Raw genomic sequence first — 55,640 nt, forward strand, 5'->3', positions numbered from 1 at the left:
GTATGTGGGGCGTGCGGGGTTGACGGGGGAGCGGTTTGTGGCCTGCCCCTTCGGTGCCGGTGAGCGGATGTATCGGACGGGTGACCTGGTGAAGCGGGTTCGGGATGGGCAGTTGGTGTTTGTTGGGCGTGTTGATGAGCAGGTGAAGGTGCGCGGGTTCCGGATCGAGCCGGGTGAGATCGAGGCGGCGTTGCGGGCGCATCCTCAGGTGGCGCGGGCGGCGGTGGTCGCGCGCGAGGACGTCCCGGGCGACAAGCGCCTGGTGGCTTACGTGGTGCCGGTCGATGATGAGGCAGTGGGGGAGGGGTTGCGGGAGTTCGTGGCCCGCACGCTGCCCGACCATATGGTTCCCGCGGCCGTGGTGGCGTTGCCTGATCTGCCGTTGACCGGTAACGGCAAACTCGACCGCAAGGCACTCCCCAGCCCCGACTACGCCAATGCGGGAGGCACACGGGAGGACGCCGGACGCAACCCCGCCACGGCGCTGGAGAGCCTCGTCTGCGAGGCGTTCGCCGAGATCCTCGGCGTGCCGGACGTCCGCGTCGACGACGACTTCTTCCAGCTCGGCGGGCACTCCCTGCTGGCCGTCAGGCTCGTCACGCGGCTGGCGGAGAAGGGGGTGTCCATCTCCGTGCGGGACGTGTTCGGCGCGCCGACCGCCGCCGGGATCATCGGCCGGCTGGGTCTGTCGTCGCTGGCGGACTCCCTGGGCCGGGTGCTGCCGATCCGTGCCGAGGGGGACCGGCCGCCGTTCTTCTTCGTCCATCCGGCCTCCGGTCTGAGCTGGTGCTACCGGCCGCTGGCCCGGTTCGTGCCCGGCGACGTCCCGCTCTACGGGCTGCAGGCCGCCGGGCTCGACGGTGGCGCCGGGATGCCCGGCACGCTCCGCGAGATGGCGGCGGAGTACGTCGCGCAGATCCGCGCGGTGCAGCCCACGGGCCCGTACCACCTGTGCGGCTTCTCGTTCGGCGGCATCCCCGTCCACGAGATCGCCGTCCAGTTGCGGGCCGCCGGGGAGACCGTCGCCGCACTGGTGATCATGGACGCGTATCCGGACGTCACCGCGGACGTCACCGCGGACGGCGACGGCGACGGCGACAAGGCCGCGGCAGAATCCGCCCCCGCTCCGGAGCCCGGCGAGGGCGACCTGGAGGCCGCCCTGCGGCGCACGGCGGCGCGGTTCCGCGAGGAGGTGGGGGAGGTGCTCGGGGGCGTCTCCGACGACGAACTTCTCCTCGTCGCGAAGGTCTTCCGCAACAACGTGCTGCTCAGGCGGAGCCACGAGTTCGGCGTCTTCGACGGGGACGTCCTGCTCCTGGTCGCCGGGGAGCGCGAGGGCGACGACCTGCCGGACGGCGAGCTTTGGGAGCCCTACGTGAGCGGAGAGATCTCGGCGGTCGAGATGCCCTGCGGCCACTCCGACCTGATGCGGCCCGAGATGCTGGGCCGGGCATGGCCGGTGATCGCCGAATGGCTGGAGAGCCGGAGCCGACCGGAGAGCCGGAGCTGAGGGACGGCGCGCCAGGGGGACGGCGTGTCAGTGGACGGCGTGTTCCTCGGCGGGGGCGACGACGGGCAGGGCCAGGACGATGGAGAGGCCCCCGTCCGGGTTGGCCTCGGCACGGACGGTGCCGCCGTGGGCGCGGGCGATGGCCGCGACGATGGACAGGCCGAGCCCGGCGCCGTCGGCCGAGCCCGTCCGGTCCCGGTGCAGCCTCCGGAACGGCTCGAACAGCCCGTCCACCTGGTCGGGCGGCACCTGCGGGCCGGTGTTGGAGACGAGCAGCCCGGTGCCGGGGTCCAGTTCGACGAGGACCCGCCCGCCGGGGTGGTTGTGGCGGATCGCGTTCTGCACCAGGTTGGCGACCAGCCGGGTGATCAGCACCTCGTCGCCCGCGACGGTGACCGGGCGGGTGGTGGTGGTGGTGACGGTCACGCCGTGGGTCTCGGCGAGCCGCAGATGCTCACCCGCGACCTGCTCGGTGACGGCGGCGAGGTCCACCGGGGCCTTGGTGTCGATCTCCTGCTCGCCCTTCGCGAGGGTGAGCAGGCCCTCGATGAGCCGCTCCGACCGGTCCGTGGTGCGCAGCAGCTCGGTCCGGATCCTCGCCACCTTCGCCGGCGTCGGGTCGGCCAGACCGATCTCGACGGCGGTCCGCTGCACGGCCAGCGGGGTGCGCAGCTCGTGGGAGGCGTTGGCGACGAAACGGCGCTGGCTGGACATCGCGTTCTCCAGCCGGTCGAGCATGGCGTCGAAGGTGTCGGCGAGGTCGCGGAGCTCGTCCCGCGGACCGGTCAGCCCGATCCGCTCGTGCAGGGTGGACAGCGACAGCCGGCGGGCGGTGGCGGTGACGTGGTGCAGCGGCCGCAGCAGCCGCCCGGTCAGCCACCAGCACACCACGAACGAGAGGACCACGATCAAGGCCATCGCGGCCAGGATGATGATCCGCTGCGTGTTCGCCAGGTCCTGCTGGAGCTCCATCCGCTCGCCGGCCGACACCGGCCAGTCCGACGTGGACCCCCCGAGGGGGCTCGGCACCTTCGGGTCGTACGGGACGGCGGAGCAGGGGGCCTCGGGCGGCCGGACGTCGCAGGGCAGGCCCGCGACCGAGCCGAGGCGGGTGAGTCCGCGCATCTTCTCGTCGAAGACGGCCTCCTGGAGCCGCTGCGCGACGACCAGCACCGCCAGCGAGATCGCGGTGAACACCCCGCCGTACAGCAGCGTCATCCTGGCCCGCACCGAGCCGCCGAACACCGACGTGACACGCCGCGCGGCGCCGCCGCGGGTCACAGCCGGTACCCGCTTCCCGGGACGGTGACGATGACGGGCGGGTCGCCGAGCTTGGACCGCAGCTTGCTCATCGTCACCTTGACGACGGTGGTGAACGGGTCGGTGTGCTCGTCCCACGCGCGTTCCAGGAGCTCCTCGGTGCTGACGACCGCGCCCCGGGCCCGCATCAGTACCTCCAGCACCGCGTACTCCTTCCGTGACAGCGGCAGGTACCGGCCGTCGCGGAAGGCCTGCCGGCGGCCGGTGTCCAGGGTGATGCCATCGTGCTCCAGCACCGGCGGCAGCGGCGGCCCGGCGCGCCGGGCGAGCGTGCGGACCCGCGCGACCAGCTCGTCGAACGCGAACGGTTTCGCCAAGTAGTCGTCGGCGCCCAGGTTCAGGCCCGTGACGCGTTCGTGCACCGCGCCGGACGCGGTCAGCATCAGGATCCGCACCGGGGCGCCGCGCTGGGCCAGCTCGCGGCAGATCTCGTCGCCGTGCACGCGCGGCATGTCCCGATCCAGCACGAGGACGTCGTAGTCGTTGACGGCGAGGTGCTCCAGCGCGTCCGCGCCGTCGTAGGCCACGTCGACCGCCATCGCCTGCTCCCGGAGCCCCTCGGCCACCAGGTCGGCGAGGACGCGCTCATCTTCGGCCACCAGTATCCGCATGGTCCTATTGCCGCAGATCCACGATAAGGCCGAGGTTAACGAGCGCGGTCACCTCAGGGAAACCCGCTCTTCGGCAGGGTGGTGGCCATGAAGTCGTTCGGACGAACGACCGGAGGCCAGACGATGCTGAAATCAGAACCTGACAACCCCGTCCGGGAAGACGACCCGTCACCGCGGCGGGGCCTGCCCGGACGTCATTCCCGGCGCCTACCGCGGCGCCGGGTACTGCTGGGCGGGACCGCCGTCCTCGCGATCGGCGCGGCCGGCGCGGTGTACGCGCTGCAGGGCGACGGCGGCGCACCGGCGCAGAGCGACTCGGCGCTGCCGACCGCGAAGGTGGTCCGCACCGACATGGCCCAGACCGCCAAGGTGGACGGCACCCTCGGCTTCGCCAATGCCTACACCGTCCTCGCGGGCGCGGGCGGGCGGATCACGTGGCTGCCCGCCGTCGGCGCGGTGGTCGAGCGCGGCGAGGCGGTGTACGGGGCGGACGGCGAGAAGGTCCCCCTGCTCTACGGGACGACGCCGTTCTGGCGGGAGCTGCAACAGGGCATGTCCAAGGGACGCGACGTCAAGGTGCTGGAGGCGAACCTGCACGCGCTCGGCTACGGCGACGGCGCCATGACCGTCGACACCGAGTTCACCTGGGCGACCTCGCAGGCCGTCCGGAAGTGGCAGCACGACCTGCGCCTCACCCAGACCGGCACGGTCAAACCCGGGGACGTCGTCGTCCAGCCGGGCGCGCTCCGGGTGGCGAAGGTGCAGGCGATCCTCGGCGGCCCCGCCGCGGGCACCGTGCTGACCGCCAGCGGCAACGACCGTGTCGTCACGGTGAAACTGCCGGTCAGCCAGCAGACCCTCGCCAAGAAGGGCGGGGCGGTCCGGGTCACGCTGCCCGGCGACAAGACCGTCACGGCGCGCGTCTCCTCGGTCGGCACCGTCGCCACGGCCGGGACGAACAGTTCCGGTTCGCAGACGGGCACGGGCACCGAGAACGCCACCGTCCCGGTCACCATCACGCTCGACGAGCCGGGCAGCGCGGGCCGCCTGGACGGCGCGCCCGTCACCGTCGGGTTCACCAGCGCCGCGCACGAGAACGTCCTCGCCGTGCCGGTCAACGCGCTGCTGGCCTCGGCCGGCGGGGCGTACTCGGTGAACGTGGTCGAGTCCGGCGGGACCGTCCGCTCCGTGCCGGTCAAGCTCGGCATCTTCGACGGTGACAGGGTCGAGGTGTCGGGGAACCTGACCCCGGGCATGTCGGTGCAGGTGCCGCGCTCATGACCGCGCCGCTCAGCACGGTCGTGGACCCGCCCGCCGGCCCGCCCGCGCTCATCGCCGTCGAGGACGCGACGAAGGACTATCCCGGCGGGGTGCGGGCGCTGCGCCGGACGTCGCTGTCGGTCCACGCGGGCGACATGGTGGCGATCGTCGGGCCGTCGGGGTCGGGCAAGTCGACCCTGCTGCAGCTCATGGGGACGCTGGACTCGCCGACGACCGGACGGGTCCTCATCCAGGGGCACGACGTCGCCGAACTGCCCGACCGGCGGCTCGCCGCCGTCCGCGCCCACTGGATCGGGTTCGTCTTCCAGCGCTTCTTCCTCACCACGCACCTGACCGCGCTCGACAACGTCGCCACCGGGCTGCTCTACCACGGCGTGTCGCCGCGGGAGCGCCGCCGCAGGGCCACCGCCGCGCTGGAGCGCGTCGGCCTGGGCCACCGCACGCGCCACCTGCCGCACCAGCTCTCCGGAGGGGAGCGGCAGCGGGTCGCGATCGCCCGCGCGGTCGTCGGCGACCCGCCGCTGCTGCTCGCCGACGAGCCCACCGGCAACCTCGACTCGGTCTCCGGGGCAGGGGTGCTCGACCTGCTCGGGGAACTGCACCGCGACGGCACCGCCGTCGTGATCATCACCCATGACCTGGAGGTCGCGGCGGCGACCCCGCGGCGCCTGGAGATCCGGGACGGGGAGATCCACGTCGATTCGGGGGTACCGGCATGACCGAACTACCGGAACCGGCACGGCTGCGCGGGGGCGACCTCGCCGCCGTCGGCCTGGAAGGGCTGCGCGGCCGGCCGCTGCGGGCCGTGCTGTCCGCGCTCGGCATCGCCATCGGCGTCGCCGCCATGGTGGGGCTCGTGGGCATCGGCACCGTCAGCAGGGCCGGGCTGATGTCCGAGATCGAGCAGCTCGGCACCAACCTGCTCACCGTCTCGCCGGGCTCGGCGCTGACGGGCGAGGCGTCGAAGCTGCCGGCCACCGCGGAGGGCATGGTCACCCGGATCCCGGGCGTGACCGGGGTGTCGGCGATCGGCCTGGTGCCGGACGCCACCGCCCGCCGCACCGACAAGATCCCCACCACGACGACCAGCGGCGTCGCCGTGCAGGCCGCCCGCACCAACCTGGTCGACGCGCTCGGCGGGTCGGTCCGCGACGGCCGGTTCCTCACCTCCGCCACCAGCCGCTACCCGGTGGTCGTGCTCGGCTCGATCTCCGCCGAACGGCTCGGCATCGCCGGCCCCGGCGCGCACGTCTACATCGCGGGCCGGTGGTTCCTGGTGACGGGGATCCTCGACCCGGTGAAGCTCGCCCCGGAGATCGACCGCTCGGCCCTGGTCGGCTGGTCGTACGCCGCCGCGAGCCTCGGGTTCGACGGGCACGCCACCACCCTGTACGAGCGGTCCACCGACGAGACCGTGCAGTCGGTGCGCTCGGTGCTGGCCGCCACCGTCAACCCGGAGCATCCCGAGGAGGTGCAGATCAGCCGCCCGTCGGACGCGCTCACCGCGCAGGCCGCGGCGCAGCGCGCGTTCAACGCGCTGTTCTTCGGGCTCGGCGCGGTGGCGCTGATCGCCGGGGGAGTCGGCATCGCCAACATCATGGTGATCTCGGTGCTGGAACGGCGGCAGGAGATCGGGCTGCGCCGGTCGCTCGGCGCGACCCGGGGGCAGATCCGGCTGCAGTTCCTGACCGAGTCGGTGACGCTGTCGGCGCTCGGCGGCGCCGCCGGAGTGCTCCTCGGGCTGATCATCTGCCTGGGGTACGCCGCCGTCCGGGGCCTGCCGCTGGTGCTGCCCGCCCAGGCGATCGCCGGCGGCGCCCTCGCGGCCGTCGCCATCGGCGCCCTGGCGGGCCTGTACCCGGCCCGGCGCGCCGCCCGCCTCACCCCCAGCGAGGCGCTCGCCACCACGTGACCGGAACGCGCGCGGCCACCGGGCGGTCGCGCTCCGGTAATGGGCGCGCGCGTTCAACCGGCCGCCCGCCGCAGTTGAACGTGAACGCCGCCGAAAAATAATACGGAGCCGTTCGGCCGCTATGGGCCGGACGGCTCCGCTGTCGTAGTCTGAATTGCCGGACGATGACTTGTTTTACGGTGCTGCGAATACGCGGCCCTCGTCCGCCCGGTGGAAGGGCCCGGCGCCTTTCGTCCTGGAAAGCGCGACCTCAGCGGCCCCCCAGGCTGAGGTCGGGCGAAGGAGGAAAGGCGCCGCCCTTCCGCCGGGGCGACGTGTGTCCACGCCTTTGTGAAATGGATACCAGGCTCGTAAGAAGGGCGAGAGAAATGACCGAGAGTCAGATCAGGCCGCTGTTCAGGAGCAAACTCAGAACGTGGGGGTGGATGTACCGATGACCATCGCCGTCGATCTCCCCGAAGCACCCTCCGCCGCTGCCGTGGGCCCGGACCCGCTGCCCGTGATCTCGCGGATCGTGGGCGTCGGCACCGCGGTGGCCGGCACCCCGATCTCGCAGCGCGAACTGCTCGACGCCATGGACGTCGCCGACCCCAGGGTCCGCTCCGTCTTCCTCAACAGCGCGATCGAACGGCGCCACCTCACCCTGCCCCCGGCCGACGAGCACGGGAGACGGGCCCCCGAGCCGCAGGGCGACCTGCTGCGCAAGCACGCGTCGCTCGCCGTGCGGATGGGCGCGGAGGCGCTCGAAGCGTGCCTGAAGGACTGCGGGGCCTCGCTCGCCGACGTCCGGTACCTGTGCTGCGTGACCTCGACCGGGTTCCTCACCCCCGGCATCAGCGCGCTGCTGATCCGCGAGCTGGGCCTCGACCGGCACTGCGGCCGCGCCGACATCGTCGGCATGGGCTGCAATGCGGGACTGAACGCGCTCAACGCCGTCGCCGGCTGGTCCGCCGCGCACCCCGGGGAACTCGCCGTCGTGCTGTGCACCGAGGCGTGCTCCGCCGCGTACGCGCTCGACGGGACGATGCGCACGGCCGTCGTCAACAGCCTCTTCGGCGACGGCGCCGCCGCGCTCGCCCTCCGCTCCGGCGACGACGAGGCCGGCGGCCCCGGCACGCCCGGGGGCCCGCGCGTCCTCAAGTTCGCCAGCCTCATCGTCACCGACGCGTTCGACGCCATGCGCTACGACTGGGACGGTGACCTCGGCCGGTTCAGCTTCTTCCTCGACCCCGAGATCCCCTACGTGGTCGGCGCGCACGCCGAGACCGTCGTGGACCGGCTCCTCGCGGGCACAGGCCTGCGCCGCGCCGACATCGCCCACTGGCTGGTGCACTCCGGCGGCAAGAAGGTCATCGACGCCGTGGTGATCAACCTCGGGCTGACCCGGTACGACGTCCGGCACACGACCGGGGTCCTGCGCGACCACGGCAACGTGTCCAGCGGCTCGTTCCTGTTCTCCTACGAACGCCTCGCCGCCGAGGGCGTGGTCCGCCCCGGCGAGTACGGAGTCCTGATGACCATGGGCCCCGGGTCCACGTTAGAGACGGCGCTGGTCCGGTGGTGAGCGCGGGCGTGAACGGCGAGAGCGGCCTCGTCCTGCGGATCGACGGCGCCGGACCCATCACGGCGGAGGCGACCGCCGCCGTCACGGACCTCTGCGACCGGGCCGACGACCACGAGGGCCCCGGCCTCGTCGAAGTCCACGTCTCCGGTGCCCCCGGCGCGGCCTGGCCGGACGGCCTCGCCGTCGGGCTCGTCGGCAAGTGGGAACGCGCGCTGCGCCGGCTGGAGCGGCTCGACCGCGTCACGGTCGCGGTGGCGTCCGGAGACTGCGGCGGCACCGCCCTGGACGCGCTGCTCGCCACCGACTTCCGCGTCGCCGCGCCGGGCACGCGGTTGCTGGTCCCGCCGGTCGGCGGCGCCGCCTGGCCGGGCATGGCGCTGTACCGGCTGGCGCACCAGGCGGGCCCGGCCCGGATCCGCCGCGCGGTGCTGCTCGGCGCCCCGATCGAGGCGGCCGAGGCACACGCGATGTCCCTGCTGGACGAGCTGGCCGCCGACCCGGCGGCCGCGCTGGCCGAACTGGCGGCGGCGGCGCGCGGCATCCCCGGCGGCGAGCCGGCGGTCCGGCGGCGGCTGGTGTCCGACGCGCTCACCACCCCGTTCGAGGAGGCTCTCGGGGCGCACCTGGCGGCCTGCGATCGCGCCCTGCGCAGGAGGACGGAAGGCACGCCATGACGCTGACGGACCTTCCCGGCCGGCCGGCCGGGCCGCCGGGGGAACTGGAGCGCGCCGGCATCGAGCTCGCGGCGGCGGCGGACCGCGCCGACGCGCGGCTCGCGGCGCTGCCCGACCCGCCCGCGCGCTCGGCGGAGCAGCGGGCCGAGGCCGAGGCCGCGCACGACGAGGCGCGGTCGCTGCGCGCCGCGTTCATGGACGAGCACGCCGACGAGGTGTACGACGTGCTCACCGCCCGCCGCACCCGGCACCTGCGCCTCGACGAACTCGTCGAGGCCGCCGCGGACGCCTTCCCCGGGCTGTGCCCCACCGCGGCGCAGATGGCCGCCGAACGGGCCCGTCCCCAGGACGCGAAGGAGGGCCGGGAGATCGACCAGGGCATCTTCCTGCGGGGCGTCCTGCGTTCCCCCGCCGCCGGCTCGCACCTGCTCGACGCCATGCTCCGGCCGACGCCCCGCGCCCTGCGCCTGCTCCCGGAGTTCACCGCGACGGGCGCCGTGGAGATGGAGGCGGTGCGGCTCGAACGGCGCGGCGCCGTGGCGCACCTCACCCTGTGCCGGGACGACTGCCTGAACGCCGAGGACGAGCGGCAGGTCGACGACATGGAGACCGCCGTCGACCTCGCCCTGCTCGACCCGTCGGTCCGGACGGGCCTGCTGCGCGGCGGCGAGATGAGCCATCCCCGGTACCGGGGGCGGCGCGTGTTCAGCGCAGGGATCAACCTCAAGAAGATCGGCTCGGGCGACATCTCCCTCGTCGGGTTCCTGCTCCGCCGCGAGCTCGGCTACATCCACAAGATCATCCGGGGGGTGCTGGACGACCGGCCGGGCGTGCGGCCCGGCGGCCGGTGGCGGTCCCGGCTCACCGACAAGCCTTGGGCCGCCGCCGTGGACACGTTCGCGATCGGCGGCGGGATGCAGCTGCTGTCCGCGTTCGACCTCGTCATCGCCTCCGCCGACGCCTACCTCAGCCTCCCGGCCGCCGCCGAGGGGATCGTCCCGGGCATGGCGAACCTGCGGCTGGTCCGCTCCGCCGGGCCGCGCCTGTCCCGGCAGATCATCCTGTCCGGCCGCCGGGTCCGGGCGACGGAACCGGCGGCGCGGCTGCTGGTCGACGAGGTCGTGGAGCCGGAGGAGATGGACGCCGCCGTCGAACGCGGCCTGGCCCGGCTCGACGGCGAGGCGGTGCTCGCCAACCGGCGGATGCTGAACCTCGCCGAGGACCCGCCCGACGCGCTGCGCGCCTACGCCGCCGAGTTCGCCCTCCAGCAGGCGCTGCGCATCCACGGCGCCGACGTGATCGGCAAGGTCGGCCGGTTCGGGGCGCGGCCGCGATGACCGAACCGCGGGTGCGCTACGAGAAGGAGGGCCACGTCGCCCGCGTGACGCTCGACCGTCCCGAGGTCCTGAACGCGCTGGACCGGCGCACGCACGAGGAGCTCGCGGAGATCTGGGACGACGTGGAGGCCGACGACGCGGTGCGGGCCGCCGTGCTGACCGGCGCCGGGGACCGCGCGTTCTCCGTCGGGCAGGACCTGCGGGAACGGGCGGAGCTGAACCGGGCGGGCGCGCCCCCGACGACCTTCGGCAGCCGCGGCCAGCCCGGTCATCCCCGGCTCACCGACAGGTTCACGCTGAGCAAGCCGGTCGTCGCGCGCGTCCAGGGGTACGCCCTCGGCGGCGGCTTCGAGCTGGCCCTCGCCTGCGACCTGATCGTCGCCGCCGACACGGCGGTGTTCGGGCTGCCCGAGGTGCGGCTCGGCCTCGTGCCCGGCGCGGGCGGGGTGTTCCGGCTCATGCGGCAGCTCCCGCAGAAGGCCGCCATGGGGTACCTGCTCACCGGCCGCCGGATGGACGCCGCCGAGGCCCTGCGGTTCGGGCTGGTCAACGACGTCGTCCCGGCCGACCGGCTGGACGACCGGGTCCACGAATGGACGGCGGACCTCGCGGGCGGCGCCCCGCTCGCGGTCCGCGCCATCAAGGAGGCCGCGCTGAGGTCGGTGGACCTGCCCCTGGAGGAGGCGTTCACCGCCGAGTACGCGTGGGAGCGGCGCCGCCGGGACAGCCGCGACGCCGTCGAGGGCGTCCGGGCGTTCACCGAGAAGCGCCCCCCGGTCTGGACGGGCAGCTGATCGATGACAGGGCCCCGGCCGGGCGACGACCCGCCCGCCGGGGTCCGACGTCTCTCCGGACACGAAGCCCCCGCGGCCTCAGCGAGTCGGCGACACCGTTTCGATCTTCACCGTCCGGGCCTTCACCGTCCGGGCTTCACCGCATCAGCGGGGCCTGGTGCCGGTCGTGCGCGGCCGCGTGCCACGCGCCGAACCGGGACGCGATGATCTCTTCCGGGGCCTGCTGCTCCAAAACGGACCGGTGCAATTCCTGTAACTCCTGGCCCGGTTCTATGCCCAGATCGTCGCGCAGGCGCTGCCGTGCCTGGGCGAACTGCTGCAGCGCCTCCGCCTGCCGGCCCGACGAATAGAGGGAGAGCATCAGCAGGGCCCTGAGCGACTCGTGGAAGGGGTCGGCGGAGACGACCTTCTGCAATTCGGGAATGATCTGCCGGTGGTTGCCCAGCCTGATCTCCGCGTAGAACAGCTCCTCGTAGGCGGCGATCCGCTCCGCCTCAAGGAGGCGGGCCTCCTGCCGGACGAGCTCACCCGGGACCGAGGAGAGGGCCCTTCCCCGCCAGAGCGCCAGCGCCTTCCGGAACCGCGGGACCGACTCGTCCAGCCGCCCGCGGGCCGCGTTCGCGTGGGCCTCGGCGGCCCGCTGCCGGAAATGCCACAGGTCGATCTCCTCCGGGCGGACCTCCAGCGCGTAGCAGTCATTCGAGGTCCTGATCTCGACCGCCAGCGGCCGGAGCACCTGCCGCAACCGATAGATGTAGGACTGGATCGTGGTCTGCGCGGTCGCCGGCGGACGGTCGTCCCAGACGAACCGGACAAGACGGCTGATCGAAACGCCATGGTTGGCATCGAGGAGAAGCGCAGCGAGGATCGCGCGCTGCTTGGGAGCGGTCAGGGCGACCCGCTTTTCGGCCCCCCTGATCTCCAGACCGCCTAACATGAGGAAGAGCATGCGTATTCTCACGCCTCCGAACCGCCGGCCTGACCGGCACTGAATCAAGATCAAAGGTGCGGGGCCTTCAATACGGACGCCAGAAACTCCCGGGTTCCCCGGATGCTTCTCATTCTCGAATGTGATTCGACAGGGCCCTTTTGGCAGAAGCTGCCAAGAAGAACCGGTCTGTCCTGTGCGTCCCCAGGTTAGCGAGCGTTGTACCAGGTTAGGACGGGCGCGGCCACAACCGGACAGCGCCCCCGGGAACGCGGTGATTTCCAATCGCCGCCTCGGACATGACCACTTCCATCCGGCGGCCCTGCGCGGACGGCCTGGCCACGGCTACGTTGCGTGATCCAGAAATCACCTATCACACGCAGATCAAGAAAAGTGATCAGGGTGTGGCTTTCAGTGATCACCGCTCGTCATGGTGGCGGGCTAATGGCGCGCCAATGGAGCCGAACTGGCGGTGTGACCCCCGTCGCTTGTCGTCGCCGCTGCACCGTGTGATTCTTGCGCCGGAGAGACCCGGAGAAGGGGGCCGCCGGCAAGGCCGGCTGAACGGGGGACGCGCCCGGCGGGGCGCGCTTAGGGGGCAGAACGATGGACGACGTACCGCTGTCTCGACGTCCGGCAGGCGGCCCGCGGACCGCGGTCGAGGCGGCACGGACCGTGATCGAGGGAGCCAGGAGCACGGGGGACGGCGACCTGGAGCTACCGGTCGAGTTACTGGCGGCGGGCGACTCGCCGCGGTCCGCCGGCGTCGACCCGCACCATGCCGCCGCGCTCGCCGCGGCGCCGGGACCGCTGCCGCCGATCATCGTGCACTGGCCGACGCTGCGGGTGATCGACGGCATGCACCGGCTGGCGGCCGCGCGGGCGCGCGGCGACGACCTGATACCCGTGCGGCTGTTCGAGGGCGGCGAGAGCGACGCCTTCGTGCTCGCGGTCGGCGAGAACGCCGCCCGCGGCCTGCCGCTGACCCTGGCGGACCGCAAGCGCGCCGCGGCCCGGATCATCCGCTCCTTCCCGCGCTGGTCGGCCCGGAGGGTGGCCGCCGTGACCGGCCTCTCCGCGGGCACGGTCACCGAGATCCGCAAGGACGAACTCGGGGACGGGCCGGACGGCGACGCCCGCATCGGCCGGGACGGCAGGGTCCGGCCCGTCGACAAGGCCGAGGGCCGCGACATCGCGCGCCGGCTCATCGTCGAGGACCCCACGCTCTCGCTGCGGCAGATCGCCCGTGTCGCCGGCATCTCCCCGGAGACGGTCCGGACGCTGAAGCACAGCCTCCTGAACGGCCCGTCCGCACCGGCCGACCAGGCCCCGGAACCTGCCGCGGAACCGGCCGCGGGAGAGACCCGGACGACGGCGGCGACGGCGGTGCCGGGCCGGGATGCCCTCATGGAACGCCTGAAGGCCGACCCTGCGCTCCGGTTCAGGGAGTCCGGGCGCGACCTGCTCCGGCTGCTGAGCCTCACCTCGCTCAGCCCGGCGGACTGGGAGCGGCTCGTGGCGGCCGTGCCGTCCGGCCATCGCGCCGCGATCGTCCAGCTCGCCCGGGACTGCGCGGCCGGCTGGACGGAGTTCGCCGCCCTGGCCACCGGCATCGCCCTTCCCCGTGACACCGGCCTGCCCGGCGGCGGCACCGTGGGCGCACCGGCTCCCGAAGCGGTGGGCGACGCGGGCCCGGCGGGCGGCGTCCAAGTGCGGGGATTGGACAGTTGGACACGCGAGCGGCGTCAACCGGCGGGATCGACGAGAGGTGAGCGGGGCCATGGCTCACGACCGGCTGCCGTTGTCCGTCGACGAGCGGCCGGTGCTGGTCCCGATCGCGTCGCTGTCCCTGGCGGGATCACCTAGAAGCCGCGCCGAGGACGCCGAGCACCTGCGCGCCCTGACCGCGACGACGGCGAAACTGCCGCCGATCATCGTCCACCGGCCCACGATGCGGGTGATCGACGGGCGGCACCGGGTGCTGGCGGCCCGGCGGCGCGGCGAGGAGCACATCGAGGCCCGCTTCTTCCACGGTGACGACGATCACGCGTTCGTGCTCGCGGTGAGCGCCAACCTGGTGCACGGCCTTCCGCTGTCGTTCGCCGAGCGCAGAGCCGCGGCCGCCCGCATCCTGGGCACGCATCCGCGGTGGTCGGATCGGGTCATCGCCTCGCTGACCGGCATCTCCGCGCGGACGGTGGCGGACGTGCGCGGCGGCCTCGGGGCCTCGGGCGCGGGCCGGGCCCGGGTCGGCAGCGACGGGCGGAGCCGCCCGGTGGACGGCGCCGAGGGCCGCCGAGCCGCCGCCGAGATCATGGAACGGGAGCCTGGCCTGTCACTGCGGCAGGTGGCGCGGCGCGCGGGCATCTCGCACGAGACGGCACGCGACGTCCGCAAGCGGATGCTGCGCAGGGAGAGCCCCGTGCCGGAGCGGCTTCCGGGCGACCCGGTGGCGGCCGTCACGCGCCCCGCCCTGCGGCGGCTCAGGTCGGCGCCCGCGCTGCAGGAGTCGGAGGACGGCCGGGCGCTGCTCAGGCTGCTCCTCGCCCACACCGGCGACGCCGGGCAATGGCACCGGCTGACCGGCGGGGTGCCGCCGCACAGGGGCGGCACCGTGGCCGAGCTAGCGCTGGAATGCGCGCGGCTCTGGGCGGAGTTCGCCGATCGCGTCGAACGCGCGGACGAGGACTGAGGCGCGCAAACGCGAAAGGCGCTCGAATTCCGCGCTATCCGACTCGTACCCTCGATCGGATTCGAACCGATACCCTGACCATTTTAAGTGGTCCGCCTCTTCCTTTGGGCCACGAGGGCGATGCGATCGTAAGCGGCCGCTCACGGAAAAGACGACCCTGGACGCCGTCACAATGTGGCCCGCCGGACGCCCTTGCTGGACAACGTTCCGCCGTGGAAATTGGAGGGGTTCGTGCCGATAAGCGGGGAGTGAGTGAGCCATGCCCTGGACAGATCACGCCGGAACCGCCCCCGGAACCGTCCCCGGAATCGCTTCCGGGCCTGGTGCGCTCGAGCTGTTCCCGGCCATCGCCGATCCGGTCATGGACACGATGAACTTCCTGAACGAGGTCACCGCGCGGTATCCCGACGCGATCTCGTTCGCCCCCGGCCGTCCCTACGACGGGTTCTTCGACGTCGAGGACATCTTCGGCCACCTCAGGCGGTATATCGACCACCTCGCGGGGGAGGGGGCCACACCGGCCCGGATCCGCGACGCGCTGTTCCAGTACGGCCCGTCCGCCGGCATGATCCGCGGGCTCGTCGCCGACGCGCTCCGCCGGGACGAGGGCATCGAGGCGGCGCCGGAGTCGATCGTGGTGACGCTCGGCTGCCAGGAGGCCATGTTCCTGGTGCTGCGCGCCCTGTTCGCCGGCCCGGACGACGTCCTGCTCGTCTCCACCCCCTGCTACGTGGGGATCACCGGCGCCGCGCGGCTGCTCGGCATCGAGGTGGTGCCCGTCGAGGAGGGGCCGGAGGGCCTGCCGCCCCACGCCCTCGAAGTGGCGATCAAGGCCCAGACGGCGTCCGGCCGCAGGGTCCGCGCGGTCTACGTGATCCCCGACCACTCCAACCCGTCCGGCGTCACGATGCCGCTCGCGGCCCGGCGCGAGCTGCTCGACCTGGCCGCGCGGGAGGGCGTCCTGATCCTGGAGGACAGCCCGTACCGGCTGGTCAGCCCGGGTCCCCAGGAGCCCACGCTGAAGAGCCTCGACCGCCGCCGGACGGTGATCCACCTCGGCTCGTTCTCCAAGACCGTGCTGCCCGGCGCGCGGGTCGGCTTCGTCGTCGCCGACCAGGAGGTCGTCGACGCGGGCGGGCGGACGGGCCCGCTGGCCGCCCAGCTCGCCAAGATCAAGAGCATGGTGACGGTGAACACCCCGGCGCTCAGCCAGGCGGTCGTCGCGGGCGCGCTGCTGGCCGGGGGCGGCGGCGTCACCGAGCTGAACCGCGACACGTCCGCCTACTACGGCAACGCGATGCGGACGACGCTGCGCGAGCTCGGACGGCGGTTCCCGGCGGCGGCCCGCGACCGGCTCGGCGTCGCGTGGAACGAACCGGACGGCGGCTTCTTCCTCGCCCTCCAGGTGCCGTTCCGCGCGGACAACGCCTGCCTGGCCCGGTCGGCCGAAAGGTTCGGCGTGATCTGGACGCCGATGTCGTACTTCTATCCGGACGGCGGCGGCGAGCACACGATCAGGCTGTCGACCAGCTACCTCAGCGATGCGGAGATCGCCGAGGGCGTGGCCCGCCTGTCCCGTTTCGTGGAATCCGAACGTTCGGGAGAGGAGGGGACGCCGACCAGTTAACGGTCACCCGGAACCAGTGAGAAGTTTCCAGATTGTGCCTGAAAACTATGGGGGATGGAATTGGGGCAATCAGCTGAAAGTCGATTAAGCGTCCTGCACACGGACGCTGTTGCGATGGTTCCGATAGCCGCGCTCACCTACGCCGACAGCCCGCGCCTGGACGGCGAGCAGCCCGAGCACGTCCAGGTCCTCGCGGGCATGGACAACGAACTCCCGCCGATCCTCGTGCACCGCCAGACGATGACGGTGCTCGACGGGATGCACCGGCTGCGCGCCGCCGTCCAGAACGGGCGGCGCGAGATCAGCGTGCGGTTCTTCGACGGCAGCCACCAGGACGCCTTCGTCGCCGCGGTGAAGGCGAACATCGGGCACGGGCTGCCGCTGTCGACGGCCGACCGCGAGGCCGCGACGGTGCGCATCCTGGCCTCGCACCCGCGCTGGTCGGACCGTTCGATCGCCGAGGTGACGGGCCTGGCGGCCACGACGGTCGCGAGGATCCGGGCCCGGACCAACACCGGCGCCGAGCAGCCGGAGGCGCGGATCGGCAGGGACGGACGGGTCCGGCCGATCAACGGCGCCGCCGGCCGCAGGCTCGCCGCGCGGCTGTTCGACGAGCGTCCCGGGGCCTCGCTCCGGGAGATCGCCGAGCAGGCCGGGATCTCCCCGGCCACGGCACTGGACGTGCGGGAACGGCTGGGTCGTGGCGACGACCCCGTCCCGGACAAGCAGTTGCGCGCCGAGCAGCGCGACCGCGCCGCGGCGGGCGGCACGGTCATGCCCGGCGGCACAGCCATGGCGGGCAGCACGGTCATGGCGAACGGCACGGTCATGGCAGACGCTCCGGTCAGGGCGGGCGGTCCGGTGATGACCGGCGGTCCGGTGATGACCGGTGGTCCCGTCATGACCGGCGGCAAGGGCGCGTTCCGGCGGCACCGCCGGGCACCCGACGCCGAGCTGGCGCTCCGCAAGCTGCAACGCGACCCGTCCCTGCGTCTCACCGACGCGGGCCGCGGGCTGCTGCGCATGCTGAGCACGCGGTCGCTGCGCGCCAAGGAGTGGTCCGAGATCCAAGGCGAGATCCCGGCCCACTGCGTCCCGCTGGTCGCCGACCTGGCGCTCAGCTGCGCCGACGAGTGGGCGCGGTTCGCCGAGGCGCTCAAGACCCGGGCGCGCACCGAACTCGCCTGACGCCCGTCCCCGCTTTCCCGCTATCCCCGCTTTCCCCGCTCGACCGGGCGGCGGCCGGACCGACCGGCCGCCGCCCACCGCATTCCTAGCCGGACGATCCGTCCGTCAGGGACACCAGCAGGTCGTTGAGCCGCGACACGAACGCGCCCGGCTCGTCGATGCGGGCGCCGCTTGTCAGCACGGCCTGGTCGTAAAGGACGTGCGCCCAGTCGGCCAGGCGCGGGTCGTCCTGGCCGCGGTTCAGCCGCTCCACCAGCGGATGCCCCGGATTGATCTCCAGGATCGGCTGCGCCGGCAGCCCCGAGCCCCGCAGCCGCCGCGCGACGGTGAAGTCGGTCTCGGCCTCATTGGCGACGATGCAGGCCGGGGAGGTCGTCAGGCGGCTGGTCACGCGGACGTCCCACGCCTTGCCCTCCAGGTGCGCCTTGAGCTTGCCGAGGAGCGCGGCGTACGCGGAGTCGGCCTGCTCGGCGGCCTCCTTCTCCGCCTCGTCCGCCATGGCGCCGAAGTCGGGCGGCCCCTGCGCGACGGACTGCAGCTGTTTCCCCTCGTACTGCGCCAGGCCGGTGACGACGAAGTTGTCGACGGCGTCGTCCAGCAGGAGCACCTCGATGTCCTTCGCGCGGAACGCCTCCAGATGCGGGCTGGCGGCGGCGTCGGACAGCCCCGGCGCGAGCAGGTAGTAGATCTTGTCCTGCCCGTCCCTCATCCCGGACACGTAGTCGGCGAGCGACACGCGCGCCTCCCCGCCGGACCGGGTCGAGGTGAAGCGCAGCAGCCCGGCGATGTCCTCCCGGTGGGCGGGGTCGTCGAACACGCCCTCCTTGAGGACGGCGCCGAACTGCGTCCAGAACTCGGCGTACTTCTCCGGCTCGCCGTCCGCCATGTCCTTGAGCAGCCTGAGCAGCTTCTTGACCGCGCTGGCGCGGATGTGGTCGATGGCCTGGCTGCCCTGGAGGATCTCCCGGGACACGTTCAGCGGAAGGTCGGCCGAGTCGATGATCCCGCGCACGAACCGCAAGTAGCGCGGCAGCAGCCGTCCGCTGTCCTCCAGAATGAACACCCGCTGGACGTGCAGCCGAACGCCCTGCCCCGGCTCCGGCGTCCACAGGTCATAGGGCGCCCGGGACGGGACGAACAGCAGCAGCGTGTAGTCGTACCGCCCCTCGACCTTCGCGTGCAGATGCCCCAGCGGATCGGTGAAGTCGCCGGTGAGCTGCCGGTAGTACTCGTGGTAGTCGCCGTCCTTCAGCTCGCTCTTCGGACGCGTCCACAGCGCCGACGCCTGGTTGACCGCGCTGTCGTCGTCGCCCACCGTGATGGGCCGGGCGATGTGGTCGGAGTACCGTTTGATGATCGAGCGGAGCCGGTGCTCGTTCAGCAGCTCGTCCTCGCCGTCCCGCAGATGCAGCACGATCGTCGTGCCCCGCTCCGCGCGCTCGACGTTCTCCAACGAGTACTCGCCCTTGCCGTCGGACGACCAGCGCACCGCCTCGTCCGCGGGCAGCCCGGCCCTCCGCGTGGTCAGCACCACCCGCTCGGCGACGATGAACGCCGCATAGAAGCCGACGCCGAACTGCCCGATCAGCGCGGTGTCCCTGCGCTGGTCGCCGGTCAGCGACCGGAGGAACTCGGACGTGCCCGACTTGGCGATCGTCCCGATGTTCTCGATCACCTCCGCGCGGCTCATGCCGATCCCGTCGTCGGCCACGGTGATCGTCCCCGCGTCCTTGTCGAAGGAGACCCGGATCCGCGGCTCGCCCTCGTCCTCGTCCCCGGCCAGTTCCGGACGCGAGAACCGCTCGATCCGCAGCCGGTCGATCGCGTCCGAGGAATTGGAGACGAGCTCGCGCAGGAATATCTCCTTGTTGCTGTACAGCGAATTGGCCATCAGATCCAGGATCTGCGCCGCCTCCGCCTGAAAGCGAAACGTCTCCTCTTCCGCCTGTAATGACACCTTTTCCCCTCCCCGTGCACGGCCACCGGACAACCATTCAGGATAGAAATCCCCCACCCAGCGGTCAACCGCAAGCCGCACGGTGACCCGGACCGGCCGCCGTGCCCGGGGGAGGGGCCAAGCACCGAGCACGACGACCGCTCCAGAAGATCACCGGCGCCCGCCCACGTAACCGCTGCCAGAACGAGCTGCGCGCGAGGCGTCCAGCCTCTCCCGGAACAAGCTCGCGGCGGCCAGAGCCGCCCCCACAATGGATCGCCAAGGTCAGACCTTCGAGAGGCCGTCCGAGGGCCTCGCCGACGACCTCGACACCTACGTCCAAGCAGGCGGGATGCTCCACCGCTTGTGGGAGAAGCATGTGGTGGCCCGTAAAGAGGGCCTGGCGCCGAGCGGTTTCCGGCCGCTGATCGAGGCCGAAAAGGCCACAAGAGAACTTGCCGGATGTCGCCTACGTGGACAGGGGCGGGCGGTTACGGCCAGATGCTCACAGACGTATACGACGTCCGCCGACTGGCGCGTGACAGCCGGGCTGGACGATACGACCGGGTAACGCGCGTTTCGGAGACGGTGAGGGCCTCGCACCACGGTCAGGTGTGGGGCCCTTGGTCTGGGGTGACGAAGACCTCGATGTCGTCGATCGCCTGTTCCGCGTATCCCGCTGTGCGAGGGTCGTTCAGGGCCGAACGAAGTACCGGGAGCACTCGGTCGAGGTCAATCGTCCCGTGTATTCTCGCGACATGTCCCAGGCAGAGCAAAGCGATGGCGCGGACGTCCCAGGATGGGTGGTCTTTTAGGGCCAGGCACTGATCCTGCACCCAGGCCCCGTCCGCGTCATGAAGTGCCAGACCCACGAGTGCTCTGTGGATTGCTTCGTTGTCTTTCTCGGCGAGCGCAAGTCGCAGATCGTCCCGGCTGACGGGCGGCACGCTCTCGTATCTCATCAGAGGATCTTGCCCTTCTTGCTTACGAGTCCCGCGCGCCGCAAGGCATTCTTCATTTCATCTCTCAGGTCGTCCCAGTTGCGGACGTGACCATGATATTCTTTCCCATAGGGATGGGTCTTGTCCAGGACGACGATCTCGCCGTTCTCCTTGTCCACGCCCACCCGCCGGTCAGACCTCGGGACATATCCCCGACTGACCTGTGCAGGGCGGAAAAGCCTCTCCACACTGCCTGTGCGGCGGGCGTGTAGGCGGCCACGAACTTTGCGGCGGCATCGTCCTTTCCAGGGTTGCCGGCCATACCCTCGGCGGCGTCCAATTCTCCGGACAGGGTTGTCCAGGTGTTTCCGACGCGGTTCTGCCCTGCGGCGACGTGTTTGGCGGATCGGTGCACCAGTTCTGTGTCGATCGTGACCCAGGTCACGACGACCACATCCGCGCGTTTGCTTCGCTGGAACTGCGGAAGTTTTTGTGTGCCCGGCTTATCGCCTTGTGCATCCGTGCCAGCTCGGCGTGAAGTTCTCGGGCGGAGTCATTCCATTCCGCGCTGGCCTCGCCGTAGGCGCGCCGGGCGTCATCGTCCCATCGCGCCAACGTCGATTCGAGGTCGACTTCAAGGGAGTCCAGTTCCGCTTCGAACTTCCATAACATCCGCTGGAACAAATCTTCGGCTGCCTGAAAGGCGGCGAACTCCGCCCTGATTTCGACCATGAAACGCCTCTCGTGCGCGGAAACGAGATGCAAGGTGGTGATCAATCTAACTATATATAGAAGGAAGAGTCAAGGGGATCGTGCTGGAGGCGAGCGGTGATGTGATGACGTGCCCAGGGGGCGCTTCAGACGCCTGTGCTGAAGTCGCTGGGGTTGCATGAACGTGGCCGTAAGGGACTCAAGGATCCGGGGCTGGACGGTATGGCCGGTAACCCGCGTTCGGGAGATGGTGAGGGCCTCGCACCGTGGTCAGGTGTGAGGCCCTTGGTATGGCTGCGTGGCGGGTGGTCTTATGGGAGCCCGCGAGGAGAAGTGGGAGGTCAGGGGAGGGGTGGGATTACCAGGCCGACTCGGCGCTTAGGCCCTCGGCTGGGAGGGAGTCCTTGTATGCGCCGCGTGAGAGGTTGACGAGAAGTTCGCCGGTGCAGCCCTTGCCCGTGTAGATGACCAGGATGACGTCAATGCCGCCGCCGTACGGGAACGTGTTGGCGCCGGAGCGGATCGGGAACGGTGTGTCGAAGCATCCGCCGCCCGGCCGGAACGTCGTTACCTTGCCCTTGAAGTCGCTTTCCGACCAGGCGCACAGCGAGTGCTTCGGGCAGTCGGGGAAATCGTTTGGGGTCGTCGCCGATGCGGGTGACGCGGAGAGCGCTGTCGCGGACGCCGCCAATGCCAGTGCTAACGCGGCTCGCCCTAATGATCGCTTCATGGGGGTGCACTCCTTTGGTGAGTGTGGCGTGCCCCACATGATCACCGCGGGCGGCGAAACAGTCCAGGGGGAGATCGACCTTTCCGGAAGCGGACGAGGTCTTCTCGACGCCCGGCCGGCCCGGCTGCCGGCGTCGCGGCCGGTCGGCCGGGTTTCCCAAGTCGGCGGGGAGTGAGCGGCCTACTCCGGGGCCTGGATTTCTTGGACGTTCCAGCCATTGCCGTCCGGGTCCTTGAAATAGACGAAGCGGCCCCAGGGGAAGTCGTGGACGTCGCTGACCTGGACGCCGCGGGACGCGAGTTCGGCGCGGGCGGCGTCGGCGTCGGCGACGACCAGTTGCAGGCCGTGGAGGGTGCCCGGGGCCATCTCGGCGCCGAGGCCGGTGCCGATGGCGATCGAGCACGCCGAGCCGGGCGGGGTCAGCTGGACGAAGCGGATCTCGTCGCTCACCCGGTGGTCGTGGTCGGCGTTGAAGCCGACCTGTTCGGTGTAGAAGGCTTTCGCGCGGTCGATGTCCGAGACCGGTACCGCGACCAGTTCGAGTTTGAAGTCCATGAGTCCCTTCTATCCCAGAGGTGACATCCGCATACCGGATGAGTCAGATGGGTTTGGGTCTTCGGTCCTGAGGTCCATCGGGGGCGCGGATGAGGAACGTTCCAGCGATGACCACCAGTCCGGACACGGCGAGGACGAGGCGGGGCGGGACCATGCCGAGCGGGCTCACGTCCCACCGTTCGAGCAGGTCGGAGGCCGCGCCCGCGAGGAGCGCGGCCAATGCCAGGCCGAAGCGCAGGACGGCGTGGAACGCGGTGAGGGCGAGGTTGCGCCGGTAGCCCTCCAGGCTCTCCTGCATGTAGGTGATGCCGCCGACGAGCGCGGCGGTGGCGGCGCCGCCGAAGATGACGGCGCCGGCGAACGACCAGGCGATCGACGCGACCGCGCCCATCGTGGCGATCGTCAGGCCCTGGAGGGCGGTGGCCGTGCGGATCTGGGTCATCAGGGGCCACCGGCCGTTGCGGACGATGATCAGCCCCGTCATTGCGCCGACCCCGAACAGCGCCACCAGGACGCCGAACCCGACGGGGCTCGCGTCCAGGACGTCCTTGACGAACACGACGCCGAGCGAGAACAGCGCGCCGAGGCCGAGCGCGACGACCGCGACGCCGGGCAGGACGCCCCGCACCACGCGGAGCCGCAGCGCGTCGAGGAAGCTCCCTTGCTGCTTCCTCTCCTGTTCGGCGGCCCATCGTTCCCCGGGCGCAGGGCCGAGGTCGGGAATGGAGCGGATCGCGAAGTAGGACACGAGGTAGGTGAGCGCGTTCAGCCAGAACACCACGACGTAGCGCCAGTGGCCTTCCCAGCCCGCGTTGTTCGACGCCCAGAGCATCAGCCCGAACAGGCCCGCGCCGACGGGGATCATGCCGTAGGACGTCGCCATCGTGATGCCGTTGGCCACTTCGAGGGTGCCGGTGTCGTGCTCGCGTCCGTGCTTCTTCTCGTCGCGGTCCTCGATGAGGTACGGGATGGAGGCGTCCCGGGCGGGGAGGAAGCACAGGCCGACGACCTCGATGGCGAAGGCCCAGAAGTACACCCACCACAGCCATGGGAGGACGGGCAGCGCCACCGCCATCCCCAAACGGATCAGGTCGGACGTCAGCATGACGGAGCGGCGCCGCCACCGGGTGACGACCCGGGCCGCGACCGGCGCGCCGAGGGCCGAGGGGAGCAGGCGCAGGACGAGGACGCCGCCCACCGCCGTCGTGGATCCGCTCAGCTCCAGCACGAAGTACATGAGGGCGAGCGTCCCCATCCAGTCCCCTAAGGAGGAGACCGTCTGGCCCACCATGAGCCGCCGGAAGTCGCGGCGGTTCAGCTGCTCCTTGAGTCCCATGCGGGCTCGACCCCCCGTACCGCGTCCCGAAGCCGCACGTCCCGCCGGTCCGGTCCGGCTTCGGGGGAGGCTTCTGCGACGGGGGCGCCGCGGAGGAGGGCGGCGAGGCGGGCGGCCGCCCGGTCCCAGGTCCACTTCTCGCACACCCAGCGGCGGCCGTTCTCGCCCATGAAGCGGGCCCGGCCCGGGTCCGCGAGCAGCTCGTGCAGGACGCCCGCGAGACCGTCGGTGCGGGACGCGTCGACCAGGACGCCGGTGCGCCCGTCGATGAGGGACTCGGGGCTGCCTCCGGACCGTCCGACCACGACCGGCAGGCCCGCCGCCGACGCCTCCAGGACCGACAGGCCGAGCCCCTCGACCTGGAGCCCGCCGCGAGTGTCCCGGCACGGCAGGACGAACACGTCCGCGGCGGCGTAGTAGCGGGGGAGGTCCGCGGCGGAGACCGTGCCGGGGAGGGTGACGGTGCCGGGGGCCGTCCGCGCCGCCCGGTCGGTCAGGTGGCTGCGCGTGGGGCCGTCCCCGACGATGACCAGCCGCGCGTCCGGATGCCGCCGGACGACGTCGGGCCACGCGTCCAGCAGCAGGTCATGGCCCTTGCGGCGGACCAGCCGGGACACGCTGAGGACGACCGGCCCCTGCCCGAGGCCGTGCCGCCGCCGCACCGCCCGGCCGTCCAGCCCGGGACGGAACCGGACGGCGTCGACGGCCCCGGCGAGCTGGACCAGCCGCGTCCGGTCGCCGAGGGCCGCCGCGATCTCGCCGCGCGTCCCCATGCTGAGGAAGGTGAGCGCGTCGAAGGCCGGGGCCACGGCGCGCAGCGCGGCGCGGGTGGGCGCGCAGCGGAACCAGCCGAGCTCCTGGCCGTGCGTGGAGCCGATCAGCCGGTGCACGCCCGCCGCCCTGACCAGCGGCGCGTACATGGCGAAGGGCGCGGCGGCGGTGATCCAGCCGACGTCGGCGCCGTGCCGCGCCGCGAGCCGCCGCAGCCCGCGGAACAGCAGGTAGGCGTGCCGGCGGACGACCGGGAAGTCGAGCCGGGCGTCGAAGCGGGCGGCCCCGGGCCATGCGGGCGCGACCACGAGCAGCCGGTCGGCGGGGAGGCGGCGCACCAGTTCCCAGGTGAACGTCTGCACCCCGCCGGGCTCGGGTGGGAAGTGCCCGGTGATCACGAGAGTCCGGGGTATGTCCATGGGGATCCGCTTCCCCGGGAGCGCGACACCATTCACCGGCATCGTCCACCCGGCGTGTCCCAAGGGTGCGGCGTCACCTGCGCCTCCACGCCGCGCGGCGCCGTGCCAGGTCCCGCGCGACGCCGCACCGGGTCCGGTGCCACCCACACCGGACCCGGTCGCTCCCTTGACCTGCCCTCATCCCGGATGAGCGGACGGGAAAGGATCACTCCCACGGGGAAGGGATCACCCCACGCGCACTAGCGAATCACGCTCGACCGGCATAGTCAACTATTTCTACTTCTATGGTAGGAAATCACTCTCCGACGTGGGTGAGCTTGTCCGGGTTGGCGACGGCGTAGATGCCGCGGACGCGGTCGCCGTCCCCGTCCAGGTCCAGGACCATGACCGCGAACGGGGCGTCCGCGTCGAACAGCACCGCGGACGGGTCGCCGTTGACCGTCCGGTACCGGATCTCGAACCGGTCGGCCTCCTCCCGGCGCGCGGTGCCGCTGATCACGCGCGCCACCCGGTCGCGGCCGTGGATCGGGCGCAGCGGACCGCGCCTGCCGCCCGCGTCCCGCCACAGCGTCACGTCCGGGGCCATGAGCTCCAGCAGCGCCGCGAGGTCGCCGCCGAGGGCCGCCTTCAGGAAGCGCTCGGTCACCTGCCGCTGCACCAGCGGATCGGCCTGGTAGCGGGGCCGCCGGGCCTGGACGTGCTCGCGCGCCCGGTGGGCGAGCTGCCGCACGGCGGACGGGCTCCGGTCCAGGATCGGGGCGATCTCCGTGTGCGCGTACCCGAACACCTCGTGCAGGACGAACACGGCCCGCTCCAGCGGCGTCAGCGTCTCCAGGACGACGAGCAGCGCCATCGACACCGCCTCCGTCCGCTCGGCGGACTCGCCCGCGTCCGCGCGGCTCACCAGCGGCTCGGGCAGCCACGGCCCCACGTACGTCTCGCGGCGGCGGCTGATGTCGGCCTGCCGGGCGAGGGCGGTGTTCACCGCGATCCGCACCAGGTAGGCGCGGGGGTTCTCGATGTCGTCCCCGCCGCCGCCGTGCCGCGCCGCCCACCGCAGCCACGTGTCCTGCAGGACGTCCTCGGTGTCGGCGACGCCGCCGAGCAGGTTGTAGACGACCGAGAACAGCAGCTCCCGATGGTCGGCGAACACCCGCGTCGCGGCGTCCTCGGTGGTGCCCTCCGGCATGGTCGGACCTCCCGTCCTCTCCACCTGAGAGGGACGCGGCCACCCGGAATGTGACATGGCGCGCCGGAATGTGATGTGGGCCTCATCCGCGGGCGGTCGTGTCACATTACGGCGCGCCGATCCGCTCATGGGACGCGACAAATCCGACTCGGAGGTCTTCATGACGGACACCACGTCCTTCCTCGCCACGAGGCGCGGCAAGCTGACACTGACGCTGCTGTGCTCCATCGCGTTCCTGGACTTCATCGACGCCTCGATCGTCAACGTGGCGCTGCCCGCGGTCAGGCAGGACCTGGACTTCTCCGTCCAGGACCTGCAGTGGGTGCCGAGCGGCTACCTGCTCACCTACGGCGGGTTCATGCTGCTCGGCGGGCGCCTCGCCGACCTGCTCGGCCGCCGCCGCGTCGTCCTCGTCGGGACGGTGCTCTTCTCGCTGTCGTCCCTGGTCGGCGGCCTGGCGGTCAACTCCGGAATGCTGGTCGGGGCGCGGCTCGCGCAGGGCGCCGGGGCCGCGCTGATGCTGCCCGGGACGCTCTCGATCCTCACGACGATGTTCAAGGAGGGCGGCGACCGCGCCAAGGCACTCGGCGTCTGGGGCGGGGTCGCGGGCGGCGCGAACGCGGCCGGCGTCCTGCTCGGCGGGCTGCTCACCGACGGGCCGGGATGGCGCTGGGTGATGCTGGTGAACGTCCCGGTAAGCGTGCTGGTGATCATCGGGCTGTTCCTGCTGGTGGAGGGCGACCGCCGGTCCGCCCGCCTGAAGAGCTTCGACCTCGGCGGAACGGCCCTGGTCACCGGCGGCATGCTGCTGCTCGTCTTCACCCTCGTGAAGGCCCCCGAGGCCGGCTGGGACTCGGCCCGCACCCTCGGCGGCCTCGCCGGGACCGCCGCGCTGCTCGCCGCGTTCGCCGTCAACGAGCAACGCCACCGCAGCCCGCTGCTGCCCCTGTCGATCTTCCGCGTCCGGGGCCTCGCCGTCACCGACGCCGCCTACCTCGTCGCCGTCGCCGGGCTCGCGTCCATGTTCTTCTTCCTCAGCCTCTACATGGTCAACATCCTCGGCTACTCCCCGCTGAAGACCGGCTCCGCGTACCTGCCGCTGTGCGTCGGCGTCGGGATCGCCGCGGGCATCACCCCGCAGCTGCTCGCCCGCACCGGCACCCGCCCGCTGATCGTCGGGAGCCTGCTCGTGACGGGCGCGGGCATCTTCTGGCTGTCCAGCATCCCGGTGGACGGCGCGTACCTCACCGACCTGCTGCCGGGCCTGCTGGTCACCTCGCTGGGCCTCGGCGTGGTGTTCGTCGCGATCACCACGGCGGCGAACGCGAACGTCCCCGCGGACAAGGCGGGCCTCGCCGCCGCGCTCCTCAACTCCTCGCAGCAGATCGGCGGCGCGCTCGGCCTGGCGATCTTCTCCGCGGTCGCCACGTCCCGGACGGACGACCTGCTCGCCGAAGAAAGGTCCGTCCCGGAGGCGCTGACCTCCGGCTTCGCGAGGGCCCTGCTGGTCTGCAGCGTCTTCCTGGCCGTCGCCGCGGTCGTCGCCCTCCGCGCCGCGAACACCCGAGGCGAGGCGTCCGACGCGGAGACCGTGCAGGCCACCGACCCCGTCCCCGTCAAGTAGGGCGCGGGACGTCACCACACCACGAAGGCACTCATGCCAGGTGCAGGGACGGACGGCGCGGGGTCACTGGATGACGACGGTGTCGCCGCGGGCGGCCTTGTCGGCCGTCCAGCCGTCGTGGCCCGCGTCGGCCTGCCAGTGGCGGCCCGCGTAGCGGACCTCGGTGAGGCCGTAGGCCTGCGCGTGCGTCACCGCCCACGCCGCCACCGCCCAGCCCGCCCGCGCGTTCGTGACCTTCACCGCGTTCCAGGAGCCGGGGCTCGAGGCCGCGCCCGTCGTGAGCGGGCTCGGGCCGCCGACGCGGAGCCTGCTCCCGAACGCGCGCCGCATCTCGCGGATCGCGTCCGGGCGGCGGGACGCGGTCCGCTTGCCGGGCGGGTACCAGCAGCGCGCCGTGGCCGCCTCGCGTCCGGTGAACGCCGCGGCGAGGAGCACGCCGTCGTCCTCGTGCTGGGCGTAGGCGCGGCCGTCCGCGCTGCGCTGCACGCGCTGCGCCGCGTCGTGCAGGTCGCGGTCCAGGTAGCCCTTCACCTTGACCAGCGCGTTGAAGAACTTCGTGGTGGACTCGACGGGGTCGCGGAGCTTGTGCGGAGGGCCCCAGCCCTGCGACGGGCGCTGCTGGAACATGCCGACCGAGTCGCGGTCGCCGCCCGGCAGGTTGCGGATGTGGGACTCCTGGATCGCGGTCGCGTAGGCGATCACCGAGGCCCGCTCGGGCAGCTGCTTGCGGAACGCGACCGCGGCGATCGTGGCGGCGTTGGCGCCCTGCTCCAGGTCGAGCGGCATCTTGCCCGCCCTCGTGCTCACCTCGCAGCCGGTGCCGTGCAGGTAGGGGCGGGCCTTGTGGAACAGCGCGTAGGCGCCCGCGCCGAGCAGCACCACGACGACGGTCACGCCCACCGCCCAGCGCCGCCCGCGGCGGCGTCCACCGTGGTCAGGCCCCTCTTCGGGACCCGCCTTCTCCCTCGCCCAAACAGCCACGCGTTGAAGGTACCGGGAGACGGCCACCAGTAAGCTCATGGCCCATGACCGAAACCTTCACCAGCCCGATCTCCGGCGTCATCGACGAGCTGTGGGAGCGGCGCGCCGACCTCACCCCGGACGACGCCGGCGCGCGCACCGCCATCGTGGCCGCCGTCGACCAGATCGACGCCGGCGAGGCCCGCGTAGCCCGTATCGACCCCGGCAGCGACGAGGTGCTCGTCGACGAGCGGGCCAAGCGCGCGATCCTGCTGAGCTTCAAGGTCCTCGGCATGGTGCGCTCCCAGGTGGGCGACTTCCGGTACCACGACCGCATCCCGCTGAAGACCCGCCTGGACGGCGTCCGCGTCGTCCCCGGCGCGATCGCCCGCTGGGGCTCCTACCTCGCGCCCGGCGTGGTGCTGATGCCGTCGTTCACCAACATCGGCGCCTACGTCGACTCCGGCACGATGGTCGACACGTGGGCGACCGTGGGGTCGTGCGCGCAGATCGGCAAGAACGTCCACCTGTCGGGCGGCGTGGGCATCGGCGGGGTGCTGGAGCCGCCCAACGCCAAGCCCGTGATCGTCGAGGACGAGGCGATGATCGGCAGCCGGTCGATGATCGTCGAAGGGGCCCGGGTGGGGCGCGGCGCGGTCATCGGGTCCGGCACGAACCTGTCGGCGTCCATGCCGGTCATCGACGTCGAGACGGGCGAGGAGGTCTCCCGCGGCCGCGTCCCCGACTGGTGCGTCGCCGTCGGCGGCACCCGCTCCAAGGAGTTCAAGGGCGGCACGTTCGGCCTCCCCGCCGTCCTGATCCTCAAGCGCCTCGAAGAGGGCCAGCGCCACGACAAGGCGTCCCTCAACGACATCCTGCGCGACCACGGCATCAATACGTGAACGGCATCAATACGTGATCTCGGTGATCTTGAGGGGGCGGTCGGTGAGGACGGCTGCCGCGGCGGCGTAGCCCGGGCCCGGGTCCAGGTCGGCGAGGCGGACGGGGGAGACGGCCTTCTCGCCGGTCCAGGCGATGACCTCGGCAGGGGCGTCGGGGGACGAGACGTGGATGTCCGTCATCGGCGCCGCCAGCCCGTGGCCTGTGGCCTTCAGGAGGGCCTCCTTGCGGGTCCAGTAGCGGTGGAAGCCGCGTCGCTTGTCGTCCATGGCGGCGAGGGCGGTGCGCTCTGGGTCGGCCAGGACCATTTCGGCCAGGCGGTCGATGTCGCGGTCGTTCTCCTGCTCCACGTCCACGCCGACCTCGGCGCCCTCGGTGAGGACGACGACGACCCGGTCGCCCGAGTGGGAGAGCGAGAAGTCCACGGCGGAGCCGGGCAGGCGGGGCTTGCCGTGGGCGCCGCCGCAGTGGGGGCAGTCGGTCGTGAACCGGATGGCCCGCGGGTCCAGGCCGGTGGCCTCGGCCAGGGCCGTGCGGGCGATGAACCGTCCCGTGACGAACCGGGCCTTGTCCTGGGGCTGGCGGAAGCGTTCGTAGCGGTCGCGCTCCCCGTCGTCGAGGAGGTCGCGCATCTCGGGGGTGTCGGCAGGGCGCGCCCATCGGACGGCGCACTCCAGCACAGGCATGTCCACGTCGTGATGATAGGACTTGTGAAATGGGCCTGGATCTGATCTCGGACGTGGCGGACCTCACGGCGGCGATCGTCGACATCGAGTCGGTGAGCGGCGGGGAGGAGGCGCTCGCCGACGCCGTGGAAGAGGCGCTGCGGGCGTTTCCGCATCTGGTCGTGGAGCGTGCCGGGAACAACGTCGTCGCTCGGACCGAGCTCGGGCGAGACGAACGGGTCGTGCTGGCGGGGCATCTCGACACCGTCCCGTTGAACGGGAATCTGCCGTCGCGGGTGGACGGCGACCGGCTCTACGGCTGCGGGACGACCGACATGAAGAGCGGTGTGGCGGTCGCGCTGCGGCTCGCCGCCACCGTTGTCGAGCCGACGCGTGACATCACGTACGTGTTCTACGAGTGCGAGGAGATCGAGGCCGAGCACAACGGGCTGCGGAAGCTCGCGGCGAACCGTCCCGAGCTGCTCGCCGGCGACTTCGCCGTGCTGATGGAGCCGACCGGCGCGCAGATCGAGGGCGGCTGCCAGGGGACGCTGCGCGCCGAGGTCACCGCCGTGGGGGAGCGGGCGCACAGCGCGCGGGCGTGGATGGGGTCGAACGCGATCCACACGGCCGGGCAGATCTTGGACGTGCTGCGCGCCTACGAGCCGTCCTGTCCGGTGGTGGACGGGCTGGAGTACCGGGAGGGGTTGAACGCGGTGTTCATCAGCGGCGGCGTCGCCGGAAACGTCATCCCGGACGAATGCGTCGTAACCGTGAACTACCGGTTCGCCCCGGACAAGTCCGTCGCCGAAGCCGAGGCGTACGTCCGGGGAATCTTCGACGGCTTCCAGGTGACGGTCACCGACACCGCCTCCGCGGCGCGTCCCGGGCTGACGCATCCGGCGGCGGCGGCGTTCGTCGCGTCCAGCGGCGCCGGCGTCCGCGCCAAGCTCGGCTGGACGGACGTGGCCCGCTTCTCGGAACTCGGCGTCCCGGCCGTCAACTACGGCCCCGGCGAGCCGACCCTCGCGCACACGAAGGACGAATACGTCGACATTCCCCTCATCGCCGAGTGCGAGCAACGTATGCGCACATGGCTGGAGGGGCCTACTAACGTGGGTCCATGACATCGGAAGTGAACTCCCGCTCGCGCCGGCAGGGCCCGGCCATGCTGCGGGGACGGGCCGTCCCCCAGACCACCACCGACCAGCGTCTGCTAGACGGCCGCGGCTCGGCCGACTGGGTACACGCCGACCCCTGGCGCGTGCTGCGCATCCAGGCGGAGTTCGTCGAGGGCTTCGGCCTGCTCGCCGAGCTGCCGAAGGCCGTCAGCGTCTTCGGCAGCGCCCGCACGAAGCCGGGCAGCGCGGAGTACGAGCTCGGGGTGGAGATCGGCGCCCGGCTGCACGACGCCGGCTACGCGGTGATCACCGGCGGCGGGCCGGGGATCATGGAGGCGGCCAACAAGGGCTGCGACGGGAACGGCGGCCTGTCGGTGGGGCTCGGCATCGAGCTTCCGTTCGAGCAGCGGCTCAACGACTACCTCGACATCGGGCTGGAGTTCCGTTACTTCTTCGTCAGGAAGACGATGTTCGTCAAGTACTCGCAGGCGTTCGTCGTGCTGCCCGGCGGGTTCGGCACGCTGGACGAGCTGTTCGAGGCGATCACCCTCGTCCAGACCAGGAAGATCACCCGGTTCCCGATCGTGCTGGTCGGGACGGAGTTCTGGGGCGGCCTGCTGGCGTGGGTCGAGAAGGTCATGCTGCCCAGCGGCAAGATCTCCCCGCAGGACCTGGACCTGATCCACCTCACCGACGACCCGGACGAGGTCGTCCGGATCATCATCGACGGCCACACCCGGGCCCAGCAGGAGATCATCGAGGCGCGCGCGTCGGCGGAGGCGAAGGAGACCGCCGGGGAGTGACCGCCCGTTCCGCCTCGGTCCGGGACTCGATCGAGCGGACCACCGCCGCCATGTCCGCCTCGCCGTGCCCCAGCGCCATCGTCTCGCCGTACAGGGCGTGGCAGACGTCCAGCAGCGGTGAGGCGATGCCGGCGTCCCTGGCGGCCTCCGCGACCAGGCGGTTGTTGTCCAGGACGTTGGCGATCGACGCCTGGACGGCGAAGTCGCGGTGGACGAGCTTGTGCGACTTCGCGCGCGACACGGTGCTCGCCATGGGCCCGGCGTCGAGCACGTCGCGGAGCCGGTGCTCGTCCAGGCCGTGCCGGCCCGCGAAGTGGAACGCCTCCGCCAGGCCGGTGACCATCGTGATCAGGAACAGGTTGACCGAGAGCTTCATCAGCAGCGCGTTCGGCACCGGCCCGCAGTCGAACGACTCCCGGCACATCGGCCCGATGAGGGGGCGGACGGTGTCGACGGCGTCCGGGGTGCCCGCCAGCATAGCGACGAGTTCCCCCGCCTCGGCGGGCCCGCGCGAGCCGGAGACCGGCGCTTCGGCGTAGCCGCCCCCGGCCGCGCGGACGTCGGCTTCGAGGCCGCGCGAGTAGCCAGGGGACGTCGTGCCCATGTGGACGATCACGCACCCGGCGACGTTCGCGGCGAAGGCGGGCGTGCCGCGTCCCAGCACCGAGTCGATCGCGGGGCCGTCGGCCAGCATCAGGAACACGACGCGGGCGCGGCGGCACACCTCGGCGGGGCTCGCCGCCACGGTCGCCCCGGCGGCCCGCAGCGGCTCGCATTTCGCGGCGGTGCGGTTCCAGACGACGAGCCCCGTACCGGCGCGGGCCGCGCGGGCGAGGTTGAGCGCCATGGGCCGGCCCATGACGCCGAGACCGATGAAACCGATGTCCGAACGCATCGCCGCCTCCGGCCGTGCCATCGTCCGATCTTGCGAGTTATGACAACGGTCATGATAATGGCCCAGGTGAAAGATGCAATGGCCGAAAGTCGTGGGCCGCGGGAGCGGATGGTGTTCAGCGCGGCGCAGCTCATCCGCCGCGACGGCGTCACGGCCACGGGCCTGCGGGACGTCGCCGAGCACGCCGGCGCGCCGCGCGGTTCGCTGCAGCACTACTTCCCCGGCGGCAAGGAACAGCTGGTCAACGAGGCCGTGGAATGGGCGGGCCGGTACGCGGGCAAGCGCGTCGCGCGGTTCATGTCCGCGATGGCGCGTCCCACGCCGGGCAGGCTCTTCGAGGCGATGGCCCGCCAGTGGATCGACGAGTACCGGACGGCGGGCTTCGCGAAGGGCTGCCCGGTCGCGGCGGCGACGGTCGACTGCGCGGACACCGTCGAGTCGACGCGGGCCGCCACCGCCGCCGCGTTCGCCGCCTGGCGGCGTCCGGTCGCGCGGGAGCTGGCCGCGATGGGCGTCCCGTCCAGGAAGGCGGACGCGCTCGCCACGCTGATGATCAGCTCGCTGGAGGGCGCGATCCTGATGGCGCGGGCGGAGCGGAGCGTCCGGCCGCTGCGGACGGTGGCGCGCGAGCTCGGCCCCTACCTGGACTCCTGCGCAGAAGGGCCCTGAGCGCCGTCCGCGTATGGATCGCGTGAAGATGGCGGGCGCGGGCGTAGGGAACGCGTCAAGACCGGCGGGAACCGTCCGAAACGGGTGTTTTCTGCGGGCATGGCAGACCTTGTGCTCATCCTGCTGACGCTCGCGATCTTCGTGCTGCTCGGCCTCGTCGTGAAGGGGGCGGGACGGCTGTGAGTCCCGAGAACGCGGTCGGGCTGGCCCTCGCCGCCGGGCTGCTCGTCTTCCTCGTGGTGGCGCTGATCCGTCCGGAGAAGTTCTAGATGGGGGCGACGGCGGCCGGGATCCTGTTCATCGGATCCCTCATCCTGGTGCTCGCCGCGGTCCACGTGCCGCTGGGCGACCACATGTACCGGACGTTCACCTCCACCCGGCACTGGAGGGCGGAGCGGCTGATCTACCGGATCGTCGGCGTCGACCCGGACGCCGAGCAGGTCTGGAGCGTCTACGCGCGGAGCGTGCTCGCGTTCTCCGCCGTGTCGGTGCTGGCCCTCTACGGGCTCCAGCGGCTGCAGAGCCACCTGATGCTCAGCCTCGGGTTCGGCGGCGTGGAGCCCGACATCGCGTGGAACACGGCGATCAGCTTCGTCACCAACACCAACTGGCAGGCGTACTCGGGCGAGAGCGCCATGGGCCACCTGGCGCAGATGGCCGGGCTCGCGGTGCAGAACTTCGTGTCGGCCGCGGTCGGGATCGCCGTCGCGATGGCGTTCGTGCGGGGCCTCGCCCGGCGCAGGACCGGCGAGCTGGGCAACTTCTGGGTGGACCTCACGCGGGCCGTGACGCGCGTCCTGCTGCCCATCGCGGCGGTGGCCGCGATCGCACTGGTCGCCGGTGGGGCGATCCAGAACTTCGCCGACCCGCACACCGTCGGCACGCTGACCGGCGGCGAGCAGACGATCACCGGCGGGCCGGTGGCGTCCCAGGAGGCGATCAAGGAGCTCGGCACCAACGGCGGCGGGTTCTACAACGCCAACTCGGCGCACCCCTTCGAGAACCCCACGAGCTGGACGAACTGGATCGAGATCCTCCTGATCCTGCTGATCCCGTTCTCGCTGCCCCGGACGTTCGGCCGGATGGTCGGCGACAGGCGGCAGGGCGGGGCGATCGTCGCGGTGATGGCGGCGCTGGCGCTGATCAGCGTCGTCGCGCTGAACGCGGCGCAGCTCGCGCACCACGGGACGGTCCCCGAGTCGGTGACCGCCGCGTCGGAGGGCACCGAGGCCCGGTTCGGGATCTCGAACTCGGCGACGTTCGCGGCGGCGACCACGCTGACCTCCACCGGGGCCGTCGACTCCTTCCACGACTCCTACACCAGCCTCGGCGGCGCGGTGACCATGCTGAACATGATGGTCGGGGAGGTCGCGCCCGGCGGCGTCGGCTCCGGCCTGTACGGGATGCTCATCCTGGCGATCATCACGGTGTTCGCCGCCGGGCTGATGGTCGGCCGGACGCCCGAGTACCTCGGCAAGCGGATCGGCGCCCGCGAGATCAAGCTGGCCTCGATGTACTTCCTGGTCACACCCATGATCGTGCTGGTGGGCACCGGGATCGCGATGGCGTTCGAGACGCCGCGCGAGAGCATGCTGAACTCGGGCCCGCACGGCCTGTCCGAGGTGCTCTACGCGTTCACGTCGGCGGCCAACAACAACGGCTCGGCGTTCGGGGGCCTCACCGCCGCGACCACCTTCTACGACGTCGCGCTCGGCCTCGCCATGGCGTTCGGCCGGTTCCTGCCGATCGTGCTGGCCCTGGCGCTCGCCGGGTCGCTGGCCCGGCAGACGCCGGTGCCGGTGTCGGCGGGCACGCTGCCGACCCACCGCCCGCAGTTCGTCGGCATGGTCGCCGGAGTGACGCTCATCCTCGTCGCCCTGACGTTCTTTCCGGCGCTCGCCCTCGGGCCGCTAGCAGAGGGGATCCACTGATGCTCGCAAGCACGTTGCTCGCCTCCGCGCCCGCCGCGCTGCGCAAACTCGACCCGCGCGTGATGTGGCGCAGTCCGGTGATGCTCGTGGTCGAGATCGGCGCGGTGTGGACGACCGTCATGACCGTCCTCGACCCGTCGGCGTTCGCGGCGCTGATCACGGCCTGGCTCTGGCTCACCGTGATCTTCGCGAACCTGGCCGAGGCCGTGGCCGAGGGACGCGGCAAGGCCCAGGCCGACACGCTCCGCAAGGCCAAGAAGGAGACCACGGCGCGGCGGCTCACCGGCGACGGCGGCGAGGAGACCGTCGCGGCGGCCGAGCTGCGCCGCGGGGACCTCGTGGTCGTCGAGGCCGGGCAGATCATCCCCGGTGACGGGGACGTGGTCGAGGGCATCGCCAGCGTGGACGAGTCCGCGATCACCGGCGAGTCCGCGCCGGTCATCCGCGAGTCCGGCGGCGACCGCAGCGCGGTGACCGGCGGCACGCGGGTGCTGTCCGACCGGATCGTCGTGAAGATCACGCAGCGGCCCGGCGAGTCGTTCGTGGACCGGATGATCGCGCTGGTGGAGGGCGCGTCCCGGCAGAAGACGCCGAACGAGATCGCGCTGAACATCCTGCTCGCCGCGCTGACGATCATCTTCCTGGTGGCGATCGCGAGCATGCAGCCGCTCGCGATCTACTCGATCGCGAACGACCCGGGCGCCGACGGCGGCTTCGCGCTCGACGCGCACGGGGTCACCGGGATCGTGCTGGTCTCGCTGGTGGTGTGCCTCATCCCGACGACGATCGGGGCGCTGCTGTCGGCGATCGGCATCGCGGGCATGGACCGGCTCGTCCAGCGCAACGTGCTGGCGATGTCCGGACGCGCCGTCGAGGCCGCCGGGGACGTCAACACCCTGCTGCTCGACAAGACCGGCACGATCACGCTCGGCAACCGGCAGGCGTCGGAGTTCGTCCCGGTCGGCGGCACGACCGGGGCCCAGTTGGCGGACGCGGCGCAGCTGTCCTCGCTGGCCGACGAGACGCCCGAGGGGCGCTCCGTCGTCGTCCACGCGAAGGAGGCGTACGGGCTGCGCGAGCGGCACCCGGGCGAGCTGGCGCACGCCGAATGGGTGCCGTTCACGGCGCAGAGCCGGATGTCCGGCGTGGACGTGGACGGGCGGCGGCTCCGCAAGGGCGCGTCCGGCGCGGTCACCGACTGGGTCCGCGACCAGGGCGGCGAGGTGCCGCACGCGCTCGCCGCCGTCGTGGACGGCATCTCGGCGTCCGGCGGGACCCCGCTGGTCGTCGCGGAGGCCCGGGACGGCAAAGCCCGCGTGCTGGGCGTCGTCCACCTGAAGGATGTCGTCAAGGCGGGCATGCGCGAGCGGTTCGACCGGATGCGCGCCATGGGCATCAAAACGATCATGGTGACCGGGGACAACCGGCTCACCGCCAAGGCCATCGCGGACGAGGCCGGCGTGGACGACTTCATCGCCGAGGCCAGGCCCGAGGACAAGATGGCGTTCATCAAATCCGAGCAGGAGGGCGGGCGGCTCGTCGCGATGACCGGCGACGGCACCAACGACGCGCCCGCGCTCGCCCAGGCCGACGTCGGCGTCGCCATGAACACCGGCACGTCCGCCGCCAAGGAGGCCGGGAACATGGTCGACCTGGACTCCGACCCGACCAAGCTCGTCGAGATCGTCGAGATCGGAAAGCAGCTGCTCATCACCCGGGGCGCGCTGACCACGTTCTCCATCGCCAACGACGTCGCCAAGTACTTCGCCATCATCCCGGCGCTGTTCGTGGCGCTGTTCCCGGGCCTGGACGCGCTGAACGTCATGCGGCTGTCCAGCCCGCGGTCGGCGATCCTGTCGGCCGTCGTGTTCAACGCGCTGATCATCGTGGCGCTGATCCCGCTGGCGCTGCGCGGCGTCCGGTACCGGCCGGGCTCGGCGTCCCGGCTGCTGAACCGCAACCTGCTGGTCTACGGGCTCGGCGGGGTCGTCGCGCCGTTCGCCGGCATCAAGCTCATCGACCTTCTCGTCCAGTTCATTCCGGGGATCGACTGATGAACGTGCTACCTGGCTGGCTTCGCCGGCATGTCGCCGCGCTCCGCGCGCTGCTCGTCTTCACCGCCGTCCTGGGCGTGCTGTATCCGCTGGCCGTCACCGCCGTCGCGCAGGTGCCCGGCCTGAAGGACCGCGCGGACGGCTCCTACGTCAGCTCCGGCGGACGGCAGGTCGGCAGCGACCTGGTCGGCCAGTCGTTCACCGGCGAGGACGGGAACCCGCTCAGGCAGTACTTCCAGAGCCGTCCGTCCGCGGCGGGCGACGGCTACGACCCGACCGCGACCTCGGCGAGCAACCTCGGCCCCGAGGACATCGTCGACGAGGGCGGCGAGCAGAGCCTGCTCAGCATGGTCTGCACCCGTAGCAAGCAGGTCGGGCAACTGGAAGGGGTGGACGGCTCGCGCCCGTACTGCGCCGAGAGCGGGGCCGGCGCCGTCCTGTCCGTGCTCGGTCCCCGGGACGCGTCGGGCGCCGTCGTCCGGCCGACGAGGGTGATCAGCGTCAACGAGCCCTGCCCGGCCGTGCCGTTCCTCGCCGAGTACCGGGGCGTCCAGGTCGAGTGCGCCGCGCCCGGCCAGGACCCCCGCGCAGGGAAGATCGTGCCGGTCCGGGGGAGCGCCCCGGCCGACCCCGCCGTCCCGGCCGACGCGGTCACCGCGAGCGGCTCCGGCCTCGACCCGCACATCTCCGTCGCCTACGCCGACCTTCAGGCCGGGCGCGTCGCGGAGGCGCGCGGCGTCCCGGCCGGCACGGTCCGGAAGCTGGTCGAGGACGCGACCACCGGCCGTGCGCTCGGGTTCATGGGCCAGCCCGTGGTGAACGTCCTGCAGCTCAACATCGCCCTGGACAAGGCCGCCCCCTACCGGGGCTGAGAGGATGGGGCCCATGGCCAGGGGGCAGCTCCGCATCTACCTCGGGGCCGCGCCCGGGGTCGGGAAGACCTACGCCATGCTGTCGGAGGCCCGGCGCCGGCAGGACCGCGGCACCGACGTCGTCGTCGGCTACGTCGAGACGCACGGGCGCGCGCGCACCGCCGCCCTCCTCGACGGCCTGGAGGTCCTGCCGCGCGCGACGATCACGCACCGGGGCACCGAGTTCACCGAACTCGACGTCCCCGCCGTCCTGCGCCGCGCCCCCGAGGTCGTGCTGGTGGACGAGCTCGCCCACACCAACGTCCCCGGCAGCCGGCACGACAAGCGCTGGCGGGACGTCGAGGAGATCCTCGACGCCGGGATCGACGTGATCTCGACCGTGAACGTCCAGCATCTGGAGTCGGTCAACGACGTCGTGGAGAACATCACCGGGGTGCCGCAGCGCGAGACCGTCCCGGACGAGGTGGTCCGCGGCGCCGGGCAGGTCGAGCTGGTCGACATGGCTCCGGAGGCGCTGCGCCGCCGGATGGCGCACGGCAACGTCTACACGCCCGAGAAGGTGGACGCCGCCCTCTCCAACTACTTCCGGGTCGGGAACCTCACGGCGCTGCGCGAGCTGGCGCTGCTGTGGCTCGCGGGCGAGGTGGACGAGCAGCTCGACCGGTACCGCGCCGACCACGGCATCGGCGGCACCTGGGAGGCGCGGGAGCGGATCGTGGTCGCGCTCACCGGCGGGCCGGAGGGCGAGACGCTGCTGCGCCGCGCGACCCGCATCGCCGCCCGGTCCAAGGGCGCCGACCTGCTCGCCGTGCACGTGGCGCGCGGCGACGGGCTCGGCGGCGCGCGGCCCCGCGACCTGGCCCGGCAGCGGGAGATCGTGGAGGGCCTCGGCGGCACGTTCCACCAGGTCGTCGGCGACGACATCCCGCGCGCCCTGCTCGACTTCGCGCGGGCCGTCAACGCGACGCAGCTCGTCCTCGGCATCTCCCGGCGGGGCAGGCTCGCGCAACTGCTGCGGCCCGGGATCGGGGTGACGACGACGGCGCTGTCGGGGACGATCGACGTCCACATGGTCACGCACGAGCAGGCCAGGCAGGGCATCCGCGGGCCGGTGCGCGACCAGGGGCTGTCGGCGCGCCGCCGCGCCGCCGGGTTCCTGGTCGCGGCGGGCGGGCTGCCGCTGCTGACGTTCGGGCTGGCCGAGGCGCGGCCCGCGCTGTCGCTGCCGTCCGACATCCTGTTCTTCCTGGCCGCCGTCGTCGGGATCGCGCTGGTCGGCGGGATGTGGCCCGCGCTGTTCACCGCGGTCGCCGGGTTCCTGCTGCTCAACTGGTACTTCACCCCGCCGATCCACCGGTTCACCGTCGCCGAGCAGGAGAACCTCATCGCGCTCGCGGTGTTCGTGCTGGTCGGCGTCGGCGTCAGCATGGTCGTCGACAACGCCGCGCGGCGGGCGCGGGAGGCGGCGAAGCTCGGCGGGGAGGCCGGGCTGCTGTCCACGCTCGCCGGGAACGTGCTGCGCGGCGAGCGCGCCCTCGACACCCTGCTCGGACGGATGCGCGAGACGTTCGGGCTGACGTCCGTCACGCTGCTGGAGCGGCCCGTGCCCGCCACCCCCGACAGCCACGGCGACCCGGCCGACTGGCGGATCGTCGCGACGGTCGGCGGGCGCCCGTGCACGTCGCCCGGCGAGGGCGACACCGAGATCCCGGCGGGCGACGGCCTCACGCTGGCGATCCGCGGCCGTCCGCTCCCGGCGGGGGACCGGCGGGTGCTCGAGGCGTTCGCCGTCCAGGCGGCGGGCGCGCTGCGCCAGCAGCGGCTGGAGGCGGAGGCGGAACGGGCCCGGCCCCTGGAGGAGGCCGACAAGATGCGGACCGCGCTGCTCAACGCCGTCAGCCACGACCTGCGCACGCCGCTGGCCTCGGCGAAGGCCGCCGTCGACAGCCTCGGCACCACCTCGGTCGACTGGACGCCCGAGGAGCGCGCCGAACTGCTCGACACCGCCGCCCAGTCCCTGGACCGCCTCGACCGGCTGGTCGCCAACCTGCTCGACATGAGCCGCCTGCAGGCCGGGGTCCTCGGCATCGCCGCGCAGCCCATCGCGCTGGACGAGATCATGCCCCGCGCCCTGGACGACATCGGCGGCACCGGGGACCTCGTGACCGTCCGGCTCGACCCGCGGCTGCCGGAGGTGACCGCCGACCCGGCGCTGCTGGAGCGCGTCCTCGTCAACCTGGTCGCCAACGCGCTGCGGCACAGCCCGGCGGGCGAGCCCGTCCTGGTCACCGCCGCCGCGATCAAGGACCGGGTGGAGCTGCGGATCGCCGACCGCGGCCCCGGCGTCCCGCCCGCCGGCCGGGAGCGGATCTTCCTGCCGTTCCAGCGGCTCGGCGACCGCGACAACCACACCGGCGTCGGGCTCGGCCTCGCGCTGGCCCGCGGGCTCACCGAGGCGATGGGCGGCGGGCTGGTCCCCGAGGACACCCCGGGCGGCGGCCTCACCATGATCGTCGCGCTGCCCGTCCACGAGCAGGGGCCCGTCCACGAGCAGGGGGGAGCGCAATGACGCGGGTCCTGGTCGTGGACGACGAGCCGCAGCTCCTGCGGGCCCTGCGCATCAACCTGCGCGCCCGCGACTACGACGTGGAGGTCGCCGCCGACGGCACGACCGCGCTCCGGCAGGCCGGCGCGGCACCGCCCGACCTGGTCGTCCTCGACCTCGGGCTGCCCGACATCCCGGGCGTCGACGTCATCCACGGGCTGCGCGGCTGGACGCGGGTGCCGATCATCGTCCTGTCCGGACGGGCCGGGAGCCAGGACAAGGTCGAGGCGCTGGAGGCGGGCGCGGACGACTACGTCACCAAGCCGTTCGACATCGAGGAACTGGTCGCCCGCATCCGCGCCGTGTCCCGCCGCGTGACGACGGCGGGCGAGGCGTCGCGGGTGGACGTCGGCGAGCACACCGTCGACCTGGCCGGGAAGACGGTCAGCGGCGGCGTCCACCTGACCCCGACCGAATGGCATCTGCTGGAGATCCTGATCCGCGATCCCGGCAAGCTGATCAGCCAGCAGCAGCTCCTCACGACGGTCTGGGGGCCGTCCTACCGGCGCGAGACCCACTATCTGCGCCAGTACATGGCGCAGCTCCGCCGCAAGCTCGAAGCCGACCCCGCGCACCCGAGGCACCTGCTCACCGAGCCCGGGATGGGGTATCGCTTCCAGCCCTGACGCCCTGACCTGCCATGCCTGATCTCCGGGAAGAGGGAAGGAACCGTCCGGGAGGTGGGGAGCGTGGAAAGGAAAGCCAAGGTCAAGGCATGTGCGGCGGCGGCCGCGGTGGGGGCGCTGGCGCTCACGGGATGCAGCGGCGACGAAGGCGCGCAGACGACGGCGGCGCGGACGTCCGCCCCGGTCAGCCCCGGTCCGGCGGCGGATCTCCAGCAGCAGTACGAGAAGGTCGTGGACGCCGTCCTGCCGTCGGTGGTGAAGATCCAGACCGACAAGGGCGAGGGCTCGGGGGTCGTCTACGACGGCCAGGGCAACATCGTCACGAACGCCCACGTCGTGGCCGGGGCGGACAAGATCCAGGTGACGGCCGCCAGCGGCGGCTCGCCGCTGGACGCCGATCTCGTGGGCGCGTTCGCGGCCGACGACCTCGCCGTGGTCAAGGTGTCCGGCGGGCCGCTGAGGCCGGCGTCGTGGGGCGAGTCGGGCGAGGCGGAGGTCGGGCAGATCGTCCTGGCGATGGGCAACCCGCTGGGCCTCGCCGGGAGCGTCACGAACGGGATCGTGTCCGCGCTGCACCGGACGGTCTCGACCAAGGGCGAGGGCGCCTTCCAGGGATCGACGATCGCCGACGCCATCCAGACGAGCGCGGCGATCAACCCGGGCAACAGCGGCGGCGCCCTGGTCACGCTGAGCGGCCAGGTGATCGGCGTGCCCACCGCCGCCGCGTCGGACCCGTCCATCGGCGCCGCGGCGGCCGGGATCGGGTTCGCGACGCCGAGCGACACCGTCAAGCGGATCGTCCCGCAGCTCATCCGGTCCGGGAAGGTGTCCGACTCGGGGCGGGCGGCGCTCGGCGTGACGGTCCGGACGATCGTCGACCCGCAGAGCGGGCAGCGGTCCGCGGTCGCGGTCGTGGAGGTCGAGCTGGGCGGCGGCGCCGCGAAGGCGGGGGTCGAGCCGGGGGACCTGGTCCTGTCGGTGAACGGCACCGCCACGCCCGACCAGACGGCGCTGTCGTCGGTGCTCGCGAACCTCAGGCCGGGCGGCATCGCGAGCGTCGAGATCCAGAAGCCGGACGGGACGAAGAAGAAGGTCCAGGTGACGCTCGGCGAACTTCCCGGCGGCGGCTGACACGCCCTCGACACCTCACCTGTACAGAGGTACAGTGTACATTGGTACAGCTTACTGAACGTCTGTACAGGAGGTGAGGCATGGCGGGCAGGGAACGGGCCGAGGATCTGACCGGACGGGCCCGCATCAGGGACGCCGCGCTCCTGGAGTTCGCCGAGCGCGGGGTGAAGGGCGCGACGATCCGCGGCATCGCGAAGGCCGCCGGGGTCTCGCCCGCGCTCGTGCAGCACCATTTCGGGACGAAGGAGGCGCTGCGCGAGGCGTGCGACGAGTACGTCATCGCGGCCGTCCGCGAGATCAAGGAGGAGTCGCTCCAGGGCGGGATGGCGAGCCCCGGGTTCATGGAGATCGCCATGCGGACGGCGCTGCCCATCCAGCGCTACATCGCCCGGGCGATGACCGACGGGTCGCAGGCCGCGGCGACGCTGTTCGACGACGTGGTGGCCTACACCATGGAGGTCCTTGAGACCGGCAGGCCCGGGGTGGCCAGACCCACCACCGACGACCTGCACGCCTACGCGGCCGTCATGACCGGGATGAGCCTCGGCACCTTCGTCCTGAACGAGCACATGTCCAGGGCCTTGGGCGCCGACGTCCTGACGAGCGAGGGCTACCCCCGGATGGCGCTCGCGATGGTGGACATCTACGACGACAGGCTCCTGTCGCCGGAGCTGGTCGCCCAAGCGCGCGCCGGCCTGAAGAGCATGCTCGCCTCCGGCGGGCAGTCACCCGACAAGGAGTAACGGTGACCGAGAACACGCCCCCCGTGGAGATCCGCGGCCTGGTCAAGACCTTCGGCCAGACCCGCGCGCTGGACGGCCTGGACCTGACCGTCCGGCCTGGAGAGGTGCACGGCTTCCTGGGCCCGAACGGCGCGGGCAAGTCCACCACCATCAGGGTCCTGCTCGGCCTGCTGCGCGCGGACTCGGGCACGGCCCGGCTGCTCGGCGGCGACCCCTGGCGGGACGCGACCGAACTGCACCGCCGCCTCGCCTACGTCCCCGGCGACGTGACGCTGTGGCCGAACCTGTCCGGCGGCGAGGTGATCGACCTGCTCGGCCGGATGCGCGGCGGGACGAACCCGCGCCGCAGGGCCGAGCTGCTGGAACGCTTCGAGCTCGACCCGCGCAAGAAGGGCCGCGCCTACTCCAAGGGCAACCGGCAGAAGGTCGGGCTCATCGCCGCGCTGGCGTCCGACGCCGAGCTGCTGCTGCTGGACGAGCCCACCTCCGGCCTGGACCCGCTCATGGAGGAGGTGTTCCAGGAGTGCATCCGCGAGGAGCGGCGCGACGGGCGGACCGTCCTGCTGTCCAGCCACATCCTGTCCGAGGTGGAGGCCCTGTGCGACCGGGTGACGATCATCCGCAACGGCGCCGCCGTGGAGTCCGGCACCCTCGACGAGCTGCGGCACCTGACCCGCACCTCGATCCACGCCGAGCTGGCCGCCCCGCCGGACGGCCTCCCGCTGCCCGGCGCCCATGACGTCCACATCGACGGCACCACGATCAGGTTCGAGGTCGACACGACCCGGCTCGACGAGGCGCTGCGGCAGCTCACCGAGATCGGCGTGCGGAGCCTGACGAGCCGTCCGCCGACGCTGGAGGAGCTGTTCCTGCGCCACTACAAGGACGAGTTGGCGGAGGTCTCCAAATGAGCGGAGCGAACCGGGGGGCGCGGGGGGGCGTCCCCCCGCAAAGAGCACGGCTGAGCGCGCTCGTCGGAACCGGCGGGCTGGTCAGGCTGATCCTGCGCCGCGACCGGTTCCTGCTCCCCGCCTGGGTGATCGTGCTCGCGCTCATCCCGATGGGCTTCGTCGGGGCGACCGACAGCCTCTACCCGGAGGCCGCCGACCGGCTCCAGTACGCGGCGACGACCGGCACCAACCCGACGTTCCTCGCCCTGTACGGGCCGCTGTACGACACCAGCCTCGGCGCCATCATCGCGCAGCGCTCCGGGTTCATCCCGGTCGTCGTCGGGATCATCAGCGCGCTGATGGTCGTCCGGCACACCCGCACCGAGGAGGAGGCCGGGCGCCGCGAGCTGCTCGGCGCCACCGTCACCGGGCGGGGCTCCGGCCTCGCCGCCGCGCTCATCGTGACGATGGCGGCGAACCTCGTCCTCGCCCTGCTGCTCGCCGGCGGCCTCGCGGCCCAGGGCCTCCCGTTCGTCGGGTCGCTGGCCCTCGGGCTGCAGCTCGCCGCGGCCGGGTGCCTCTTCGGGGCCGTCGCGGGCGTGACGGCGCAGCTCAGCGAGGGCGCGGGCGCCGCCCGCGGGATCGCGCTCGCCTCGCTCGGCGCCGCGTTCGCCGTCCGGATGGCCGCCGACGTCGGCGGCGCGGGCAACGGCCTGTCGTGGCTGGGCTGGGTGTCGCCGTTCGGTTGGATCAACCGGCTGCGCGCCTTCGGCGGGGAACGCTGGTGGACGCTCGCGCTCGTCGTGGCGCTCATCGCCGTCCTGGTGGCCGCCGCCGCGGCGCTCCAGTCACGCCGTGACGTGGGCGCCGGAATCCTGCCCCCGAGCCTCGGTCCGGCCGCCGCCTCGGCGCGGCTGTCGGGGCCGTTCGGGCTCGGCTGGCGGCTGCAGAGCCGTCCCCTGTACGGGTGGCTCGCCGGGTTCGCCGCGCTGGGCGTCATCTACGGCGCGCTCGCCAAGGGGATCAAGGACATGGTGGAGGACAACCCCGAGCTGGAGGAGATCTTCACCAAGATCGGTGGCGAGTCCGGGATCACGGACGCCTACTTCGCCTCGGTGATGAGCATGCTCGGGCTCATCGTCGCCGCCTACGCGGTGTCGGCCGCGCTGCGGCTGCGCACCGAGGAGTCGGGGCAGCGCGCCGAGCCGCTGCTCGCCACCGCGACCGGACGGCTCAGGTGGGCGTCCAGCCATCTGGTGTTCGCCCTGCTGGGACCCGCCGTCGCGCTGGCCGTCGCGGGCGGCGCGGCCGGGCTGACGCACGGCCTGAACGCCGGCGACGTCGGCGGCGAGCTGCCCCGCGTGCTCGGCGCGGCGATGGCGCAGCTACCGGCCGTGTGGCTGGTCGCGGCGATCGCGCTCGCGCTGTTCGGCCTGGCGCCGCGGCTCACCGCGGGCGGCGCCTGGGCGGCGGTCGGCCTGTTCGCGCTGATCACCATGTTCGGGCCGAGCCTCGACCTCGGCGCGCGGGTGATGGACGTCTCGCCGTTCACCCACATCCCGAAGATCGGGCAGGACTTCGCCGTCATGCCCCTGGTGTGGCTCGCGGCCCTCGCCGCCGTCCTGGCCGTCCTCGGCATGGCCGGTTTCCGCCGGAGGGACCTCGCCATGCACTGACCCCGCTGCGCGCCGGGCGGGCCCGTAGGATTGGGCCGGTGGAAACCCCGAAACCCCTTGCCGTCTGCGTCTTCTGCTCGTCCAGCGGGACGATCGACCGCGGTTACGTCGATCTCGCGGCGCGGACCGGAGCCGAGCTCGCCCGGCGCGGGCACAGCCTCGTCAGCGGCGGCGCCCGGGTCTCGTGCATGGGCGCCGTCGCCCGCGCCGTGCGGGCGGGCGGCGCCCGCACCGTCGGGGTGATCCCCGAGGGCCTGGTCAGCGTCGAGATCTCCGACGAGGACAACGACGAGCTGATCGTCACCCCCGACATGCGCACCCGCAAGGGCGAGATGGACCGCCGCAGCGACGCGTTCCTCGTCCTGCCCGGCGGCATCGGCACGCTGGAGGAGCTGTTCGAGGTGTGGACGGCCCGCGTCCTCGCGATGCACGCCAAACCCGTCGTGATCCTCGACCCGACCGGCGTCTACGACCCGCTCCGCGAGCTGATGCGGGGCCTCACCGAGCAGGGCTTCGCCCGCGCGAAGATCTGGGACGCCATCGGCTGGACCGACTCCGTCCCCGAGGCGTTCGACCTGCTGGAGCGGTCCCAGCCCCGCATCGAGTTCTCCCCGGACGACTACGCCGAAGCGGAGCTCTGACCGGCCGCCGCCGGGCCGGCGGTCCCGGGCCGCGTGCCCGCGGGGCCCTCGGATACCGTCGGGGGCGTGCGCGCCCGCCCCGCCCGACCGGCGCCCGCGACCTGCAAGCCGTCACCCCGAAGGAGCCGAATGAACGCCGACGTGCCCGCCTCGCGGGACCTCGCCGCCATCGCCGAACTCGCCGCCCGCGCGACCGGCGGGCAGCTCCGGGCGGCGTTCCGCTCGCGTCCGGAGGTCGACGTCAAGAGCGACTTCCACGACCCGGTCACCGAGCACGACCGCGCGGCGGAGGAGACCATCCGGGAGGTGCTCGCCGAGCACACCCCGGGCAGCGTCGTCGTGGGGGAGGAGGGCGGCACGCGCGGCGACTCCGGCGCCTCCGAGATCCGCTGGTACGTGGACCCCATCGACGGGACCGCCAACTTCGCGGTCGGCCTGCCCTTCTGGTGCGTGTCGATCGCCGCCGTCGCGGGCGACGAGCTGGTCGCGGGCGCCGTGTACGACCCGGTGCGCGACGACATGTTCACCGCGACCCTGGACGGCGCCACCTGCAACGGCGAGCCGCTCCGCAGCCGGGGCGCGACCAAGGACGCGACCGCCGTGGCCGCCACCTCCTACCCCAGCCCGCGGGACCTCGGCGACGGCGACCGGGACGACGCCCTGCGGCGCTTCGGGCTGATGGTGGACGCGTTCGCCACCGTCCGCAGGCCGGGCAGCGCCGCGCTCACCCTCGCGCACATCGCCGCCGGCTGGACGGACGCCGCCTACGACTCGTCCATCAACGCGTGGGACATCGCGGCCGCGATGCTCCTGGTCAGGCAGGCCGGCGGGACGTACCTGCCGCTCGGCGGGCGGCCCGGCGGCCACGACTGGGACGCCCCCGGATACCTGGCCTGCGTCGGCGGCTTCGACCTGGCGGGCTCGGTCCTGGCCGAGATCGCCGGAGTAGCGGGCGCCGCGAGGCGATAAGGGGCGATACCCGGCCCCCGAAGCCCGGAAACTGAAGATTGTCCTGGGGGTTTGCCATCCGGCCGGTGCTCGTTCACCACCGGTTAAAGGGCGGCGACCAGGCTCCCGCGTGATCCCCTCACGTGAAGGAGTGCCCATGTCCGTGACTCGTCGCGGAGTCGTCAAGGGCGGCGCGGCCGGTGCGCTGTCCATCGCGCTCGCCGGAAGCCTGGACGGAATCTTCCAGACCTCCGCGGGCGCCGACACCGGAGAGGCGTTCGGCTACGGCCCGCTCGTCCCCGACCCCAAGGGCGTCCTCGACCTGCCCAAGGGATTCTCGTACAAGACGCTGTCGGTGGAGGGCGAGCCCATCTCCGAAGGCGTCGTCGTCCCCGGCCACCACGACGGGACGGCCACGTTCCCCGCGCGCGGCGGCCACGACCACTTCCCGCACTGGACCGGCGGACCCGAGTCCCCGGACTGGCCGAACCTCAGCGAGCGCGAGCGCGGCAGCGGCCGCCGGGGCCAGACGATCCTCGTGCGCAACCACGAGCAGAGCACCAACGGCACCCGCGCCGTCGCGCCGCCGGAGCTGACCTACGACCCGGTGGCAGGCGGCGGCACCACCAACCTGCTCGTCGACCGCGACGGCGGCCTGGTGTCGCAGTACGTCAGCCTCGCCGGGACGGCCGTGAACTGCGCGGGCGGCCGCACCCCGTGGGGCACGTGGCTGACCTGCGAGGAGACCGAGGGCTTCACGGGCCAGAGCAAGAGCCACGGCTGGGTCTTCGAGGTCGACCCGTACGGCAGGCGCACCAAGCCGGTCCCGCTGACCGGTCTCGGCCGGTTCGCGCACGAGGCCGTCGCGGTCGACCCGCACACCCTCACCGCGTACCTGACCGAGGACGCGTCCAAGCCGTTCGGCCTGTTCTACCGGTTCCGTCCCAACGCCCACCGCGGCGGCTACCACACCTACCTGAAGGGCGGTGAGCTGGAGGCGCTGAACGTGCCGAGCGTCCCCGACCTGTCGCTCGTCACCGAGCCCGGGACGAAGCTGCGCGCCCAGTGGGTGGACGTCCCCGACCCGTCCGCGAAGCAGACGTCCGTCCGCAAGCAGTTCGAGTCGATCACGCGGAGCCAGAAGCTCGAAGGCGCCTGGTGGGGCCACGGCAAGGCGTACTTCGTGGCCAGCTTCTCCAGCAAGGAGGCCGGCGCCGCGGGCGACCACGCCGGGCAGGTCTGGACCTACGACCCGCGCCGCAACGAGATCGAGCTCCAGCTGATCTTCAAGCCGGGCGGCCGCTTCGACGGCCCGGACAACATCACCGTCTCCCCGTACGGCGGCGGCGTGATCCTGGCCGAGGACGGCGACGGGGAGCAGTACCTCGTCGGCACCACGCGGAAGAACAGGCCGTTCGCGTTCGCCCGCAACGCCCTCAACGGCAGCGAGTTCGCGGGGGTGACGTTCTCCCCGGACGGCCGTGTCCTGTTCGCCAGCCGCCAGTCCGACCCGGGCGCGACGTTCGCGATCACGGGCCCCTGGCACCGCCTGCGCGGCTGACGGGCCCTACCCGTCAGGCGAGTGCGCACCGTCAGGCGAGTCCGCGGCGGGCGACGGCGGGGGGCCGGGTTCCCTGGATGGACGCCACCATGTCCAGGACCTGGCGGACGCCGTCCGCCTGCGGCTCGGGGACGCGGAAGAGCGCCGCGCCCAGCCACGCGTAGACGGACGCCGCGGCGAGCAGCGCCGGATCAGGCTCTCGCGCGTCCGTCTCCAGTGTGACGAGCACCACATCCCCCGCGGCCGCGTGCCGCTCCACGCGGCCCGCCGGGGGAGCCGTGCCCGCATCAACGGCGCCGTCCGGTACCGGCGCGTCCGATGACAGGACCATCCGCTCTCGCACGTCCATGACGCAAAGCGTGGCACGATCTGGGATCGGGAAACGTCCTTCAGAGGGACGCGTGCAGATCGGAGCGAGATGGTTGTCGTGGTTCTCGTCCTGGCAGGCGTGGCCGTGCTGGGCGCCGTCGTCGTCCTCGCCATGGGCCGGGGCGGGGAGCTGGCCGAGACCCATCCCGACTATCCGCGGCTCCCGCTCGGCGCCGACGGGCGTCCCATCACCGGCCCGGACGTCGCCCACATGCGGTTCCCGCGCACGTTCTGGGGCTACCAGCCGCAGGTGATGGACGAGGCGCTGCGCCGCGTCTCCCACGCGCTGGCCGAACGCGACGCCCGCGTGGCCATGCTCGAACAGCAGCTCCACGACCTGCGCCACGGCGCGGGCTCGATCGGTGCCCTGCACGGGCTGGAGGAGCCGCCCCCGAACGGCGGCCTGGAAGAACCGGCCCCGAACGGCGGTCCGCCCTCGCTCCTCAAGGAGGACACCGAGGACGAGCGCGTGAGCGGCGCGACGGAGGACCGTCCGTGAGCGGCGTCGCCGTCCACGCGGAGGCGGTCTCGGCCGCGCCCGCCGAGCGGGTCTTCGACGTCCTGACCGACTGGCCGCGCCACGCGGAGTGGATGCCGTTCACCAGCGCGGAGGGCGGCCGGAAGATCGGCGACGAGCTGCGGGCGTTCACCGGCGTCGGCCCGGTCGGGTTCCTCGACACCATGGTGATCACCGACTGGCGGCCGGGCCGCCGCGTCGCCGTCCGGCACACCGGGCGCGTGGTGCGCGGCGAGGCGTGGTTCAAGGTCGTCCCCGAGGGGGCGGGCAGCCGCGTTGTGTGGGCCGAACGCGTCGACCTGCCGCTCGGCCCGCTCGGCCGCGCCGGATGGCTCGTCGCCGGGCCGGTCGTGAAGGCGTTCATGCGCCTCGGCCTCCGCCGGTTGGCCGCGCTGTCCGAACCGTCGGAGACGTGAGGTAGAACGGGCGGGTGACCACCGCGATTCTGGGCGAGGACGGCCTGGCCCGCTGCCCGTGGGGCCTGTCGGCGCCCGACTACGTCGCCTACCACGACGAGGAGTGGGGCCGTCCCGTCCGCGACGACCAGGGCCTTTACGAGAAGCTCTGCCTGGAGGCGTTCCAGTCCGGGCTGTCGTGGCTGACGATCCTCCGCAAGCGCGAGGCGTTCCGGGCCGCCTTCCACGGGTTCGACCCCGAGAAGGTCGCCGCGTTCGGCCCCGGCGACGTCGAGCGCCTGATGGCGGACGCCTCGATCGTCCGCAACCGGGCCAAGATCGAGGCGTCGATCGCCAACGCCCGCGCCGCGCTCGACCTCCCCGGCGGCCTCGCCGCGACCGCCTGGCGCTACGCCGACCCCGACGCTCCTGCGTATGCCGACATGTCCGACATGCCCGCGTCCACCGACGGATCGAAGGCCCTCGCCAAGGAGCTGAAGAAGCACGGCTTCCGCTTCCTCGGCCCCACCACCGTCTACGCCCTCATGCAAGCCTGCGGCCTGGTAGACGACCACCTCACCGGCTGCTACCGCCGAGGCGCCTACACGTAGGGCCCGGTCACTCGGCCTTGGCCGCCTCCAGGACGGGGACGCCTGCGGCGCGGCGGGCCGGTAGCGCGGACGTCGCCAGCGTGACGGCCGCCGCGCCCGCGATGACCGCGACGAACAGCCACCACGGCGGGCTCGGCGCCAGGAACGAGCTGCCCGTCCCGGCATGCATCAGGTAGCCGGTGCCGAGCGCCGTGCCGAGCCCGAGCAGCGTGCCGAGCAGGACGACCGTCGCGGCCTCCCAGCGGACGACCGACCTGATCTGCGCCGCCGTGGCGCCGACGGCGCCGAGCAGGCCGAACTCGCGGGTCCGTTCGGCGACGCTCATCGACACGGTCGTGGCCATCCCGAACAGCGCCAGGACGAGCGCCATCCCGATGAACCCGTAGATGACCCTGACGCCGTTGGTCATCGCCTTCGCCGCCGTCGTGACGTAGCCGGACTCGTCCAGCACCTGCGCGCCCGGCACGTCCGCGACCGCCCGGGTCAGGGCGTCCTTGGTGCCGCCGCGGACGAGGACGGCCGCCGTCCCCGCGCCCGGGTCCAGCCCGTCCATGGTGGCCGACGACACCAGCGCCTGCTCGGCGAACAGGTGCGACGGGTCGTGGTAGGCACCCGCGACGGTCAGCTCGACCTTGCCCCGGACGCCGCGCACCACGATGCGCTGCCCCTTCTTCAGCTTGTTCGCCTTCATGACCGTGGACGCGACGCCGATCTCGCCGGGGCGGAGCGGCCGCAGGCTCCCGCCGAGATCGAGGACGGACGGCAGCGCGGCCGGGTCGGCGCCGGTCACGTCCAGGAACACCGGCTCCGCCGGCTCCTCGGGCGACGGCCGCTTCGGCGGCGGCGAGACGAGCCGGACCCCGGTCCCGGTCAGCGCCATCGCGCGGGACACACCGGGCGCGGCGGCGGCCTTGGCCACGGTGTCGCGGGGCAGCGGCGCCTGCCCGGACGACGTCTTCTCCGTCGCGGCGATCGCGTGCTCGGCCAGCATCACCTCCTTCCCGGCGGCGTCGAAGCGCGCGTTCACCGACAGGACGAGCACGGCGGTCGAGGAGACGAGCGCGACGCCGAGCATGAGCGAGGACGCGGCCGACGACACCCGGCGGGGGCTGCGGGTGATGGTGGCGCGGGCGAGCCGTCCCGCCTCGCCGCTCACCGCGGTGCCGGCGCGTCCGACCAGGCCGCCGAGCGGGCCGACGAAGAACGGGGCGAGGACGGCGAGCCCCGCCACCGCCGTCATGGACCCCATCAGGATCATGATGCAGACGCCGACCGTGCGCTCCATGCCCGGCGGCTCCTCGTACCTGATCGCGAACACCAGGCCGTAGAACCCGGCCGCGAGGCCGAGCACGGCGAGCGCGCCGATGATCCGCGGCCAGCGCCGTCCGGCCGTGTCGGTGCTCGCGGCGCGCAGCGCCTGCATCGGCGCGATCCGGGACGCCCTGCGGGCCGCGCGCCACGCGGCGAGCTGGGTGACGAGGATCCCGGCGAGGGCGGGCGCGGTGAGGGCGAGCCGGCCGAAGTCGGCGTCGGCGACGGAGATGTCGAAGCCGTCCTTGGCGAACAGGTCGGTGAGCAGTCCCGACACCGGGTAGCCGACCAGCACCCCGCCGATGGACGCGACGATCCCGAGCGCGAGCGCCTCCAGCCGGATCAGCCGCTTGATCTGGCGGGGCGTGGCGCCGATCGCGCTGAGCAGCGCGAGCCGCCGGGTCCGCTGCCGCACCAGCGTGCCGAACGTGTTGGCGACGACGAACAGCCCCACGAACACCGCGAGGGACGAGAGCATGCTCAGCGAGCCGCCGACCGAGACGCCCGCGGAGTCGAGGGTGGCCGACTGCGCGTCCCGCACCCCGGCGGCCGTCCGGACGGTCACGTCCTCGCCGCGCAGGTCGCGGGCCAGACCGGCGCGGAGGTCGGCCGCGTTGACGCCCGGCGCGGCCCTGACCCACACGCCGTGCCACGTCCCGGGCGCCAGCTCGGCCGCCCGCCGGACGGTCTCCGGCGGCGCCAGCAGCAGGTCGCCGCTCGCGACGGCGCTGCGCCCCTGCACGGTGACGATCCCGACGATCTTCATCGCGCGGGTCTGCTTCGGCAGCGTCGTCCGCAGCGGGTCGCCGACCTCCAGCTTTCCGGCGCGGGCGACGTGGCGGGTGACGGCGACCTCGCCGTCGGCGGCGGGCGCGCGCCCGTCCTCCAGGTGGTAGGGGTTGAGCCGGTTCTCGGGCGTCCATGGCCGGAGCATCGTGGCCGCCCCGGCCGGCGGCAGGATGATCCTGCCGTCGGCGCCGGTGGCGGTCACCGGGACGGTCGCGTCCCCGGCCACCGCCGCGACGCCGGGACGTCCGGCGACCCGGTCCAGCGGCACCTGCCCGTCCGGGACGGCGTAGACGTCGCCGGGGTCGGTCGTCCCGCCGAGCACCAGGACGTCCGCGCGGGCGTACTCGCTGGCGTCGGTGCCCGACACCGCCTCCTGCGCCCGGAACGTGAACTGCAGCGACCCGGCGATCAGCCCGATCGCGAACATCGCCGCCAGCAGCGTGGCGGTCAGCTGCTTCCAGCCGCCGGTGAACGAGCGGCGCGCGATGAGCCACATGACGCGCTCAGCCCTCCATCCGCCGCATGGCGGCGTGGACCTGGTCGATGGTGGGGGAGTGCAGCTCGTGGACGATCATCCCGTCGGCGAGGAACAGCACCCGGTCGGCGTGCGCGGCGGCCAGCGGGTCGTGCGTCACCATGATCACCGTCTGCCGGTAGGCGTCCACGGCGGTGCGCAGGAACCCCAGCACCTCGGCGCCCGACCGCGAGTCGAGGTTGCCGGTGGGCTCGTCGGCGAACAGCACCTCGGGACGGGTCAGCAGCGCCCGCGCCACCGCGACCCGCTGCTGCTGCCCGCCCGACAGCTCGCTCGGACGGTGCCGGAGCCGATCCCGCAGGCCGAGGGCGTCCACGATCGTGTCGAACCACTGCCGGTCCGCGCGCCGGTTCCCGAGCCGCCCGGTGAGCCGGATGTTCTCCTCCGCCGTCAGCATCGGCAGCAGGTTGAACGACTGGAACACGAACCCGAGCCGGTCGCGGCGCAGCTTGGTCAGCGCCGTCCGGGACAGCGCGGTGATGTCCACGTCGCCGATCAGGACGGAGCCGGACGTCACCGCGTCCAGCCCGGCCATGCAGTGCAGGAACGTCGACTTGCCGGAGCCGGACGGCCCCATGATCGCGGTGAACCGGCCGCGGGGGAACGCCGCTGAGACGCCGCGCAGCGCGGTCACCGCGCCGTCGCCCGTCCCGTACGACTTCACCACGTCGCGGGCCACGGCGACGTGGTCGTGGACCTGCCCGGCCGGAGGTACGGCGGTTGTCTGGATCATGCCGTCCAGGAAACCGCCGGAGACCCCTCGGGCACATTGACGCCCGCTCCCGGCCTTCGGGTGGGGACAACCCCACCTACGGCCGGGAGGAGCCCTTCAGCGGCCTCTCAGCGGCCCTCGAAGGTGGGCTGCTGCTTCTTCAGGAACGCCTCGGTCGCGTTGCGGTGGTCGCTGGTCTTCTCGCACTCGTCCTGGAGCTCCGCCTCCCGTTCGAGCGCGGCCGCCAGGTCGTGCGTCGCCGCGAAGTCGAGCGCCGCCTTGACCGCGCCGTAGGAGACCGTCGGGCCGGCGGCGAGGCGGCGGGCCAGCTCCACCGCCGCAGGGGCCAGCTCGTCCGCCGGGACGACCCGGTTCACCAGGCCGAGCTCCAGCGCCGCGTCAGCCTTGATCGGCTCGCCCAGCAGCAGCAGCTCCGCGGCCTTCGCGCGGCCGACGAGCCGCTGCAGCGTCCACGACATGCCGCTGTCCGGCGCTAGCCCGATGCCGGTGAACGCGGTCGCGAACCGGGCCTTGTCGGACGCCACGACCAGGTCGCACGCGAACGCCAGCGAGGCGCCCGCGCCCGCGGCCACGCCGTTCACCGCCGCGACCACCGGTTTCCGCATCCCCGCGAGCGCCAGCACGATCGGGTTGTAGTGCCTGCGGACGGTCTCGTCCAGCCCCTTCCCCGCGGCGAGGTTGTCGCCGTGCTCGCGAAGGTCCTGACCCGCGCAGAAGGCCCGGCCCGCGCCCGTGAGGACCACCGCGCGGGCGGCGGGGTCTGCGGCCGCGCGCACCGCGGTCGCGCGCAGCAGCTCCTTCATCTCGACCGTCAGCGAGTTCATACCGTCCGGACGGTTGAGCGTGATCGTCCCAACGCCGTCGGTCAGGTCGTAAAGCACGGTCTCAGCCATGGTCGTCCCCTCCAATACGCCCACTCGCGATCCTCTCATCTTCCGATCTGGAGGCTGATCGTTACCACTTCGCGCCCGGAAGACGAGATAATGGACCACTACTGATGACGCGGATGCGACACGCGGCCACGCGGCCAACGGTGTGC

Annotated in this window: 52 protein-coding genes and 1 tRNA gene; 33 read left to right on the forward strand and 20 right to left on the reverse strand. The window is 72.5% G+C overall.

What is annotated here, in order from left to right; genetic code table 11:
• Nucleotides 1-142: 142 nt before the first annotated feature.
• Entirely contained in the window at nucleotides 143-1,510 is a 1,368-nt protein-coding gene (locus ETD83_RS45640; RefSeq protein WP_329602660.1) for a thioesterase domain-containing protein, read from the forward strand.
• 27 nt (nucleotides 1,511-1,537) lie between these two features.
• On the opposite strand, the gene ETD83_RS01110 is transcribed toward ETD83_RS45640, so the two are convergent.
• Together ETD83_RS01110 and ETD83_RS01115 are read right to left on the reverse strand one after the other, a co-directional pair.
• Nucleotides 1,538-2,791, reverse strand: a complete 1,254-nt coding sequence (locus tag ETD83_RS01110; RefSeq protein ID WP_230420611.1) for a sensor histidine kinase — start codon at nucleotides 2,789-2,791, stop codon at nucleotides 1,538-1,540.
• Nucleotides 2,788-3,441, reverse strand: coding sequence for a response regulator transcription factor (locus ETD83_RS01115; protein WP_138643154.1), 654 nt, complete (start codon nucleotides 3,439-3,441; stop codon nucleotides 2,788-2,790). The genes ETD83_RS01110 and ETD83_RS01115 overlap by 4 nt, the downstream gene beginning before the upstream one ends.
• A gap of 123 nt (nucleotides 3,442-3,564) precedes the next feature.
• Here ETD83_RS01115 and ETD83_RS01120 point away from each other — a divergent pair, with 123 nt between their 5' ends.
• From ETD83_RS01120 to dpgD, 7 genes are all read left to right on the forward strand, one after another.
• Nucleotides 3,565-4,722: an efflux RND transporter periplasmic adaptor subunit gene (locus tag ETD83_RS01120; protein WP_138643155.1), complete on the forward strand. Its 1,158-nt coding sequence runs from the start codon at nucleotides 3,565-3,567 to the stop codon at nucleotides 4,720-4,722.
• On the forward strand, nucleotides 4,719-5,441 hold the full coding sequence (locus ETD83_RS01125) for an ABC transporter ATP-binding protein (RefSeq protein WP_138643156.1): 723 nt from the start codon (nucleotides 4,719-4,721) through the stop codon (nucleotides 5,439-5,441). The genes ETD83_RS01120 and ETD83_RS01125 overlap by 4 nt, the downstream gene beginning before the upstream one ends.
• A complete protein-coding gene (locus tag ETD83_RS01130) occupies nucleotides 5,438-6,634 on the forward strand; it encodes an ABC transporter permease (RefSeq protein ID WP_138643157.1) in 1,197 nt (398 codons plus the stop codon). Before ETD83_RS01125 ends, ETD83_RS01130 begins: the two co-directional genes overlap by 4 nt.
• Before the next feature lie 433 nt (nucleotides 6,635-7,067).
• The gene (gene dpgA / locus ETD83_RS01135; RefSeq protein ID WP_138643158.1) at nucleotides 7,068-8,198 is read left to right on the forward strand and encodes a 3,5-dihydroxyphenylacetyl-CoA synthase DpgA; all 1,131 of its coding nucleotides are present in this window, start codon (nucleotides 7,068-7,070) and stop codon (nucleotides 8,196-8,198) included.
• Nucleotides 8,195-8,872 (forward strand): enoyl-CoA-hydratase DpgB, encoded by a 678-nt coding sequence (gene dpgB, locus ETD83_RS01140; protein WP_230420612.1) that lies wholly within the window; start codon nucleotides 8,195-8,197, stop codon nucleotides 8,870-8,872. Before dpgA ends, dpgB begins: the two co-directional genes overlap by 4 nt.
• Entirely contained in the window at nucleotides 8,869-10,209 is a 1,341-nt protein-coding gene (gene dpgC / locus ETD83_RS01145) for a (3,5-dihydroxyphenyl)acetyl-CoA 1,2-dioxygenase DpgC (RefSeq protein WP_138643159.1), read from the forward strand. The genes dpgB and dpgC overlap by 4 nt, the downstream gene beginning before the upstream one ends.
• Nucleotides 10,206-11,003 (forward strand): enoyl-CoA-hydratase DpgD, encoded by a 798-nt coding sequence (gene dpgD / locus ETD83_RS01150; protein WP_138643160.1) that lies wholly within the window; start codon nucleotides 10,206-10,208, stop codon nucleotides 11,001-11,003. Before dpgC ends, dpgD begins: the two co-directional genes overlap by 4 nt.
• Nucleotides 11,004-11,139: 136 nt before the next feature.
• Here dpgD and ETD83_RS01155 read toward each other — a convergent pair whose 3' ends face one another.
• Entirely contained in the window at nucleotides 11,140-11,940 is an 801-nt protein-coding gene (locus ETD83_RS01155; protein WP_171063965.1) for an AfsR/SARP family transcriptional regulator, read from the reverse strand.
• A gap of 597 nt (nucleotides 11,941-12,537) precedes the next feature.
• Here ETD83_RS01155 and ETD83_RS01160 point away from each other — a divergent pair.
• Both ETD83_RS01160 and ETD83_RS01165 read left to right on the forward strand, forming a co-directional pair.
• Complete coding sequence (locus ETD83_RS01160) at nucleotides 12,538-13,797, forward strand: ParB N-terminal domain-containing protein (protein ID WP_138643162.1); 1,260 nt, start codon at nucleotides 12,538-12,540, stop codon at nucleotides 13,795-13,797.
• Entirely contained in the window at nucleotides 13,712-14,623 is a 912-nt protein-coding gene (locus tag ETD83_RS01165) for a ParB/RepB/Spo0J family partition protein (protein WP_138643163.1), read from the forward strand. Before ETD83_RS01160 ends, ETD83_RS01165 begins: the two co-directional genes overlap by 86 nt.
• 46 nt (nucleotides 14,624-14,669) lie before the next feature.
• Here the strand turns inward: ETD83_RS01165 and ETD83_RS01170 are convergent.
• Nucleotides 14,670-14,742 (reverse strand) — tRNA-Leu (locus tag ETD83_RS01170).
• Nucleotides 14,743-14,882: 140 nt separating this feature from the next.
• On the opposite strand from ETD83_RS01170, the gene ETD83_RS01175 reads away from it, so the two are divergent.
• The gene (locus ETD83_RS01175; protein ID WP_205717430.1) at nucleotides 14,883-16,250 is read left to right on the forward strand and encodes an aminotransferase-like domain-containing protein; all 1,368 of its coding nucleotides are present in this window, start codon (nucleotides 14,883-14,885) and stop codon (nucleotides 16,248-16,250) included.
• A gap of 114 nt (nucleotides 16,251-16,364) precedes the next feature.
• Entirely contained in the window at nucleotides 16,365-17,438 is a 1,074-nt protein-coding gene (locus ETD83_RS01180; RefSeq protein ID WP_138643164.1) for a ParB N-terminal domain-containing protein, read from the forward strand.
• A gap of 85 nt (nucleotides 17,439-17,523) precedes the next feature.
• Here the strand turns inward: ETD83_RS01180 and htpG are convergent, their stop codons facing one another.
• From htpG to sigJ, 9 genes are all read right to left on the reverse strand, one after another.
• Nucleotides 17,524-19,527 (reverse strand): molecular chaperone HtpG, encoded by a 2,004-nt coding sequence (htpG, locus tag ETD83_RS01185; RefSeq protein WP_329602662.1) that lies wholly within the window; start codon nucleotides 19,525-19,527, stop codon nucleotides 17,524-17,526.
• Nucleotides 19,528-19,982: 455 nt separating this feature from the next.
• A complete protein-coding gene (locus tag ETD83_RS01190) occupies nucleotides 19,983-20,336 on the reverse strand; it encodes a hypothetical protein (RefSeq protein ID WP_138643166.1) in 354 nt (117 codons plus the stop codon).
• Nucleotides 20,336-20,500, reverse strand: coding sequence for a hypothetical protein (locus ETD83_RS42205; RefSeq protein ID WP_171063966.1), 165 nt, complete (start codon nucleotides 20,498-20,500; stop codon nucleotides 20,336-20,338). Before ETD83_RS42205 ends, ETD83_RS01190 begins: the two co-directional genes overlap by 1 nt.
• Nucleotides 20,501-20,756: 256 nt before the next feature.
• The gene (locus tag ETD83_RS01195) at nucleotides 20,757-21,092 is read right to left on the reverse strand and encodes a WXG100 family type VII secretion target (RefSeq protein ID WP_230420614.1); all 336 of its coding nucleotides are present in this window, start codon (nucleotides 21,090-21,092) and stop codon (nucleotides 20,757-20,759) included.
• Between the two features lie 292 nt (nucleotides 21,093-21,384).
• The gene (locus ETD83_RS01200) at nucleotides 21,385-21,756 is read right to left on the reverse strand and encodes a peptidase inhibitor family I36 protein (protein ID WP_171063967.1); all 372 of its coding nucleotides are present in this window, start codon (nucleotides 21,754-21,756) and stop codon (nucleotides 21,385-21,387) included.
• A 180-nt stretch (nucleotides 21,757-21,936) separates the two neighbouring features.
• Nucleotides 21,937-22,311 carry a VOC family protein gene (locus tag ETD83_RS01205; RefSeq protein ID WP_138643168.1) on the reverse strand — a complete coding sequence of 125 codons (375 nt, stop codon included), beginning with the start codon at nucleotides 22,309-22,311 and terminating at the stop codon, nucleotides 21,937-21,939.
• A 43-nt stretch (nucleotides 22,312-22,354) separates the two neighbouring features.
• Nucleotides 22,355-23,647, reverse strand: a complete 1,293-nt coding sequence (locus tag ETD83_RS01210) for an MFS transporter (protein ID WP_138643169.1) — start codon at nucleotides 23,645-23,647, stop codon at nucleotides 22,355-22,357.
• Nucleotides 23,626-24,837, reverse strand: coding sequence for a glycosyltransferase family 4 protein (locus ETD83_RS01215; RefSeq protein ID WP_205717431.1), 1,212 nt, complete (start codon nucleotides 24,835-24,837; stop codon nucleotides 23,626-23,628). The genes ETD83_RS01210 and ETD83_RS01215 overlap by 22 nt, the downstream gene beginning before the upstream one ends.
• A 295-nt stretch (nucleotides 24,838-25,132) precedes the next feature.
• Entirely contained in the window at nucleotides 25,133-26,026 is an 894-nt protein-coding gene (gene sigJ / locus ETD83_RS01220; protein WP_138643170.1) for an RNA polymerase sigma factor SigJ, read from the reverse strand.
• A gap of 160 nt (nucleotides 26,027-26,186) precedes the next feature.
• On the opposite strand from sigJ, the gene ETD83_RS01225 reads away from it, so the two are divergent.
• Nucleotides 26,187-27,650 carry an MFS transporter gene (locus tag ETD83_RS01225; protein WP_205717432.1) on the forward strand — a complete coding sequence of 488 codons (1,464 nt, stop codon included), beginning with the start codon at nucleotides 26,187-26,189 and terminating at the stop codon, nucleotides 27,648-27,650.
• A 63-nt stretch (nucleotides 27,651-27,713) separates the two neighbouring features.
• Here the strand turns inward: ETD83_RS01225 and ETD83_RS01230 are convergent, their stop codons facing one another.
• Entirely contained in the window at nucleotides 27,714-28,631 is a 918-nt protein-coding gene (locus ETD83_RS01230; protein ID WP_230420615.1) for a hypothetical protein, read from the reverse strand.
• Nucleotides 28,632-28,675: 44 nt separating this feature from the next.
• On the opposite strand from ETD83_RS01230, the gene ETD83_RS01235 reads away from it, so the two are divergent.
• Complete coding sequence (locus tag ETD83_RS01235; protein ID WP_138643172.1) at nucleotides 28,676-29,512, forward strand: 2,3,4,5-tetrahydropyridine-2,6-dicarboxylate N-succinyltransferase; 837 nt, start codon at nucleotides 28,676-28,678, stop codon at nucleotides 29,510-29,512.
• 6 nt (nucleotides 29,513-29,518) lie between these two features.
• On the opposite strand, the gene ETD83_RS01240 is transcribed toward ETD83_RS01235, so the two are convergent.
• The gene (locus ETD83_RS01240) at nucleotides 29,519-30,196 is read right to left on the reverse strand and encodes a 4'-phosphopantetheinyl transferase family protein (RefSeq protein WP_138643221.1); all 678 of its coding nucleotides are present in this window, start codon (nucleotides 30,194-30,196) and stop codon (nucleotides 29,519-29,521) included.
• Between the two features lie 29 nt (nucleotides 30,197-30,225).
• Here ETD83_RS01240 and dapE point away from each other — a divergent pair, with 29 nt between their 5' ends.
• On the forward strand, nucleotides 30,226-31,302 hold the full coding sequence (gene dapE, locus ETD83_RS01245) for a succinyl-diaminopimelate desuccinylase (RefSeq protein WP_138643173.1): 1,077 nt from the start codon (nucleotides 30,226-30,228) through the stop codon (nucleotides 31,300-31,302).
• Nucleotides 31,299-32,099 (forward strand): LOG family protein, encoded by an 801-nt coding sequence (locus ETD83_RS01250; RefSeq protein WP_171063968.1) that lies wholly within the window; start codon nucleotides 31,299-31,301, stop codon nucleotides 32,097-32,099. Before dapE ends, ETD83_RS01250 begins: the two co-directional genes overlap by 4 nt.
• Here ETD83_RS01250 and ETD83_RS01255 read toward each other — a convergent pair.
• On the reverse strand, nucleotides 32,050-32,994 hold the full coding sequence (locus ETD83_RS01255) for an NAD(P)-dependent oxidoreductase (protein WP_138643174.1): 945 nt from the start codon (nucleotides 32,992-32,994) through the stop codon (nucleotides 32,050-32,052). The two genes, ETD83_RS01250 and ETD83_RS01255, sit on opposite strands and share 50 nt — an antisense overlap.
• A 78-nt stretch (nucleotides 32,995-33,072) precedes the next feature.
• Between ETD83_RS01255 and ETD83_RS01260 the strand changes: the two genes are divergently transcribed.
• The 14 genes from ETD83_RS01260 to ETD83_RS01325 all read left to right on the forward strand — a co-directional run bounded on the left by ETD83_RS01260 (nucleotide 33,073) and on the right by ETD83_RS01325 (nucleotide 49,341).
• On the forward strand, nucleotides 33,073-33,663 hold the full coding sequence (locus tag ETD83_RS01260; RefSeq protein ID WP_138643175.1) for a TetR/AcrR family transcriptional regulator: 591 nt from the start codon (nucleotides 33,073-33,075) through the stop codon (nucleotides 33,661-33,663).
• Between the two features lie 179 nt (nucleotides 33,664-33,842).
• Nucleotides 33,843-33,932 carry a K(+)-transporting ATPase subunit F gene (kdpF, locus tag ETD83_RS01265; RefSeq protein WP_138643176.1) on the forward strand — a complete coding sequence of 30 codons (90 nt, stop codon included), beginning with the start codon at nucleotides 33,843-33,845 and terminating at the stop codon, nucleotides 33,930-33,932.
• Nucleotides 33,933-35,594: a potassium-transporting ATPase subunit KdpA gene (kdpA, locus tag ETD83_RS01270; protein ID WP_138643177.1), complete on the forward strand. Its 1,662-nt coding sequence runs from the start codon at nucleotides 33,933-33,935 to the stop codon at nucleotides 35,592-35,594.
• Nucleotides 35,594-37,648 (forward strand): potassium-transporting ATPase subunit KdpB, encoded by a 2,055-nt coding sequence (gene kdpB, locus ETD83_RS01275; RefSeq protein WP_138643178.1) that lies wholly within the window; start codon nucleotides 35,594-35,596, stop codon nucleotides 37,646-37,648. Before kdpA ends, kdpB begins: the two co-directional genes overlap by 1 nt.
• Nucleotides 37,648-38,520, forward strand: a complete 873-nt coding sequence (locus ETD83_RS01280; protein ID WP_138643179.1) for a potassium-transporting ATPase subunit C — start codon at nucleotides 37,648-37,650, stop codon at nucleotides 38,518-38,520. The genes kdpB and ETD83_RS01280 overlap by 1 nt, the downstream gene beginning before the upstream one ends.
• A 13-nt stretch (nucleotides 38,521-38,533) precedes the next feature.
• Complete coding sequence (locus ETD83_RS01285; protein ID WP_138643180.1) at nucleotides 38,534-41,089, forward strand: sensor histidine kinase; 2,556 nt, start codon at nucleotides 38,534-38,536, stop codon at nucleotides 41,087-41,089.
• A complete protein-coding gene (locus ETD83_RS01290; RefSeq protein WP_138643181.1) occupies nucleotides 41,086-41,751 on the forward strand; it encodes a response regulator in 666 nt (221 codons plus the stop codon). The genes ETD83_RS01285 and ETD83_RS01290 overlap by 4 nt, the downstream gene beginning before the upstream one ends.
• A gap of 63 nt (nucleotides 41,752-41,814) precedes the next feature.
• Nucleotides 41,815-42,882: a S1C family serine protease gene (locus tag ETD83_RS01295; RefSeq protein ID WP_138643182.1), complete on the forward strand. Its 1,068-nt coding sequence runs from the start codon at nucleotides 41,815-41,817 to the stop codon at nucleotides 42,880-42,882.
• Between the two features lie 80 nt (nucleotides 42,883-42,962).
• Nucleotides 42,963-43,625: a TetR/AcrR family transcriptional regulator gene (locus ETD83_RS01300; protein WP_138643183.1), complete on the forward strand. Its 663-nt coding sequence runs from the start codon at nucleotides 42,963-42,965 to the stop codon at nucleotides 43,623-43,625.
• Between the two features lie 2 nt (nucleotides 43,626-43,627).
• Complete coding sequence (locus ETD83_RS01305) at nucleotides 43,628-44,536, forward strand: ABC transporter ATP-binding protein (protein ID WP_138643184.1); 909 nt, start codon at nucleotides 43,628-43,630, stop codon at nucleotides 44,534-44,536.
• Entirely contained in the window at nucleotides 44,533-46,191 is a 1,659-nt protein-coding gene (locus tag ETD83_RS01310; RefSeq protein WP_138643185.1) for an ABC transporter permease, read from the forward strand. The genes ETD83_RS01305 and ETD83_RS01310 overlap by 4 nt, the downstream gene beginning before the upstream one ends.
• Before the next feature lie 38 nt (nucleotides 46,192-46,229).
• A complete protein-coding gene (locus ETD83_RS01315; RefSeq protein ID WP_138643186.1) occupies nucleotides 46,230-46,832 on the forward strand; it encodes an LOG family protein in 603 nt (200 codons plus the stop codon).
• A 129-nt stretch (nucleotides 46,833-46,961) separates the two neighbouring features.
• Complete coding sequence (locus ETD83_RS01320; RefSeq protein ID WP_138643187.1) at nucleotides 46,962-47,801, forward strand: inositol monophosphatase family protein; 840 nt, start codon at nucleotides 46,962-46,964, stop codon at nucleotides 47,799-47,801.
• A 136-nt stretch (nucleotides 47,802-47,937) separates the two neighbouring features.
• Nucleotides 47,938-49,341 carry an alkaline phosphatase PhoX gene (locus ETD83_RS01325; protein WP_138643188.1) on the forward strand — a complete coding sequence of 468 codons (1,404 nt, stop codon included), beginning with the start codon at nucleotides 47,938-47,940 and terminating at the stop codon, nucleotides 49,339-49,341.
• Nucleotides 49,342-49,372: 31 nt separating this feature from the next.
• Here ETD83_RS01325 and ETD83_RS01330 read toward each other — a convergent pair whose 3' ends face one another.
• Nucleotides 49,373-49,690, reverse strand: coding sequence for a hypothetical protein (locus ETD83_RS01330; RefSeq protein WP_138643189.1), 318 nt, complete (start codon nucleotides 49,688-49,690; stop codon nucleotides 49,373-49,375).
• Between the two features lie 69 nt (nucleotides 49,691-49,759).
• On the opposite strand from ETD83_RS01330, the gene ETD83_RS01335 reads away from it, so the two are divergent.
• The 3 genes from ETD83_RS01335 to ETD83_RS01345 are packed head-to-tail and all read left to right on the forward strand — an operon-like array spanning nucleotide 49,760 to nucleotide 51,233.
• On the forward strand, nucleotides 49,760-50,209 hold the full coding sequence (locus tag ETD83_RS01335) for a hypothetical protein (RefSeq protein ID WP_138643190.1): 450 nt from the start codon (nucleotides 49,760-49,762) through the stop codon (nucleotides 50,207-50,209).
• Nucleotides 50,206-50,643, forward strand: a complete 438-nt coding sequence (locus tag ETD83_RS01340; RefSeq protein ID WP_138643191.1) for an SRPBCC family protein — start codon at nucleotides 50,206-50,208, stop codon at nucleotides 50,641-50,643. The genes ETD83_RS01335 and ETD83_RS01340 overlap by 4 nt, the downstream gene beginning before the upstream one ends.
• A 14-nt stretch (nucleotides 50,644-50,657) precedes the next feature.
• Complete coding sequence (locus tag ETD83_RS01345) at nucleotides 50,658-51,233, forward strand: DNA-3-methyladenine glycosylase I (protein WP_138643192.1); 576 nt, start codon at nucleotides 50,658-50,660, stop codon at nucleotides 51,231-51,233.
• A 7-nt stretch (nucleotides 51,234-51,240) separates the two neighbouring features.
• On the opposite strand, the gene ETD83_RS01350 is transcribed toward ETD83_RS01345, so the two are convergent.
• The 3 genes from ETD83_RS01350 to ETD83_RS01360 form a co-directional block, all read right to left on the reverse strand.
• Nucleotides 51,241-53,829, reverse strand: a complete 2,589-nt coding sequence (locus ETD83_RS01350) for an FtsX-like permease family protein (RefSeq protein WP_138643193.1) — start codon at nucleotides 53,827-53,829, stop codon at nucleotides 51,241-51,243.
• Nucleotides 53,830-53,836: 7 nt separating this feature from the next.
• Entirely contained in the window at nucleotides 53,837-54,601 is a 765-nt protein-coding gene (locus tag ETD83_RS01355) for an ABC transporter ATP-binding protein (RefSeq protein WP_138643194.1), read from the reverse strand.
• Nucleotides 54,602-54,708: 107 nt separating this feature from the next.
• Nucleotides 54,709-55,494 (reverse strand): enoyl-CoA hydratase-related protein, encoded by a 786-nt coding sequence (locus ETD83_RS01360; RefSeq protein ID WP_138643195.1) that lies wholly within the window; start codon nucleotides 55,492-55,494, stop codon nucleotides 54,709-54,711.
• Between the last annotated feature and the right edge of the window lie 146 nt (nucleotides 55,495-55,640).

This window comes from Actinomadura soli (assembly GCF_005889715.1).
GTDB classification, from domain to species: domain Bacteria; phylum Actinomycetota; class Actinomycetes; order Streptosporangiales; family Streptosporangiaceae; genus Spirillospora; species Spirillospora soli.

Bases quoted from the DNA above. Each gene is read 5' to 3' on its own strand.
- ETD83_RS01115 (WP_138643154.1), bottom strand. From the start codon at position 3,441: ATGCGGATACTGGTGGCCGAAGATGAGCGCGTCCTCGCCGACCTGGTG.
- ETD83_RS01120 (WP_138643155.1), top strand. From the start codon at position 3,565: ATGCTGAAATCAGAACCTGACAACCCCGTCCGGGAAGACGACCCGTCA.
- ETD83_RS01125 (WP_138643156.1), top strand. From the start codon at position 4,719: ATGACCGCGCCGCTCAGCACGGTCGTGGACCCGCCCGCCGGCCCGCCC.
- ETD83_RS01130 (WP_138643157.1), top strand. From the start codon at position 5,438: ATGACCGAACTACCGGAACCGGCACGGCTGCGCGGGGGCGACCTCGCC.
- dpgA (WP_138643158.1), top strand. From the start codon at position 7,068: ATGACCATCGCCGTCGATCTCCCCGAAGCACCCTCCGCCGCTGCCGTG.
- dpgC (WP_138643159.1), top strand. From the start codon at position 8,869: ATGACGCTGACGGACCTTCCCGGCCGGCCGGCCGGGCCGCCGGGGGAA.
- dpgD (WP_138643160.1), top strand. From the start codon at position 10,206: ATGACCGAACCGCGGGTGCGCTACGAGAAGGAGGGCCACGTCGCCCGC.
- ETD83_RS01155 (WP_171063965.1), bottom strand. From the start codon at position 11,940: ATGTTAGGCGGTCTGGAGATCAGGGGGGCCGAAAAGCGGGTCGCCCTG.
- ETD83_RS01160 (WP_138643162.1), top strand. From the start codon at position 12,538: ATGGACGACGTACCGCTGTCTCGACGTCCGGCAGGCGGCCCGCGGACC.
- ETD83_RS01165 (WP_138643163.1), top strand. From the start codon at position 13,712: ATGGCTCACGACCGGCTGCCGTTGTCCGTCGACGAGCGGCCGGTGCTG.
- ETD83_RS01175 (WP_205717430.1), top strand. From the start codon at position 14,883: ATGCCCTGGACAGATCACGCCGGAACCGCCCCCGGAACCGTCCCCGGA.
- ETD83_RS01180 (WP_138643164.1), top strand. From the start codon at position 16,365: ATGGTTCCGATAGCCGCGCTCACCTACGCCGACAGCCCGCGCCTGGAC.
- ETD83_RS01190 (WP_138643166.1), bottom strand. From the start codon at position 20,336: ATGAGATACGAGAGCGTGCCGCCCGTCAGCCGGGACGATCTGCGACTT.
- ETD83_RS01200 (WP_171063967.1), bottom strand. From the start codon at position 21,756: ATGAAGCGATCATTAGGGCGAGCCGCGTTAGCACTGGCATTGGCGGCG.
- ETD83_RS01205 (WP_138643168.1), bottom strand. From the start codon at position 22,311: ATGGACTTCAAACTCGAACTGGTCGCGGTACCGGTCTCGGACATCGAC.
- ETD83_RS01210 (WP_138643169.1), bottom strand. From the start codon at position 23,647: ATGGGACTCAAGGAGCAGCTGAACCGCCGCGACTTCCGGCGGCTCATG.
- ETD83_RS01215 (WP_205717431.1), bottom strand. From the start codon at position 24,837: ATGGACATACCCCGGACTCTCGTGATCACCGGGCACTTCCCACCCGAG.
- sigJ (WP_138643170.1), bottom strand. From the start codon at position 26,026: ATGCCGGAGGGCACCACCGAGGACGCCGCGACGCGGGTGTTCGCCGAC.
- ETD83_RS01225 (WP_205717432.1), top strand. From the start codon at position 26,187: ATGACGGACACCACGTCCTTCCTCGCCACGAGGCGCGGCAAGCTGACA.
- ETD83_RS01235 (WP_138643172.1), top strand. From the start codon at position 28,676: ATGACCGAAACCTTCACCAGCCCGATCTCCGGCGTCATCGACGAGCTG.
- ETD83_RS01240 (WP_138643221.1), bottom strand. From the start codon at position 30,196: ATGCCTGTGCTGGAGTGCGCCGTCCGATGGGCGCGCCCTGCCGACACC.
- dapE (WP_138643173.1), top strand. From the start codon at position 30,226: ATGGGCCTGGATCTGATCTCGGACGTGGCGGACCTCACGGCGGCGATC.
- ETD83_RS01250 (WP_171063968.1), top strand. From the start codon at position 31,299: ATGACATCGGAAGTGAACTCCCGCTCGCGCCGGCAGGGCCCGGCCATG.
- ETD83_RS01255 (WP_138643174.1), bottom strand. From the start codon at position 32,994: ATGCGTTCGGACATCGGTTTCATCGGTCTCGGCGTCATGGGCCGGCCC.
- ETD83_RS01260 (WP_138643175.1), top strand. From the start codon at position 33,073: ATGGCCGAAAGTCGTGGGCCGCGGGAGCGGATGGTGTTCAGCGCGGCG.
- kdpA (WP_138643177.1), top strand. From the start codon at position 33,933: ATGGGGGCGACGGCGGCCGGGATCCTGTTCATCGGATCCCTCATCCTG.
- kdpB (WP_138643178.1), top strand. From the start codon at position 35,594: ATGCTCGCAAGCACGTTGCTCGCCTCCGCGCCCGCCGCGCTGCGCAAA.
- ETD83_RS01280 (WP_138643179.1), top strand. From the start codon at position 37,648: ATGAACGTGCTACCTGGCTGGCTTCGCCGGCATGTCGCCGCGCTCCGC.
- ETD83_RS01285 (WP_138643180.1), top strand. From the start codon at position 38,534: ATGGCCAGGGGGCAGCTCCGCATCTACCTCGGGGCCGCGCCCGGGGTC.
- ETD83_RS01290 (WP_138643181.1), top strand. From the start codon at position 41,086: ATGACGCGGGTCCTGGTCGTGGACGACGAGCCGCAGCTCCTGCGGGCC.
- ETD83_RS01300 (WP_138643183.1), top strand. From the start codon at position 42,963: ATGGCGGGCAGGGAACGGGCCGAGGATCTGACCGGACGGGCCCGCATC.
- ETD83_RS01310 (WP_138643185.1), top strand. From the start codon at position 44,533: ATGAGCGGAGCGAACCGGGGGGCGCGGGGGGGCGTCCCCCCGCAAAGA.
- ETD83_RS01320 (WP_138643187.1), top strand. From the start codon at position 46,962: ATGAACGCCGACGTGCCCGCCTCGCGGGACCTCGCCGCCATCGCCGAA.
- ETD83_RS01325 (WP_138643188.1), top strand. From the start codon at position 47,938: ATGTCCGTGACTCGTCGCGGAGTCGTCAAGGGCGGCGCGGCCGGTGCG.
- ETD83_RS01330 (WP_138643189.1), bottom strand. From the start codon at position 49,690: ATGGACGTGCGAGAGCGGATGGTCCTGTCATCGGACGCGCCGGTACCG.
- ETD83_RS01335 (WP_138643190.1), top strand. From the start codon at position 49,760: ATGGTTGTCGTGGTTCTCGTCCTGGCAGGCGTGGCCGTGCTGGGCGCC.
- ETD83_RS01350 (WP_138643193.1), bottom strand. From the start codon at position 53,829: ATGTGGCTCATCGCGCGCCGCTCGTTCACCGGCGGCTGGAAGCAGCTG.
- ETD83_RS01355 (WP_138643194.1), bottom strand. From the start codon at position 54,601: ATGATCCAGACAACCGCCGTACCTCCGGCCGGGCAGGTCCACGACCAC.
- ETD83_RS01360 (WP_138643195.1), bottom strand. From the start codon at position 55,494: ATGGCTGAGACCGTGCTTTACGACCTGACCGACGGCGTTGGGACGATC.